Annotated in this window: 45 protein-coding genes, 4 tRNA genes and 4 pseudogenes (1 of these 53 running past the window's edge); 22 read left to right on the plus strand and 31 right to left on the minus strand. The window is 59.3% G+C overall.

Annotation, left to right across the window (positions count from 1 at the left end):
* Both EQV90_RS14665 and EQV90_RS14670 read left to right on the plus strand, forming a co-directional pair.
* Window positions 1-291 (plus strand): annotated as a pseudogene (locus tag EQV90_RS14665) (hypothetical protein); the annotation flags it as partial.
* Between the two features lie 686 nt (window positions 292-977).
* Window positions 978-2,294, plus strand: a complete 1,317-nt coding sequence (locus tag EQV90_RS14670; protein ID WP_127196453.1) for an MFS transporter — start codon at window positions 978-980, stop codon at window positions 2,292-2,294.
* 258 nt (window positions 2,295-2,552) lie between these two features.
* On the opposite strand, the pseudogene EQV90_RS14675 reads toward EQV90_RS14670, so the two are convergent.
* Window positions 2,553-2,804: pseudogene (locus EQV90_RS14675) on the minus strand (hypothetical protein); the annotation flags it as partial.
* 1,049 nt (window positions 2,805-3,853) lie between these two features.
* Window positions 3,854-4,135 (minus strand): annotated as a pseudogene (locus tag EQV90_RS14680) (hypothetical protein); the annotation flags it as partial.
* 31 nt (window positions 4,136-4,166) lie between these two features.
* On the opposite strand from EQV90_RS14680, the pseudogene EQV90_RS14685 reads away from it, so the two are divergent.
* Window positions 4,167-4,307: pseudogene (locus EQV90_RS14685) on the plus strand (integrase); the annotation flags it as partial.
* Between the two features lie 76 nt (window positions 4,308-4,383).
* On the opposite strand, the gene EQV90_RS14690 reads toward EQV90_RS14685, so the two are convergent.
* Window positions 4,384-4,457 (minus strand) — tRNA-Cys (locus tag EQV90_RS14690).
* A gap of 213 nt (window positions 4,458-4,670) precedes the next feature.
* A complete protein-coding gene (locus tag EQV90_RS14695; RefSeq protein ID WP_240878324.1) occupies window positions 4,671-5,240 on the minus strand; it encodes an XRE family transcriptional regulator in 570 nt (189 codons plus the stop codon).
* A gap of 111 nt (window positions 5,241-5,351) precedes the next feature.
* Here EQV90_RS14695 and EQV90_RS14700 point away from each other — a divergent pair, with 111 nt between their 5' ends.
* The 7 genes from EQV90_RS14700 (at window position 5,352) to EQV90_RS14730 (ending at window position 12,527) form a co-directional block, all read left to right on the plus strand.
* Window positions 5,352-6,263, plus strand: a complete 912-nt coding sequence (locus tag EQV90_RS14700) for a DMT family transporter (protein WP_240878337.1) — start codon at window positions 5,352-5,354, stop codon at window positions 6,261-6,263.
* A 179-nt stretch (window positions 6,264-6,442) separates the two neighbouring features.
* Complete coding sequence (locus tag EQV90_RS14705) at window positions 6,443-9,373, plus strand: monovalent cation/H+ antiporter subunit A (RefSeq protein WP_240878325.1); 2,931 nt, start codon at window positions 6,443-6,445, stop codon at window positions 9,371-9,373.
* The gene (locus tag EQV90_RS14710) at window positions 9,373-9,717 is read left to right on the plus strand and encodes a Na+/H+ antiporter subunit C (RefSeq protein ID WP_003446102.1); all 345 of its coding nucleotides are present in this window, start codon (window positions 9,373-9,375) and stop codon (window positions 9,715-9,717) included. The genes EQV90_RS14705 and EQV90_RS14710 overlap by 1 nt, the downstream gene beginning before the upstream one ends.
* Complete coding sequence (locus EQV90_RS14715; protein WP_003446105.1) at window positions 9,714-11,399, plus strand: monovalent cation/H+ antiporter subunit D; 1,686 nt, start codon at window positions 9,714-9,716, stop codon at window positions 11,397-11,399. Before EQV90_RS14710 ends, EQV90_RS14715 begins: the two co-directional genes overlap by 4 nt.
* Window positions 11,396-11,884 (plus strand): Na+/H+ antiporter subunit E, encoded by a 489-nt coding sequence (locus EQV90_RS14720; protein ID WP_003446107.1) that lies wholly within the window; start codon window positions 11,396-11,398, stop codon window positions 11,882-11,884. Before EQV90_RS14715 ends, EQV90_RS14720 begins: the two co-directional genes overlap by 4 nt.
* On the plus strand, window positions 11,881-12,159 hold the full coding sequence (locus tag EQV90_RS14725) for a K+/H+ antiporter subunit F (protein ID WP_003446108.1): 279 nt from the start codon (window positions 11,881-11,883) through the stop codon (window positions 12,157-12,159). Before EQV90_RS14720 ends, EQV90_RS14725 begins: the two co-directional genes overlap by 4 nt.
* Window positions 12,156-12,527, plus strand: coding sequence for a Na+/H+ antiporter subunit G (locus EQV90_RS14730; RefSeq protein ID WP_003446109.1), 372 nt, complete (start codon window positions 12,156-12,158; stop codon window positions 12,525-12,527). Before EQV90_RS14725 ends, EQV90_RS14730 begins: the two co-directional genes overlap by 4 nt.
* 97 nt (window positions 12,528-12,624) lie before the next feature.
* Here EQV90_RS14730 and EQV90_RS14735 read toward each other — a convergent pair whose 3' ends face one another.
* Together EQV90_RS14735 and EQV90_RS14740 are read right to left on the minus strand one after the other, a co-directional pair.
* Window positions 12,625-14,115 (minus strand): DASS family sodium-coupled anion symporter, encoded by a 1,491-nt coding sequence (locus EQV90_RS14735; protein ID WP_240878326.1) that lies wholly within the window; start codon window positions 14,113-14,115, stop codon window positions 12,625-12,627.
* Between the two features lie 163 nt (window positions 14,116-14,278).
* Window positions 14,279-15,310, minus strand: coding sequence for an Ldh family oxidoreductase (locus EQV90_RS14740; RefSeq protein ID WP_003446114.1), 1,032 nt, complete (start codon window positions 15,308-15,310; stop codon window positions 14,279-14,281).
* Window positions 15,311-15,443: 133 nt separating this feature from the next.
* Between EQV90_RS14740 and EQV90_RS14745 the strand changes: the two genes are divergently transcribed.
* From EQV90_RS14745 to EQV90_RS14770, 6 genes are all read left to right on the plus strand, one after another.
* The gene (locus EQV90_RS14745; protein WP_010656909.1) at window positions 15,444-16,319 is read left to right on the plus strand and encodes a MurR/RpiR family transcriptional regulator; all 876 of its coding nucleotides are present in this window, start codon (window positions 15,444-15,446) and stop codon (window positions 16,317-16,319) included.
* 13 nt (window positions 16,320-16,332) lie between these two features.
* Window positions 16,333-17,082, plus strand: coding sequence for a transporter substrate-binding domain-containing protein (locus EQV90_RS14750; RefSeq protein WP_003446117.1), 750 nt, complete (start codon window positions 16,333-16,335; stop codon window positions 17,080-17,082).
* 105 nt (window positions 17,083-17,187) lie between these two features.
* Window positions 17,188-17,907, plus strand: a complete 720-nt coding sequence (locus EQV90_RS14755; protein WP_010656910.1) for an ABC transporter permease subunit — start codon at window positions 17,188-17,190, stop codon at window positions 17,905-17,907.
* Window positions 17,904-18,614, plus strand: a complete 711-nt coding sequence (locus tag EQV90_RS14760; protein ID WP_240878327.1) for an ABC transporter permease — start codon at window positions 17,904-17,906, stop codon at window positions 18,612-18,614. The genes EQV90_RS14755 and EQV90_RS14760 overlap by 4 nt, the downstream gene beginning before the upstream one ends.
* 48 nt (window positions 18,615-18,662) lie before the next feature.
* The gene (locus tag EQV90_RS14765) at window positions 18,663-19,904 is read left to right on the plus strand and encodes an FAD-dependent oxidoreductase (protein ID WP_160627839.1); all 1,242 of its coding nucleotides are present in this window, start codon (window positions 18,663-18,665) and stop codon (window positions 19,902-19,904) included.
* A 79-nt stretch (window positions 19,905-19,983) separates the two neighbouring features.
* Window positions 19,984-20,709 carry an amino acid ABC transporter ATP-binding protein gene (locus tag EQV90_RS14770; protein WP_127196492.1) on the plus strand — a complete coding sequence of 242 codons (726 nt, stop codon included), beginning with the start codon at window positions 19,984-19,986 and terminating at the stop codon, window positions 20,707-20,709.
* A 287-nt stretch (window positions 20,710-20,996) separates the two neighbouring features.
* On the opposite strand, the gene EQV90_RS14775 is transcribed toward EQV90_RS14770, so the two are convergent.
* On the minus strand, window positions 20,997-23,033 hold the full coding sequence (locus tag EQV90_RS14775) for an NADPH-dependent 2,4-dienoyl-CoA reductase (protein WP_010656912.1): 2,037 nt from the start codon (window positions 23,031-23,033) through the stop codon (window positions 20,997-20,999).
* A 210-nt stretch (window positions 23,034-23,243) separates the two neighbouring features.
* Here EQV90_RS14775 and EQV90_RS14780 point away from each other — a divergent pair, with 210 nt between their 5' ends.
* Entirely contained in the window at window positions 23,244-24,374 is a 1,131-nt protein-coding gene (locus EQV90_RS14780; RefSeq protein ID WP_003446126.1) for a carbon-nitrogen hydrolase family protein, read from the plus strand.
* 4 nt (window positions 24,375-24,378) lie between these two features.
* Window positions 24,379-25,419: an AraC family transcriptional regulator gene (locus tag EQV90_RS14785; RefSeq protein ID WP_003446128.1), complete on the plus strand. Its 1,041-nt coding sequence runs from the start codon at window positions 24,379-24,381 to the stop codon at window positions 25,417-25,419.
* A gap of 255 nt (window positions 25,420-25,674) precedes the next feature.
* On the opposite strand, the gene EQV90_RS14790 is transcribed toward EQV90_RS14785, so the two are convergent.
* The 20 genes from EQV90_RS14790 to leuC form a co-directional block, all read right to left on the minus strand.
* Window positions 25,675-26,529, minus strand: a complete 855-nt coding sequence (locus tag EQV90_RS14790; RefSeq protein WP_003446132.1) for a DUF2242 domain-containing protein — start codon at window positions 26,527-26,529, stop codon at window positions 25,675-25,677.
* Window positions 26,530-26,845: 316 nt separating this feature from the next.
* Window positions 26,846-26,922: transfer RNA gene (locus tag EQV90_RS14795), tRNA-Asp, on the minus strand.
* A 102-nt stretch (window positions 26,923-27,024) separates the two neighbouring features.
* Window positions 27,025-27,101, minus strand: a tRNA-Asp gene (locus tag EQV90_RS14800).
* A 56-nt stretch (window positions 27,102-27,157) separates the two neighbouring features.
* A tRNA-Val gene (locus tag EQV90_RS14805) sits at window positions 27,158-27,233 on the minus strand.
* A 112-nt stretch (window positions 27,234-27,345) separates the two neighbouring features.
* Window positions 27,346-28,116, minus strand: coding sequence for an SDR family oxidoreductase (locus EQV90_RS14810; protein ID WP_165439751.1), 771 nt, complete (start codon window positions 28,114-28,116; stop codon window positions 27,346-27,348).
* 5 nt (window positions 28,117-28,121) lie between these two features.
* Window positions 28,122-29,333 (minus strand): O-succinylhomoserine sulfhydrylase, encoded by a 1,212-nt coding sequence (locus EQV90_RS14815; RefSeq protein WP_240878328.1) that lies wholly within the window; start codon window positions 29,331-29,333, stop codon window positions 28,122-28,124.
* A gap of 78 nt (window positions 29,334-29,411) precedes the next feature.
* Window positions 29,412-30,917: an amidophosphoribosyltransferase gene (purF, locus tag EQV90_RS14820; RefSeq protein WP_003446138.1), complete on the minus strand. Its 1,506-nt coding sequence runs from the start codon at window positions 30,915-30,917 to the stop codon at window positions 29,412-29,414.
* 41 nt (window positions 30,918-30,958) lie between these two features.
* Window positions 30,959-31,516, minus strand: coding sequence for a CvpA family protein (locus EQV90_RS14825; protein WP_003446140.1), 558 nt, complete (start codon window positions 31,514-31,516; stop codon window positions 30,959-30,961).
* 106 nt (window positions 31,517-31,622) lie between these two features.
* Window positions 31,623-32,240 (minus strand): SPOR domain-containing protein, encoded by a 618-nt coding sequence (locus EQV90_RS14830; RefSeq protein ID WP_010656916.1) that lies wholly within the window; start codon window positions 32,238-32,240, stop codon window positions 31,623-31,625.
* Complete coding sequence (gene folC / locus EQV90_RS14835; RefSeq protein ID WP_003446144.1) at window positions 32,224-33,531, minus strand: bifunctional tetrahydrofolate synthase/dihydrofolate synthase; 1,308 nt, start codon at window positions 33,529-33,531, stop codon at window positions 32,224-32,226. Before folC ends, EQV90_RS14830 begins: the two co-directional genes overlap by 17 nt.
* Complete coding sequence (gene accD, locus EQV90_RS14840) at window positions 33,528-34,448, minus strand: acetyl-CoA carboxylase, carboxyltransferase subunit beta (RefSeq protein ID WP_003446146.1); 921 nt, start codon at window positions 34,446-34,448, stop codon at window positions 33,528-33,530. The genes folC and accD overlap by 4 nt, the downstream gene beginning before the upstream one ends.
* A gap of 271 nt (window positions 34,449-34,719) precedes the next feature.
* A complete protein-coding gene (locus EQV90_RS14845) occupies window positions 34,720-35,343 on the minus strand; it encodes a phosphoribosylanthranilate isomerase (RefSeq protein WP_003446148.1) in 624 nt (207 codons plus the stop codon).
* 59 nt (window positions 35,344-35,402) lie between these two features.
* Window positions 35,403-36,227 (minus strand): tRNA pseudouridine(38-40) synthase TruA, encoded by an 825-nt coding sequence (gene truA / locus EQV90_RS14850; protein ID WP_003446150.1) that lies wholly within the window; start codon window positions 36,225-36,227, stop codon window positions 35,403-35,405.
* Window positions 36,228-36,403: 176 nt separating this feature from the next.
* On the minus strand, window positions 36,404-38,764 hold the full coding sequence (locus EQV90_RS14855; RefSeq protein ID WP_240878329.1) for a FimV/HubP family polar landmark protein: 2,361 nt from the start codon (window positions 38,762-38,764) through the stop codon (window positions 36,404-36,406).
* Between the two features lie 85 nt (window positions 38,765-38,849).
* The gene (locus tag EQV90_RS14860; protein WP_127196445.1) at window positions 38,850-39,860 is read right to left on the minus strand and encodes an aspartate-semialdehyde dehydrogenase; all 1,011 of its coding nucleotides are present in this window, start codon (window positions 39,858-39,860) and stop codon (window positions 38,850-38,852) included.
* Between the two features lie 155 nt (window positions 39,861-40,015).
* Window positions 40,016-41,128: an aspartate-semialdehyde dehydrogenase gene (gene asd, locus EQV90_RS14865; RefSeq protein WP_003446161.1), complete on the minus strand. Its 1,113-nt coding sequence runs from the start codon at window positions 41,126-41,128 to the stop codon at window positions 40,016-40,018.
* A gap of 68 nt (window positions 41,129-41,196) precedes the next feature.
* Entirely contained in the window at window positions 41,197-42,279 is a 1,083-nt protein-coding gene (leuB, locus tag EQV90_RS14870; RefSeq protein WP_003446163.1) for a 3-isopropylmalate dehydrogenase, read from the minus strand.
* Window positions 42,280-42,346: 67 nt separating this feature from the next.
* Entirely contained in the window at window positions 42,347-43,114 is a 768-nt protein-coding gene (locus tag EQV90_RS14875) for a class I SAM-dependent methyltransferase (protein WP_037001876.1), read from the minus strand.
* 88 nt (window positions 43,115-43,202) lie between these two features.
* Window positions 43,203-43,847 (minus strand): 3-isopropylmalate dehydratase small subunit, encoded by a 645-nt coding sequence (gene leuD / locus EQV90_RS14880; RefSeq protein ID WP_003446167.1) that lies wholly within the window; start codon window positions 43,845-43,847, stop codon window positions 43,203-43,205.
* A 10-nt stretch (window positions 43,848-43,857) separates the two neighbouring features.
* Window positions 43,858-45,276, minus strand: a complete 1,419-nt coding sequence (gene leuC / locus EQV90_RS14885) for a 3-isopropylmalate dehydratase large subunit (protein WP_003446169.1) — start codon at window positions 45,274-45,276, stop codon at window positions 43,858-43,860.
* Window positions 45,277-45,409: 133 nt separating this feature from the next.
* Here leuC and EQV90_RS14890 point away from each other — a divergent pair, with 133 nt between their 5' ends.
* The 3 genes from EQV90_RS14890 (at window position 45,410) to EQV90_RS14900 (ending at window position 50,380) form a co-directional block, all read left to right on the plus strand.
* Complete coding sequence (locus EQV90_RS14890) at window positions 45,410-46,303, plus strand: LysR family transcriptional regulator (protein WP_003446171.1); 894 nt, start codon at window positions 45,410-45,412, stop codon at window positions 46,301-46,303.
* Window positions 46,304-46,366: 63 nt separating this feature from the next.
* Window positions 46,367-48,985, plus strand: a complete 2,619-nt coding sequence (locus EQV90_RS14895; RefSeq protein WP_003446173.1) for a bifunctional diguanylate cyclase/phosphodiesterase — start codon at window positions 46,367-46,369, stop codon at window positions 48,983-48,985.
* Between the two features lie 213 nt (window positions 48,986-49,198).
* Window positions 49,199-50,380, plus strand: a complete 1,182-nt coding sequence (locus EQV90_RS14900; RefSeq protein ID WP_010656920.1) for an acetyl-CoA C-acyltransferase family protein — start codon at window positions 49,199-49,201, stop codon at window positions 50,378-50,380.
* A 102-nt stretch (window positions 50,381-50,482) separates the two neighbouring features.
* Here the strand turns inward: EQV90_RS14900 and EQV90_RS14905 are convergent, their stop codons facing one another.
* The gene (locus EQV90_RS14905) at window positions 50,483-51,349 is read right to left on the minus strand and encodes a pirin family protein (protein WP_240878330.1); all 867 of its coding nucleotides are present in this window, start codon (window positions 51,347-51,349) and stop codon (window positions 50,483-50,485) included.
* Window positions 51,350-52,147: 798 nt separating this feature from the next.
* On the opposite strand from EQV90_RS14905, the gene EQV90_RS14910 reads away from it, so the two are divergent.
* Window positions 52,148-54,577: a TonB-dependent siderophore receptor gene (locus EQV90_RS14910; protein ID WP_160627845.1), complete on the plus strand. Its 2,430-nt coding sequence runs from the start codon at window positions 52,148-52,150 to the stop codon at window positions 54,575-54,577.
* A gap of 134 nt (window positions 54,578-54,711) precedes the next feature.
* Here EQV90_RS14910 and EQV90_RS14915 read toward each other — a convergent pair whose 3' ends face one another.
* The 3 genes from EQV90_RS14915 to hcnC form a co-directional block, all read right to left on the minus strand.
* Window positions 54,712-56,538, minus strand: coding sequence for a glycoside hydrolase family 15 protein (locus tag EQV90_RS14915; protein ID WP_003446187.1), 1,827 nt, complete (start codon window positions 56,536-56,538; stop codon window positions 54,712-54,714).
* Window positions 56,531-57,331: a glucose 1-dehydrogenase gene (locus EQV90_RS14920; RefSeq protein ID WP_003446188.1), complete on the minus strand. Its 801-nt coding sequence runs from the start codon at window positions 57,329-57,331 to the stop codon at window positions 56,531-56,533. Before EQV90_RS14920 ends, EQV90_RS14915 begins: the two co-directional genes overlap by 8 nt.
* A gap of 200 nt (window positions 57,332-57,531) precedes the next feature.
* Window positions 57,532-57,671 carry the 3' portion of a cyanide-forming glycine dehydrogenase subunit HcnC gene (gene hcnC, locus EQV90_RS14925; protein WP_010656924.1) on the minus strand. 1,117 nt of this gene lie beyond the right edge of the window, so only the last 140 of its 1,257 coding nucleotides appear in the window; its start codon lies off the right edge, out of view; its stop codon occupies window positions 57,532-57,534.

A 57,671-nucleotide genomic window follows, 5' to 3' on the forward strand; every position in this document is an offset into this window, starting at 1 on the left:
GCGGCGTCGGCGTTCCTGGCCGAGCAGCTCGCCACCCTTATCGTTGCTGTTAGTCATAAACATACCCGTTTGCCTATCCCTTATCTTAAGGGGGGAACGGTGTCCTGTCTTTCATGGGGCTCGTTCACACGGCACCAACCTGACGTCAGCCTGGAAGTTCTGGGCGGTAGTATCGCAACACCTGGTACCTACACTTACGCCGGGTTAGAAAAGCTTCGAAAGAATGGGGCAATGCTGGCTTGGAGAGAGGCATGTGATGAGGTGTTCGCGCGCCTGAAAAAGGACGCTTAGCATCAGCGTTCGCTGATGCCTGCTCATGGCCGATAGTGTTGAAAAAGTTGCACCGCTCAAACTGCCCGGAAATCGACCGGTGACAACTCCGTTTCTGCACGGGGCTACAAGAAAGCTGAGGCTGAGAGCCTCAGCCAAAAGTAAGGACTTCAATCTCGGATTGCATACGCCTCTGCCGTGGAACCCAAGGCCGACTTTACAACAGGATCGGCCGAAAGCAGCCTGACCGGACTACAAGACAGGTCGACACCACCCTCCCCTTGTAACAGGACTCCTACTTGTCCAAACATTATGGTTATCCAGGATGGCAGCATCGGGGATGACTAAAAGTTATCACTCAATCAGCAAGTGTCATTAGGCAGCAGCCTTTGGAAAAAATACAGTAACGCCCACGCGGTTTCTGAAGAACCGCCTACAAAAACAATCGGGCAAAGTTCGTGTTATTTGGATAGCGCTGCCACCCGAGACGAAATTCACCAGCAGAAAGTAGACGATCAGGCGGTCCTGACCCACAACCCTAAGATTTTTCAGTGGGTGGTTAAAGGTGGTCGCACGAAGGCAGACAAGGCCGGCGATCATTCGGGATGGTTCTACAAGGGCACCTGTCGCTTTGCGCGTAAAGGCAGGTGCAGTGGCACTCTCATGCTCTGTGCAACACCTTAAAAACAATAACCAATAGGTGCACCATGACTGCTGAAACCCTCTCGACCGCGCAATCGCGGGTCGAATTGCTGGACGATGTCCTATACCGCAAAGTGAACTGGCGGATCATACCGCTGTTTATTATTTGTTTCCTGTTTGCTTACCTGGATCGCGTCAATATCAGCTTCGCCAAATTACAGATGCAAAGCGATTTGGGATTCAGCGACACCGTTTATGGTCTTGGCGCGAGCCTGTTTTTTGTCGGCTACTTTCTGTTTGAAGTACCGAGCAATATTCTGCTTCACAAGATCGGTGCCCGGGTCTGGATTGCGAGGATCATGGTGAGTTGGGGCATTGCCTCGGCGTGCATGATGTTTGTGAGCGACGAGTTCTGGTTCTATACCCTGCGTTTTCTTATTGGTGTAATGGAAGCAGGGTTTGTGCCGGGCGTACTGTACTACTTTACCCAGTGGTATCCAGGTAATCGCCGGGGTCGGGTCAATGCCTATTTCAAGAGCTCGATCTGCCTGTGCGGAATCGTCGGAGGACCCTTGGCGGGCTTCATTCTGGGGCATTTCGACGGGATGTATGGCATGGCAGGGTGGAAGTGGCTGTTCCTGCTTGAAGGTTTGCCTTCGATAGTACTGGGCGTTGTGGTGCTGTGGCTGTTGAGTGACAAGATCGAAGATGCGTCGTGGCTAACGGCAGACGAAAAGCGCGTGCTGCTTGAGCGTATGGCGAGCGAGCCCAAACCTGATTCCTCCAGCCGCTTTTCGGATATCTGGAAGCACCCGGTCACCTACGTGATGTCGGCCATTTACCTTTGCCTGGTCATGGCCTTGACCGGCTTATTGTTCTGGATGCCGCAATTGATCAAAAGCGCCGGGGTGGCGGATACCTTCGATATTGGCTTGTTGACTATGATCCCGTATCTGATCGCGGCGGTAGGAAACCTGCTGATTGGCAGCAGCTCGGACAAACGTGGCGAACGTCGCTGGCATATGGCCGGTTGCGCGTCATTGACTGCTGGGGGTTATTTACTCTGCGCTTGGTTTCCTGGTCAGCTGTTGCCCCTGATGGCTGGGATGAGCATGATTCTCACCGGGATCATTGCCTGGATGCCGATTTTCTGGACCATTCCACCGCGGTTTCTCACCGGACTGGCAGCCGCAGCCGGGATCGCCTTGATCAACTCATTGGGCCAATTGGGCGGAATTATCGCCCCCTTCATGGTAGGGCGGATCAAAGACCTGACGGGTAGTGCAACGCCTGCCCTGTACATGCTCAGTGCCGTCTGCGTACTGGCCACTGTACTGGTGATCTGGGGGATCCCTGCCCGCTACTACCAAGTTAAGCAATGAGCCGTTCAATTGGGTTGGACCTGGAACCCCGTCTGCTGATTTGAGTCTCCAGTTTTCGGGCCATGCACACAGAAGCCTTGTGCACTTTTCCTGTGCCCCAGGCCGCAAACACAGGAAGGAACTAACCGGCCTCGGACTGACTCAGCACAGTGCCGGTTGGACCTTTTACGTAATTGCATGGACTTGACTCCCAGCTGCTTCTGAAAGGCCGCTGTGAATACATTGCGGGCCAGCTATTGGCCGCTTGCTGACGTCCATAACGCCGCCGGCGCCGGTGGTGGCTTGCACTCCTCCACTACCATTTGAACCGATGGCGTCGAGCTGGACTGACAGCCGCAGGTCAGCAGTAGCAAGGCGATCACGCAGGCGTGCCTGTTTGGTTTGTTCATCGGTCAGGGCTCGGTAACGGGCTTGGTCGCTGGCTGCCAGCCATTGCTCCAGGGCAAAGCGTTTATCTTGCTCCTCGAGGACCACTGCTGAGTTTGCATTGGCCATATTAGCTAACTCCAATTGATGGGCAGCCCTTAGGTCGGCCAGTTGTTCTCCGTAGCGCCATGCGTCCACTTTCCATAACGACCTTGACCAAAAAAAAGCTGAAGCTTTGGCGTTGACCTGTTGCCAGCCAACGAAGGACTTTGATTGGTACTCGGTGGGGAATGTGGAAAACCAGGGGCCCGAGCTGGTCAGGCCGCTGAAGTCTTAACACGGGAATTTGCAGTGGCAGAGGTACTTCGCAGATTTAATGCATACTTCTTAACAGACTCGCTTTAACGCCCTTTTTTTACTCCATAACAGAATATATGCCCGTACTTATTTCCTGGAGTACCATCAGGCTTTAATGTCTCCTCAGCACATCGGTAGCCAAGTTCGACCATTCTGCTTTTGGCTACATTCCTATACTGAGTGGAACCAGAATAAAAAACAGTCTTTCCGCCTGGTTTCAAAAGTTTGTCAGCTGCATCGATCCACAAACGTATATGCTGATCCGAAAAGGGCTGAGCTGGCCCGCGATTAAGATACTCAAAATCAACTTGATCAAATCTTCCGTAGCCATACTGGCCTAACTCGGTCCCCTGAAACGTTACCAGATCAATGACCAGATCAGCACCCGCATCAGCGCTAACGTCCAAAGTAAAGTCTCTACTGTGGGCCCTACCCAGAGAGCAGGCAATGCCAGGTATCGTCATTGCACCGCTTCCCATGGTTACGTGCTGGGGAGTGGTGCCACAACCGACTATGAGCACTTTCCGAGAGTTGGCCGGCCGGCCCAGATATTCGAGTACTGACCAACGACCACGCACTGCACTATCCAAAGGCATCAATATTCCTTAGTTTAAAAATAACACTCTAAAAAACTATTTACACATCATTCAAACACCAACAAGCGTGAGCACGGTACAGCAAGCAAACCTCAACACAATAAGAACACTCCTAAACACCAAGCCTCTAGTTGGCTTTTGGTTATAACTGATAGCCAACTAACGTCCTGAAACTGCAGGCATTAGTGCGATATCGATACTTGGATTGAACGCTTAAGCTCCCAGTGTCAGTCACTACTTTCATTTCTTGCCTGAAACCTCTTTTGCGAAGGCCTGACAAGCCTGCAGCGCGATCAGTCCTTGATCGTCGTCGCCGGTGATCCCGATAATTCGTTGAGCATGCTCTGGGGCAAGTTGGGCTCTCGCGGTTCCATAAACCACGCCGCCGGCGCCGGTGGTGGCTTGCACTCCTCCACTACCATTTGAGCCTATGGCGTCGAGCAGGACTGACAGCCGCAGGTCAGCAGTAGCAAGGCGATCACGCAGGCGTGCCTGTTTGGTTTGTTCATCGGTCAGGGCTCGGTCAACTTCTTCAGCCCTCACTCGTACTGCGCAGTTTCGTGATATCAGGCCAAAGGCTGCGTCGGGAGTTGCAGATATTTCGGAGGCGAGCGCGCTTCTTGGGCACTCAAAAGAATGGATTACGGAACGGATTTACCGGCGTATCGGAGCAGTCGCCAAGCCCGCAAAGTGAAGTAGTTATGCAACACTTCACTTTCCTGCGGCCAATAAAAAACCCCGCAGACCTTGATCTGCGGGGCTTTCGAATGTGGAGGCCGAAGCCGGAATCGAACCGGCGTGGGCGGATTTGCAATCCGCTGCATAACCATTTTGCTATTCGGCCAATTGTGCGTGACGCTTCATGAGAAACATCAAATACAAAGGTTGCTGCTGCGATTTTATCGCTACAAGCATTTGATTCTTCAGCGATTCAGGTTGTTGCCCCGAGCTGATGGCGCGCATTATGTACTAGAAGATCGAAGCTGGCAACCCCCTGAATTCTAATAATTTTTAGTTAATTGACCAGCCCTCGCCATGGCTCGCCCGACGCCTGCGCTCATATCACTACGTTACGGATAAAGCGCACAACCACGTCGCCTTCGTTTCTGTAGGAGTGCGGTTTGTTGCTGGCGTACATGTAGAACTCTCCGGCGCTGAAACGTAATGCCTGTTCGCTTATGACCAGGGTCAAACACCCTTCGAATACGTACAGCTGTTCACTCCAACCCTCGGCATCGGCATCGGCTTGGGACTGGTATTCCTCGCCCGGTTCCAGCGTCCATTCCCACAGCTCTACTTCTCTTGAAGCTACAGCCTTGGCTAATAACACGGCCTTGCTTCCCGGGCCGGTACCTGTCCAGGCCACTTCATTGATGCGGCTCGGGTCGGCAGAGCCCGGTGCCTGGATCAAGTCGCTGAAAGCAACATTGAGCGCTTCGGCGACCCGGTCCAGGGTGCTGAGGCTGACGTTCTTTTCGCCCGCCTCTATAGCTACCAGCATCCGCCGACTTACTCCCGACAGCTCGGCCAGTGCACTTTGGCTGAGGAGTGCGACCAGCCTCAGGCGCCGGACGTTCTGGCTGACGTGTTGTAACACCGACGCACGTTGTGAATTTTCTTTGGGCACTATATTGCTCACCTTGTGGGACTGCGCAGTATACTGCTCAGCTTTGACGCATTGTGCGTCTCTCTTCCGGCAGCGTGCAAGGCTATGACAACGTTGAAACCTTCAAAATTGATGTCTTTGACCTCCCGTTTCAGCAAGGCCGAATGTGTGCTGGTGCTGATTACCATGGTTTGGGGCGTCACTTTTCTATTAGTGCAGCATGCACTGACGTCCAGCGGACCGATGTTTTTTGTGGGGCTGCGCTTTGCTGCCGCCGCGCTGATTGTTTCTCTGTTTTCAATTCGCAGTCTGCGCGGCATTACCCTGTTTGAACTCAAGGCCGGGGTGTTTATCGGGGTGTCTATCATGCTCGGTTATGGCTTGCAGACCATTGGCCTGCAGACTATTCCCAGTAGTCAGTCGGCTTTTATTACAGCGTTGTATGTACCTTTCGTACCGCTGCTGCAGTGGTTGGTGCTGGGACGCCGACCCGGGCTGATGCCAAGTCTGGGTATTGTCCTGGCGTTCACCGGGCTGATGCTGCTGTCAGGCCCGAGCGGTGCGTCCCTTGACTTCAGCCCTGGCGAGATCGCGACACTAATCAGCGCCATCGCCATAGCGGCAGAAATAATCCTGATCAGCGCCTATGCTGGCAAAGTCGATGTTCGACGGGTCACGGTGGTGCAACTCAGTACTGCGTCGATTCTGGCTTTCCTGATGACTATTCCTACCGGTGAGACCGCTCCCGATTTCTCATGGCTTTTGTTAGCCAGCGCCGTAGGCTTGGGCGCTGCAAGTGCGGTAATTCAGGTAGCAATGAACTGGGCCCAGAAGAGCGTTTCCCCCACCCGCGCCACGCTCATTTATGCAGGTGAACCGGTGTGGGCCGGCATCGCCGGACGTCTGGGCGGGGAGCGTTTGCCGGGTATCGCCTTGTTGGGTGCGGTATTGATTGTTGCAGCGGTGATCGTCAGTGAGTTAAAAACAAAGGGTAAAGCGCCCGACCCGTTGGAAGACAAGCAAGGCAATGAAGCATGCGACTGAAGCGCACGCGCTGATACTGAAAGCAAAGACTCACACTCTGGAGTGTTCATACAGGGAAGATGCCGCGCCGCGCCACTTGCGTTTGCACACATTTTGTAGGATTCATCTACAGCTTCTTTGTTGGTGATATACAAGTCGCCACGTATGATCGCTCACAAACTCCTGCAGATTAGAAGCCTATGTCCCTGATAGTTCTACTGCTTCTGCCATTTATCGGCAGCTGTCTGGCGGCTGTTTTGCCGCACAACGCACGTAACAGTGCATCACTGCTGGCCGGTCTGATTGCTCTGATCGGTACCATTCAAGTAGCCCTGCTCTATCCGCAAATTGCCCATGGCGGGGTGATTCGCGAAGAGTTCATGTGGCTGCCCAGTCTCGGCCTGAATTTTGTGCTGCGGCTGGACGGTTTCGCCTGGCTGTTCTCGATTCTGGTGCTGGGCATCGGCACGCTGGTGTCGCTGTACGCCCGTTATTACATGTCACCCGAAGACCCGGTGCCGCGCTTCTTTGCTTTTTTCCTGGCGTTCATGGGCGCCATGCTCGGCCTGGTGGTGTCCGGCAACCTGATCCAGATGGTGTTTTTCTGGGAGCTCACCAGCCTCTTCTCTTTCTTGCTGATTGGATATTGGCACCACCGCTCAGATGCCCGACGCGGCGCCTATATGGCGCTGATGGTTACCGGTGCGGGCGGATTGTGCTTGCTGGCGGGGGTCATGCTGCTTGGCCATGTCGTCGGCAGCTACGATCTGGATGCAGTGCTGGTCGCCGGCGACAAGATTCGCGCCCACAGCCTGTATCCCGTTCTGCTCCCGCTTATCCTGATCGGCGCCCTGAGTAAAAGTGCGCAATTCCCGTTTCACTTCTGGCTGCCCCACGCGATGGCAGCACCCACTCCGGTTTCGGCTTATCTGCACTCGGCAACCATGGTCAAGGCCGGGGTGTTCCTGCTCGCCCGGCTCTGGCCCTCGCTGTCGGGCAGTGAAGAGTGGTTCTGGATTGTCAGCGGCGCCGGGGCCTGCACCCTGGTGCTGGGCGCCTACTGCGCGATGTTTCAAAACGACCTCAAAGGCTTGCTGGCCTATTCAACCATCAGCCACCTTGGCCTGATTACCCTGCTGCTGGGCCTCAACAGCCCACTGGCGGCGGTCGCTGCGGTGTTCCACATTCTCAACCATGCGACCTTCAAGGCGTCGCTGTTCATGGCGGCAGGCATCATCGACCACGAAAGTGGTACTCGGGATATTCGCAAGCTCAGCGGCCTGTTCAGACTCATGCCCTATACCGCGACCCTGGCCATGGTGGCCAGCGCCTCGATGGCAGGTGTACCGCTGCTTAACGGGTTTCTGTCCAAAGAGATGTTCTTCGCCGAAACCGTGTTCATCAACTCCACGGCCTGGGTTGAAATTGCCCTGCCCGTAATCGCAACCATCGCCGGTACATTCAGCGTGGCCTATGCCCTGCGCTTTACCGTTGATGTGTTTTTCGGTCCGCCTCCCACCGACCTGCCCCTGACTCCCCACGAGCCGCCACGCTGGATGCGGGCCCCGGTGGAGCTGCTGGTGTTCACCTGTCTGATGGTCGGGATCTTCCCGGCACAAACCGTCGGCCCGTTGCTGGCGGCTGCCGCGCAACCGGTGGTGGGCGGCGAACTGCCTGAATACAGCCTGGCGATCTGGCACGGCCTGAATGCACCGATGATCATGAGCCTGATCGCAATGTCCTGCGGCATCCTGCTGTATGTGGTGCTGCGTAAACAGCTCAAACTCGGCCGTTATCCGCTGCCGCCGCTAATCACGTATTTCAATGGCAAGCGTTTCTTCGAGCGCTGCCTGGTGGTGATCATGCGCTGGGCGCGCCGCATTGAGCGACGCATCAGCACTCAGCGCCTGCAAACCCAGCTGTTCGTGTTGATTCTGGCTGCCGTGATCGCGGGCCTGATTCCGATGCTCTACAGCGGCCTGACCTGGGGCGACCGGCCGAAAATACCGGGGTCGACTGTGTTCGTGACCCTATGGCTGCTGGCTATAGCCTGCGCCCTGGGCGCTGCCTGGCAAGCCAAATACCACCGTCTGGCAGCCCTGACCATGGTCAGCGTGTGCGGCCTGATGACCTGTGTGACCTTTGTCTGGTTCTCCGCACCTGACCTGGCGCTGACCCAGCTGGTAGTCGAAGTGGTCACCACGGTCCTTATCCTGCTCGGGTTGCGCTGGTTGCCGCGGCGGATAGAAGAAGTCTCGCCACTACCGGGGACATTGCGCAAAGCGCAGATCCGCCGTTTGCGTGACTTGCTGCTGTCGGCCGCAGTCGGCGGCGGTATGGCCATGCTGTCCTACGCCATGCTCACCCGCCAGACCCCGAACGACACGTCGTCTTTCTACCTGAGCCGGGCTTTGCCGGATGGCGGCGGAAGCAATGTGGTGAATGTGATGCTGGTGGATTTCCGGGGCTTCGACACCCTGGGTGAAATCACCGTGCTGGCAGCCGTGGCACTCACCGTTTTTGCCCTGCTGCGTCGCTTCCGCCCGCCCAAAGAGAGCATGCAGCTGCCTTCCCAGCAGCGTCTGCTGGCCAAGGACGTAATGACCGATCTGGTCAACCCGCGCAGTGCCAGCGACACCGCCCTGGGCTTCATGATGGTGCCCGCGGCGCTGGTGCGCCTGCTGTTGCCGATTGCCTTCGTGGTGTCGATGTATCTGTTCATGCGCGGCCACAACCAGCCGGGCGGCGGCTTTGTTGCCGGCCTGGTGATGTCCGTGGCGTTCATCTTGCAATACATGGTGGCAGGCACCCAGTGGGTCGAGGCGCAAATGAGCCTGCGGCCGCTGCGCTGGATGGGCACCGGCCTGTTGTGCGCCACCCTCACCGGGCTCGGCGCAATTCCTCTGGGCTATCCGTTCCTGACCACCCACACGGCACACTTCAGCTTGCCGCTGCTGGGTGACATCCATATCGCCAGCGCCCTGTTCTTTGATATCGGCGTTTATGCCGTCGTGGTCGGCGCCACGCTGCTGATCCTCACGGCACTGGCTCACCAGTCGGTCCGGGCCCATCGCCCGAGCAATCAGCCTGCCTCTCAACCCGCCACTCAACCCAGGACGGGAGCTGCCTGATGGAAGAAGTCATCGCTATCGCAATCGGCGTACTCGCCGCGTCCGGAACCTGGCTGGTGCTGCGCCCGCGGACCTTCCAGGTGGTCATGGGCCTGTGCCTGCTGTCGTACGGGGTCAACCTGTTCATTTTCAGCATGGGCAGCCTGTTTATCGGCAAGGAGCCGGTGATCAAGGACGGCGTGCCCCAGGACCTGCTCAACTACACAGACCCGTTGCCCCAGGCCCTGGTACTCACCGCAATCGTCATCAGCTTTGCCATGACCGCCCTGTTTCTGGTGGTCTTGCTGGCCTCCCGGGGCCTGACCGGTACCGACCACGTCGATGGCCGGGAGCCTAAAGAATGAATTTGATGCCGCATCTGATCGTCGCGCCCATTCTGTTACCGCTGCTCACCGCAGCCTGCATGCTGTTGCTGGGAGAAAAACGCCGCCCGCTCAAAGCCCGGATCAACCTGATCTCGACTTTTATGGGCCTGGGCATCTCCGTGCTGTTGTTGCTATGGACCCAGCAGCAACCGCTGCCGTCAGCGATTGGCGTGTACCTGCCCAGCAACTGGCAAGTACCGTTCGGGATCGCCCTGGTGGTTGATCGCCTGTCGGCGCTGATGCTGGTGTTGACCGGCATCATCGCCAGCTGCGCGCTGCTGTTCGCCATGGCCCGCTGGGACCGCGCCGGGGCCAGCTTCCACGCACTGTTCCAGATCCAGCTGATGGGCCTGTACGGTGCCTTCCTGACCGCCGACATCTTCAACCTGTTCGTGTTTTTCGAAGTATTGCTGGCCGCCTCCTACGGACTGATGCTCCACGGCTCCGGCAAGGCCCGGGTGTCTGCGGGCCTGCACTACATCTCGATCAACCTGCTGGCGTCATCCCTGTTCCTGATCGGTGCGGCATTGATTTATGGCGTCACCGGTACCCTGAACATGGCCGATCTGGCGCTGAAAATCCCGCTGGTGCCCGAGGCAGACCGCGGCTTGCTGCATGCCGGCGCCGCCATTCTGGCCATCGCCTTTCTGGCCAAGGCCGGCATGTGGCCGCTGAACTTCTGGCTGGTTCCGGCCTACTCGGCAGCCAGTGCCCCGGTCGCCGCCCTGTTCGCGATCATGACCAAAGTCGGCATTTACACAGTTCTGCGCTTGTGGACCCTGCTGTTTTCCGGTCAGGCCGGAGCGTCGGCCTACTTTGCCGGTGACTGGCTGATATACGGCGGCATGGCGACCATCGTCTGTGCTGCCATTGCCATACTGGCCGCCCAACGCCTTGAGCGGATGGCCAGCCTGAGCATTCTGGTGTCGGCGGGCATCCTGCTGTCGGCCGTGGGTTTCGCCCAACCCAACCTGACCGCTGCCGCGCTGTTCTATCTGGTCAGCTCCTCCCTTGCCTTGTGCGCCTTGTTCCTGCTGGCCGAGCTGATCGAACGCTCGCGCTCCTCCAACGAGATGCTGCTTGAGGACGATGCCGGGCAACTGCCCGCCCTGATGGAGTCGTTGAATCCGCCGCGGGGCACCAATCTGGATGACGAGCAAAAAGCCGTGGTCGGCCAAATCATTCCCTGGACCATGGCCTTCCTGGGCCTGAGCTTTATCGCCTGTGCCCTGTTGATTATCGGCATGCCGCCGCTGTCCGGGTTCATCGGCAAGCTCGGCCTGCTCAATGCCCTGCTTAACCCGGCTGGCCTGGGTAACACCGCTGACGCTCCAGTCTCGACCGCTGCCTGGGGCCTGTTTGCGCTGCTGATCTTCTCGGGTCTGGCCTCTTTGATTGCCTTCGCGCGCATGGGTATCCAGCGCTTCTGGACACCCATCGAGCGCCCGTCGCCGCTGCTGCGTCGCTTCGAATACCTGCCCATCGTGTTGTTGATCGGACTCTGTGTGGTCCTGACGTTCAAGGCCGAGCCCGTATTGCGTTATACCCATGATGCCGCTGACACCCTGAACAATCCCGAGCGCTATGTGATGGCCGTTATTGGCACCCGCCCGGTACCCGGCCCCGAAGCCAAAGCGGCGCTACAGGAGGTACAACCATGAAGCGCCTGTTTCCGGCTCCCTGGCTGTCACTTGCGCTGTGGCTGCTGTGGCTGGTGCTCAACCTGTCATTGAGCGCCGGCAATCTGCTGCTTGGTGCTGCGCTGGGCTTTCTGGCCCCGTTGATGTTCGCGCCCCTGCGGCCGCTGCCCATCCATATTCGCCGGCCCGGCGTGGTCATCAAGCTGTTCTTTGTGGTGGGCCGCGATGTGGTGGCATCCAATATCGCAGTCGCCCGGGGCGTGCTCATGGCCGGCAAGAAACCGCCCCGCTCACGCTTCATCAAGATCCCCCTGGATCTGCGCGATGCCAACGGCCTGGCCGCCTTGTCGATGATTACCACCGTGGTGCCCGGCACTATCTGGTCGGAGCTGGCGCTGGACCGCAGCGTACTGCTGCTGCATGTGTTCGACCTGGATGACGAAGCGCAGTTTATCCGGCATTTCAAAGACACCTACGAACGCCCCCTGATGGAGATCTTTGAATGAGTGCCCTGCTCTCCAATGCCATCCTCACCAGCCTGTTCCTGTTCAGCCTGGCGATGGTCCTGACCGTGATCCGGCTGTTCAAGGGGCCGTCGGCCCAGGACCGGGTTCTGGCGCTGGACTACCTGTATATCCTCGCCATGCTGGTGATGCTGGTACTGGGTATCCGTTATGCCAGTGACACCTACTTTGAGGGCGCACTGCTGATTGCCCTGTTCGGCTTTGTCGGCTCTTTTGCACTGGCCAAATTCCTGCTGCGTGGCGAGGTGATCGAATGAATTCAGTCAGCGAGTTATCGCTCTGGATCGAAATACCGGTGGCAGTGCTGCTGGTTCTGAGTAGTCTGTTTGCCTTGTGCGGTGCTATCGGGCTGCTGCGCCTGAAAGACTTTTTCCAGCGCATGCACCCGCCGGCACTGGCCTCGACCCTGGGCGCGTGGTGCGTGGCACTGGCGTCGATCCTGTACTTCTCGGCACTCAAATCGACACCGGTGCTGCACGCCTGGCTGATCCCGATTTTGCTGGCGATTACCGTACCGGTGACCACCTTGCTGCTGGCGCGCACCTCGCTGTTCCGCAAGCGCATAGCGGGCGAAGATGTACCGCCCGAAGTCAGCAGTGGCGGACGCAGCGAAGGCGGAAACTAACCCGGGCCTGGGGGAGCGAGCTTGTCTCGCGATGTTTTGGGCGTCGCGAAGAAGAGCTCGCGAGCAAGCTCGCTCCTACAGGTGAGCTCGCTTCTGCTTACATCCAGCCCAGCCAGCTCCAGTAGGTTGCGCCAAACAGCAGCATCAGCAAATAACCCACCGCCGTGACGATCAGCCCGACCTTGGCGAATTGTTTGGCGGTGAAGGTTTGCGTGCCCAGGCACACCATGTTTTGCGGAGCGTTGATCGGCAGGATAAACCCGTAGCTGACCACAAAGCCCAGAAGCATGGTCATGCCCAACCGGTTGAATTCACCCGGCAAGGTTTGCAGCACCGCAATCAGAATCGGCAGCAAGGCCGAGGTCAACGCAGTCGCACTGGCAAACCCCAGGTGAATCAAAATCAGGAACGCCCCCAGAATCGCAAAGATCCCCAGCGGCCCCACTTGATCCAGCCCGGTGTGGTTCACCACCTGCGCCCCCAGCCATTGCCCGGCCTGGGTGGTGAGCAAGGCGGTACCAAGACTGATCCCGACCCCGAACACAATCACCGTGCCCCAGGGGATTCGCGACTGCACGTCTTTCCAGGTCATCACTCCAAAACGCGGCAACAGCAAAAACACCAACCCGGCGTAGGTGGTCGAGGTGGTGTCGAAACTGTGCAGCTTGCCTTCGGTGGCCCAAGCCAGCAGCAAGGCCACAGAGACCGCCATCAGACGTTTCTGTGGCCCGGTCATCGGCCCCAGTTCGGCCAGGGACTTTTCGACCGCTTCTTTGCCGCCGGGAATGCTGTCGCTTTCGGGAGGCAGCAACTTGAGCACCACAAACAGCAACACCCCCGACATGATGATGGCCCAGGGCGCCCCGGCAATCAGCCAGTCGAGCCAGTTCACCCGCGTGCCCAGCATCTTGTCCATAAAACCCACGGTCAGCAGGTTCTGCGCTGCTGCGGTTTGAATCCCGACGTTCCAGATACTGGTGCCCTGGGCCACCACAATCATGATTCCTGCTGCGATGTTCGAGCGCTTGTCCACGCCAAACGCCAAGATCACCCCCATCATGATCGGCACCACACAAGCGCTGCGGGCCGTGGCGCTGGGTACCACCAGGCTGAGCAGGATGGTGACCGCAATCGCCCCCAGCAGGATGCGTCGGGTGCTGGTACCGATACGTGACAGGGTGACCAGGGCAATACGCCGGTCCAGACCGGTATGGGTCATGGCCGCCGCGATAAACAGCGCACCGGCCACCAGCGCCAGCGCGGCATTGGAGAAACCGGTCAGGGCCATGGTGATGCCGGCAGAAGTGCCGTAAAGCTGCGACGGGTCTTGCAGGGTGGGCGCCATGCCAATCAGAAACGCCATCAGCGACGTGATCATGATGGCGCTGGCTTCATAGGACACCGCCTCGGTGATCCACACCACCACGGCAAACGCCAGAATCGCCAGCATGCGGTGGCCGGCAACCGGTAGATCGGCAGGCAATGGCAGCAGCAAAATACCTATCATCACCAGGACCGCAATCACCAGGCCTATGGGCAGTTTTGCTTTCGCCGTTACAGGCTCCGGGGTGGTTGCAGGGGCATTCATGGCCAGTTCCTTATGCTTGAAGTCCTGTGCAGCATAGGCCCGTGGCGCAAGGGAGGTGTTGATGCTTGTCAGCTGTATCTATATGCAGGAGCGAGCTTTTGGGTCGTAACGACCAAGAGCTCGCGAGCAAGCTCGCTCCTACGGGGTTTGGGTGTGCGGGATATTACTGCGCCAGTGCGCGCAATCTGGCCAGTTCTTCGGCAGCCATCGGGATCCCTTCGCCCACCGATTTGGCGCGCTCGATAAAGCGCCGGTCACCCGGCATACGCTCAAGACCCACGGCATGCATCTGGCGCACCAGTTCTGCGCTGCGCTGGGCGAAGCTGTTACCGCCGGACTTGGTCGGATCGATGACGATCAACAGTTGTCCGGTCCAGGGGGTTTGCGCACCGGGGTGTTGCTTCCAGTCGAACTCGAACGAGAAGTTGCCACCGGTCAACGCTGCCGCCAGCAGTTCGACCATCATCGACAGCGCCGAACCTTTATGCCCGCCGAAGGGCAGCAAGGCACCTCCGTCCAGAATCTCTTTCGGGTTTTGCGTCGGCTCGCCATGCTTGTCCACCCCCATGCCGGCCGGCAGGCTGTGGTCCTTGCGCGCGGCAATTTGTACATCGCCGTGGGCAATGGCACTGGTGGCCAGGTCAAAGACGATCGGGTGGCCGCCGGCACAGGGGGCGGCGAAGGCAATGGGGTTGGTACCGAACAGCGGCTTTTGCGCACCATGGGGCACCACGCAGGTCATGCTGTTGACCACGCTCAATGCCACCAGGCCTTCTTCGGCAAACGGCTCGACATCGGGCCAGAGCGCCGCAAAGTGATGGGAGTTGCGGATCGCCAGCACTGCAATCCCGGCACTGCGGGCCTTTTCCACCAGCAATTCACGCGCCGCTGCCAAGGCCGGCTGGGCAAAGCCGTTGGCCGCATCCACGCGGATAAAGCCCGAGGCCACGTCTTCAACCTGCGGCACGGCCTGGCCGTCGACCCAGTTACTTGCCAGGGAGGCCAGGTAACCCGGGATACGGAACACACCGTGGCTGTAGGAACCGTCGCGCTGAGCCCGGGCGCAGTTGTCTGCCAATACCTGCGCCACGGCCCGGGAGGTGCCGTGACGCTCAAAGATCTGTTGCAGCAAGGCGGTCAGTTCGCTGAGGTTCAGCGACTCCATAGCCTGGGACGAGGTAGCGGGCTGGGACATTCTGGCGCTCCAATCTAGTTATTTTTATGCTCGGCCAACTATCCTGCGATGACAGTTATCTGTCAATTCTTGACTTAATGACAGAAAACATTCACTTTCTGCAACGCGCTGAAACAACAACAGGAAAGCAGCCGTGAGCCAGTCGATTAAACAACGCCTAGAAAGCAGTCTGTCAACCGCCGCCCCTTCGGGCCGGGCGATTGCCAGTTATATGCTGGCCAATCTTTACGAGCTGCCGTTTCAGACCGCTGCCGACATTGCCGCCAGGCTGGGTGTCAGCGAGTCCAGTGTCGGGCGCTTTTGCCGCGCGCTGGGCTACAGCCATTTCAAAGACCTGAAGAACGATCTCAAGGACGACCTGGGCGACGGCCCGTGGCTGGTGGGTGATCGTCTGCAGGAATTCCGCCAGCAATCGAGCCAGGGGCCCCAGGGGTTACCGCGCAGCTTTGAGCTGGAAGTCGGCGCCCTGGTCAAGGTTTACGAATACAGCCTCACCCCGCAATGGCAAGCCGTAAGCCAGCGCCTGGCCACCCGGCGCAAGGTGTTCGTGGCCGGCTTCCAGACCGAACGCGGGATCGCCGCGTCCATGGTGCATTTGCTGCAATACCTGCGCGATGGCGTGCAACTGGTGGACGGCGCCGCCGGGCATTACGCCGACGTGCTGCTGTGCCCACCCGAGGACTGCGCCCTGGTGGTATTCGAGGCCCGGCGCTATTCGCGCCACGCCCAACTGTTATGCCGCAAGGCGCGCGAGGCTGGCATTGCCGTCACCCTGGTGACCGACACTTTTTGCGACTGGGCCGAGCAGAACGCCGACGAAGTGTTTCGTGTACCGACCGAATTCAATCTGTTCTGGGAATCCACCGCAGCGATGCTGTCGCTGGTGCACCTGCTGATCAACGAAGTGTGCAAACAACTGGGGCCGGACGTGGAGAAGCGTCTTGAGGCTACCGCGGCCTTACACAATGAGTTCGTGGGCTACACATCCTCACCCGGATCAAAACAATAAAACGAGGTGCTAGATGAAACACGTCATTCGCTTTGCCAGTGCATGTGCAATGGTTGTCGCCTTCGCGTCCAACGCCCAGGCCGACAAACTGACAATCGCCACGGAAGGCGCCTACCCTCCGTTTAACTACGTTGACTCCGACAACAAGCTGCACGGCTTTGACGTCGATATCACCGAAGAAGTGTGCAAGCGCATGGGCGCCGAGTGCACCATCGTGGCCCAGGACTGGGACGGGATCATCGCCGGCCTGATGGCGAAGAAATACGACGCCATTGTCGCGTCCATGATCGTCAACGAAGAGCGCAAAAAGAAGATCGCGTTCACCAATCACTACTACCGCACTCCGCTGTCCATTGCCGTGCCCAAAGACTCTGACATCACCGATGCCCAGTCCGACTTCGCCGGTAAAACCGTAGGTGCCCAGAGCGCCGCCACCCAAAGCATCTATGCCGAAGAGCACTACAAAAAGGCTGATCTGAAGCTGTATCCAACCCTGGATGAAGCCAACAGCGAGCTGGAAAACGAACGGGTCGATGTGGTGATTGCCGACAAATTCCCGCTGCTGGAGTGGGTCAATAAAACCGGCAAGGACTGCTGCAAAATCATTGGTGACGTCAACGGCACCATGGCCGATGCCTCGATTGCGGTACGCAAGGAAGACAACGCCCTGCGTGAGCGCTTCAACAAGGCGCTGGACGAGATCGTTGCCGACGGCACCTATAAAAAGATCTCCAGCAAGTACTTCGACTTCGACATTTACTGAGTCGCCCGCCCTCGGTTGAGGGCCTCCCTGCCAATGACCCGGCCCTGCGCACCTGGCGTGCGCGGCGGCTGAATTTCGGCCCTTTTTTTGCCCGGGGATTCGAGCATGCTCGATCAACTCTCACTTCTTTCCTTCGCCAGTGGCGGCTGGGGCTCGGCGCTGCTTGCCGGCTCGCTGGTCACCATAGCCCTGGCCCTGAGCTGCCTGCCCATCGGTTTACCGCTGGGCCTGATCGTGGCCGTGGCGGCCCGCTCCAAAAATCGCTGGATGCGGGCCTGGGCAACAACCTTCTCTACGGTATTCCGTGGCCTGCCGGAACTGCTGACGCTGCTGATCATTTATTACGGCTGCCAGATCGCCGCGCAAAAGATCCTCGCCCTGATGGGCTACGACGCACAGTTCACGATCAATACCTTTGTCGCGGCGATGATTGCGTTCAGCCTGGTATTTGCCGCGTTTTCCAGCGAGATCTGGCTAGGGGCATTCAAGACCATTCCCAAGGGCCAATTCGAAGCGGCCTCGGCGCTGGGCCTGTCGAAGTTCACCACCTTTCGCAAAGTGGTGCTGCCACAACTGGCGCGCATCGCCCTGCCCGGCCTGTCGAACAACTGGCTGTCGCTGCTTAAGGACACGTCCCTGGTGTCGACCATCGCCCTGGTGGACCTGATGCGCCAGACCAACCTGGCGGTCAGCGTCACCAAGGACCCGATGCTGTTTTACACCGTGGCCTGCTTCATCTACCTGTTTTTCTCGGCGATTTCCGGGCGTCTGTTTGCCTTTCTTGAGCGCCACTTCAACCGCCATATACGGAGCGTGCAGCCATGAGCCTGGCGGAACTGCAAAACATGTTTCTCAGCCCCGAGCTGCTGGAACGCTACGGCCCGCGCTTTATCGACGGGCTGCTGGTGACCACCAAGCTGGTGGCGATTTCCTTCACCCTGGGCGCGGTGCTCGGCCTGCTGATTGCTCTGGACCGCTTGTCCGGCAACCGCTTCCTGCGCAGTTTTACCGGCGCCTATGTGTACTTCTTTCGCGGTTCACCGCTGCTGGCACAGCTGTTCCTGCTGTATTACGGCCTGGGATCGTTCAAGGGTTTCTGGCAAGACGTCGGCCTGTGGTGGTTTTTCCGCGATGCCTGGTTCTGCACCCTGCTGGCCTTCACCCTGAACACAGCGGCCTATCAGGCCGAGATTCTGCGCGGCAGCATTCTGTCGGTAGCCCAGGGCCAGCGTGAAGCCAGCAAGGCATTGAACCTGTCGCGCTGGACCACCTTTCGCAAAATCATCCTGCCGCAATCGCTGCTGGTGGCCATCGGCCCGCTGGGCAATGAATTGATCCTGATGATCAAGGCCAGCGCCATCGCCTCGCTGGTCACCATTTACGACTTGATGGGGGTCACCAAGATGGTGTTCTCCCGCAGTTTCGACTTCCAGGTCTATCTCTGGGCCGCCGTGCTGTACCTGGTGATCGTGGAAATCGTGCGCCGCAGCCTGAAATTCATCGAAGGCCGTCTCGGACGGCATTTGCAGTAAACCCATTTTTCGGGCTGCAAATACGGCCCTCGTCTCAAGGATTTGTTTATGCATTGCGACACTATCGTTCTGGGGGCCGGCATCGTCGGCGTCAGTACCGCGTTGCAACTCCAGGCACGCGGGCGCAGCGTGGTGCTGCTCGACCGCGCCCAACCGGGTAGCGGCACCAGTCATGGCAACGCCGGGCTGATCGAGCGCGCCAGTGTTATCCCTTACTCGTTCCCGCGGGAAATCACCCGCCTGCTGCGCTATGGCCTCAATCAGCAATCGGACGTGCGCTACAGCCTCAGACACCTGCCCAAAGCCGGGCCGTGGCTGATGAAATACTGGCAGCAGTCGGGCAGCAAGGGGCTGGCCCATGCCACCCGGGCCATGCTGCCGCTGATTGAACAATGTGTCAGCGAACATGATCTGCTGGCCGAGCCGGCGGGCATGGGTCATCTGATCCAGGACAGCGGCTGGATCGAGGTTTACCGCACCGCGGACGACTTCGCCAAGGCCCAGCGTGATGCCGCCGATTTGAGCGAGTTCAAGCTCAACTATCGGGTACTGGACCAGCAACAGGTGCACGCGCTGGAACCCGGCCTGCATACCGATGTGATCGGTGGCATTCACTGGCTCGACCCCAAGACCGTCAGCGATCCGGGCGGCCTGACCCGGGGCTATGCCGAACTCTTTATCAAGCGCGGCGGCACCTTTGTGACCGGCGATGCCACCAGCCTGCGGCAAACGGCCGGGCAATGGCAGGTCGAGAGCCACAAAGGCCTGATCATCGGCAATGAAGTGGTGATTGCACTCGGACCGCAAGCCCGGGAAATTTTCCAGCCGCTGGGCTACCGGATTCCCCTGGCGATCAAGCGCGGCTACCACATGCATTACGCCGCCAAGGACGGCCACACCATGCAGCATCCGATTCTCGACTCGGTGGGCGGTTATGTCCTGGCCCCCATGGTGGGTGGTATTCGCCTGACCACAGGGATCGAATTTGCAGACAGTGATGACCCGATCAACGAAATCCAGCTACGCCGTTGCGAAGAGCGTGCCCAACGCCTGTATCCGCTGGGTCAGCGGGTGGACGCCGAACCCTGGCTCGGCCGCCGCCCCTGCCTGCCGGACATGTGCCCGGTGATTGGTCCCGGCAGCCGGCATAAAGGTTTGTGGTTCAACTTTGGCCATGCCCACCACGGCCTGACACTGGGCCCGGTCAGCGGCCGCCTGCTGGCAGAGATGATGACCGGCCAGACCCCGTTCACCGACCCGACGCCCTACAGCGCCGAGCGCTTTAACTGATCACTGGAGACGCACCATGCACGCTCAACCTGCTTACGTTCATAATCCTGTGTCGCCAGTCACTGACACCCGCAAGGTGGTGGTGGATATCGCCGGTCTGAACAAGTACTACAGCGCCTTTCATGTACTCAAAGGCATCGACCTTAAAGTGCACGAAGGCGAGCGGATCGTACTGTGCGGGCCATCGGGTTCGGGCAAGTCGACCCTGATCCGCTGCATCAACCGCCTGGAGATCGCCGAGCAAGGGCGGATTCTGGTGAACAGCACCGACCTGTCCCAGGCCACGCGCGAAGCCGCCCAGGTGCGCAGCGAAATCGGCATGGTGTTCCAGCACTTCAACCTGTTCCCGCACATGAGTGTGCTGGACAACTGCATTCTGGCGCCGATGTCGGTGCGCGGCCTGTCGCGCAAGAAGGCGGTTGAACTGGCGCAGCACTTTCTGGAGAAGGTGGGCATTGCCATTCAGGCCAACAAATACCCGAGCCAGCTGTCGGGCGGCCAGCAGCAGCGCGTGGCGATTGCCCGGGCACTGTGCATGGAGCCGAAAATCATGTTGTTTGATGAACCGACTTCGGCGCTGGACCCGGAAATGGTCAGCGAAGTGCTGGATGTGATGGTCAAACTGGCGGGCAGCGGCATGACCATGCTCTGTGTCACCCACGAAATGGGCTTTGCCCGCCAGGTGGCCGAGCGGGTGCTGTTTCTGGATGGCGGCATGATCATCGAAGATTCACCGCCCGAAGACTTCTTCAACGCCCCGAAAAGCCCGCGGGCCAAAGCCTTTCTTGCACAGATAGTGCACTGACAGACAATTGCCTGTTCTTCTGCAGGAGCGAGCTTGCCTCGCGATACCGACAACCCGCTCATTCAGATGCACCGCAGCGATGTCATCGCGAGGCAAGCTCGCTCCTACACTACAGCTGTGCGGCCAGACGCGAGCCCTGTGCGTTGCAACGCTCGCGAGCAAGCCAGCTGACAGCACATAAAGTGGGCCCGCTCCCGCTGTAGGAGCGAGCTTGCCTCGCGATACCGATGACCCGCTCATTCAGATGCACCGCAGCGATGTCATCGCGAGGCAGGCTCGCTCCTACCCTACAGCTGTGCGGCCAGACGCGAGCCCTGGTTGATGGCGCGCTTGGCATCCAGCTCGGCCGCAACATCGGCGCCACCAATCAAATGCACGTTCTGCCCGGCGGCAATCAGGCCGTCCTGCAGCTCGCGCAACGGGTCCTGACCGGCGCAGATGACGATGTTGTCCACCGGCAGCACTTGGGGCTCGCCTTCGCCAATCCGGATATGCAAACCGTCGTTGTCGATGCTCAGGTATTCAACGCTGTTGAGCATTTGCACCTGTTTGTTCTTCAGACCGGTGCGGTGAATCCAGCCGGTGGTCTTGCCCAGACCGTCGCCCACTTTGCTCGCCTTGCGTTGCAGCAGAAACACCTGACGCGCCGGGGCATGCACCTCGGGCTTGATCCCCGCAACGCCGCCCCGGGCCTCCAGCCGGGTATCGATGCCCCACTCTTTCCAGAACGCTTCGCGATCCAGACTGGTGGCAACCCCTTGTTGCACCAGGAACTCGGACACGTCAAAACCAATGCCACCGGCGCCGATCACGGCAACCCTGGCGCCAACCGGCTTGCGCTGAAGAATCACATCCAGGTAGCTCAGTACCTTGGGGTTGTCGATGCCCGGTATGGCCGGGGTGCGCGGAGCAATCCCGGTAGCCAGTATGATTTCGTCAAAACCGCCTGCCAGTAATTGCGCTACGTCGACACGGGTGTTCAGGCAAACCTCAACCCCGGTGGTCTGCAGCTTGCGACCGAAGTAGCGCAGGGTTTCGAAGAATTCTTCCTTGCCCGGTACACGCTTGGCCACGTTGAACTGGCCACCAATCTCGCTGGCCGAATCGAACAGTGTCACTTGATGCCCGCGCTCGGCAGCCACGGTCGCTGCCGAAAGCCCCGCAGGCCCGGCACCGACCACGGCGATTTTCTTCACCGCAATGGTTGGCAGGTAGTTGAGCTCGGTTTCGTGGCAAGCTCGGGGGTTGACCAGGCAGCTGGTGAGCTTGCCGCCAAAGGTGTGGTCCAGGCACGCCTGGTTGCAGCCGATGCAGGTGTTGATTTCATCGCTGCGGCCAGCAGCAGCCTTGTTGACGAACTCGGGGTCGGCGAGGAACGGTCGCGCCATGGACACGATGTCGGCGTCGCCGTCAGCCAGAATCTGTTCGGCAATTTCCGGAGTGTTGATGCGGTTGGTGGTAATCAGCGGCACGTTGACCGAACCACGCAACTTGGCGGTCACTTTGCTGAAGGCACCACGGGGCACTTTGGTGGCAATGGTCGGAATGCGCGCTTCGTGCCAGCCAATTCCGGTGTTGATCAAGGTCGCACCGGCCTGTTCGACAGCCTTGGCCAGTTGCACGATCTCGGACCAGACACTGCCTTCAGCAACCAGATCGAGCATCGACAGGCGATAGATAATGATGAAGTTCGGCCCCACCGCTTCGCGCACCCGGCGCACGATTTCCACCGCCAAACGCATGCGGTTTTCATAGCAACCGCCCCAGCGGTCGGTGCGATGGTTGGTGTGCGCGGCGAGGAACTGGTTGATGAAGTAGCCTTCGGAACCCATGATTTCAACGCCGTCATAGTTGGCGCTTTGAGCCAGCCTGGCGCAGGTCACGAAGTCGCTGATCTGCTTCTCGATGCCTTCTTCATCCAGTTCTTTGGGGGTGAACGGGTTGATCGGCGCCTTGATTGCGCTCGGAGCCACCTGACGGGGGCTGTAGGCATAACGCCCGGCATGGAGGATCTGCAGGCAGATCTTGCCGCCCGCATCGTGCACCGCACGGGTCACCACCAAATGCTTTTCTGCCTCTTCGGCGGTACTCAGCTTGGCCGCGCCACTGTACACGCCGCCTTCGTCGTTGGGGGCAATGCCGCCCGTGACCATCAAGCCGACCCCGCCTTTGGCACGCTCGGCAAAATAGGCCGCCATGCGCTCAAAGCCACCGGGTTTTTCTTCAAGGCCGGTGTGCATGGAGCCCATCAGGCTGCGGTTGCGCAAGGTGGTAAAACCCAGATCCAGCGGGGCCATCAAATGCGGGTAGTGAGAGGCAGTCATCGGCGAGCTCCACAACAGGATAAATCACGGAACGCGGGATGCTCTGTGGCTCCCGTCGTTTATGCCAGCCACAGTAAAGATACCTGCGGGGTCACTCAATGACTCAAAGTGACAAATTGCTAACCTAAATGCGCAGCCCCCCTTGGCAAGCCGGGACCAGCACCCTACCCTAGTTGCCGAATCCCGCCCAAGGCTGTTGCTCTATTTCCAATGCGTAAATTATTTGCCTGCACCTTAATCGTCACCCTCATCGCCGCTACCGCCGGCTACTGGTTCTGGGCCCAGCAACGCGAGGTGGGCCACTACCTCTCGGACCTGCGCATCGAGCTGACCCTCAACGACGGCGTCAACCACGACCGTGGCAATCTGCTGGGTATCGAGCCGGACCTGTCACCCCGGGACTACCAAAGCCTGGATCTGGTGCGCCTCAAGCTTGCGGCGTATCTGGACAAAGCCCGGGATGCCGGACTGCTCAACGACAAGACCATCGTCGTGCTGCCGGAACACATCGGCACCTGGCTGGTGTTTCGCGGCGAAAAGAATGAGCTGTATCAGGCGGCCAATCTTGCGCAGGCCATGGACTGGCTGGTACGGAGCAACCCGCTGGCCTTCGCCAGTGCCTGGCTTCGCGCCGAGGGCGACAGCCGGGCCAACGATGCTCATCTGCGAATGAAAGCCAGGAGCATGGCCCGCGATTACCAGACCCTGTTTGGCGGGCTGGCCAAAGAATACGGTGTGACCCTGGTGGCCGGCAGCATCGCCTTGCCGGAGCCACGCATCGAGAACGGCAAACTGCTGCCCGGCTCAGGCCCGCTGTACAACAGCAGCATTGTGTTTGGCCGGGACGGTATGCCCCTGGGTACGCCGCAACGCCAGTTACTCCCCACTTACGAAGAACAAAGCTATATCCAGCCAAGCCCTGAACACCAATTGAACGTGATCGACACACCGGCCGGTCGCCTGGGCATTCTGGTCGGCAGCGACAGCTGGTATCCCGAGAACTACCGCACATTGAACGAGCAAGGGGCGCAACTGATCGCTGTCCCCGCGTTCATGATTGGTAAAAACACCTGGGATCAACCCTGGGGCGGCTTTAAAAGTGTCACGAGCCCCAGTGAAATCAGCCTCAAGCCCGGAGAAGTCAGCGAAGGCGAAGCCTGGCACCGGCTGACGCTGATCAGCAGCGTCCCCAGCAGTACAGCCGAAGCCGGCATCACGGTGTTCTCCCGTGGCAAATTCTGGGACAAGCACAGCGTCGGCTGGGGGTTTGTCAGCCGTAACGGGCAAACCAGCCCAGACCAGCCCGGCAGCGGTGCCCGCTTGCTGAACCTGTGGCTGTAAACCTGTGAAACCGCTGCCGATGCGTCTGGGGGATCTTTCAGTCGGGTTTGTTGAATGCCTGGCCGACGCGGTGCGCAGTTATGGCCACGACCCTCTGCCTTTACTCGCTCAATACGGACTCGATCCGGCCCGCCTCGGGCAACCGCTGGCGCGACTGTCGATCCCGCGCTACATGCGCCTGGGGCACGCCGCGATTGCCTTGACCGGCGACCCGGCCCTGGGTTTGCGCATGGGCCAGATGAGCAGGCTGCCCCAGACCGGCCTGGCCGGTGTAACCGCAGCCCAGGCACCCACGGTACGGGAAGCGGCACGCACGCTGATTCGCTTTGAAGCCCTGTATGCCTCCAACTATCGCGGCCAGTCGAGCCTGCACGAAGACGCTCAGGGCGCCTGGCTGCGCTTTTATTCCATCAGCCCGTATAACGCCTACAACCGTTTTGTGGTGGACTCGATCATTGCTGGCTGGCTGCAGCAGCTGTCATCTGTTGCGGCCCGGCCTTTGCTGGGTGAGCACATCGATATCGAGTTCAGCGAGCCGGAGTATGCCGAGCGCTACGCCATCCTGAGCCATACCTCGGTGAGCTTTCGGGCCGAGACCAACCAGCTGCGGCTGAACCACGCCAGTCTGGATCTGCGTAACCCGCAGCACTGCCCCACAACCTGGGCATTCTTGCTGCAACTGTGCGAGCGCGAACTGGAGCAATTGACCCGAACCCGCAGCCTGCGCGAGCGGATTACGCAAATGCTGGGGCCTTTGCTCAATGGCGGGCGCGAACCCGATCTGGAGGAAGTGGCGGTGCGCCTCAAGCTGCCAACCTGGACCTTACGCCGCAAGCTGGCAGAAGAAGGCACGCAGTTCCGGGCGATTCTCAACGATACGCGGCGTGACCTCGCCATGACCTATATCCGCGATACGGAACTGGCCTTTGGCGAGATTGCCTACTTGTTGGGGTTTGCCTCGGCAGAGGCCTTTCAGAGGGCGTTCAAGCGCTGGAACGCGCAGACTCCGGGAGAGTTCCGTCGTCGCCAGCGCAACACTGCATGAGGCGGTCCAGAGCCTAAAGCTCGGTTGCGTCGTCCGCAGGTTCCAGCGGGTCCAGCTCAAAAGCCTGATACTCAAGCAACTCTTCCTGATAGTCGTCCATTGCCACATCCCTTTTCGTTCTATTGGTTCAAGTCATGCCTGAGGGGCGCTGAAAGTGAGTTTAAAGCGCTCCCATGAAGGAAAAATGACACCTTGCGAGCACTCGACTTCACTGACTTTTTAAACGTAGCAGAGTTCATGGAAATTACTGCACGCTTATTGTGCCGGCAGCGCCTCTGGCACAACGGGTAGAGGGGTGATCGCCGGTTCCGGCGCAGGCACTGCGGGTGCGGCGGCTTTTTCAGGCGCCGAAGGTGTGGCCGGCGGTGTGGCTGGCGGTTCGACCGGCGCCGGAGCAGGCACGACTTCTGCCGGCAGCACCGGGGCGCTCTCCACTGGCGGTTGCAAGCTGGCAGGCTCGGCAGCCGCAGGCACCTCGACTGGCGCAGCCGGCTTGGGGGCCGCCTCGACCTTGGCCGGGACAACTTCAGGTACACCCAGATCGGTCTTGGGCTTTTCCGGAATATGCGCAGCCTTTTTCACTTCCTTGGGCAGGAACACTTCCACCAGCGCGAAAAAGCGATCATAGAACTGGGGCGAAGACACGGTTTCGCTGGCCACTTTCACCATCGAGTCATCGGAGGAGCCAATCGGCATCGACACCGAACCCAGCACCCCCACCCCGAGGCTGGCCGAGTTGTTGACCTTCTTCAGTGCGTAACGGTCCTGCAGGGCGTTGGCAAACATGGTGGCGTGATGCTCCGAGCCGCCGTCGTCTGCGCAGACCACGTTAAAGCTGATCTCCAGATGACTTTCGCCGGTTTGCTGGAAGCTCTTGTGGCCACTGATCATTTTTGCATCGTTACTGGTGATGATGTAGCCCTGGCTGAGCAAGGCGCGTCGTGCAGCTTCGCACGAGGCTTTATCGGTCACCGGATAATTACGCGAAAACGTTCCCGAATCATCGAAGTTCTCATGCTCGTAGATGGCTGTTTTCTTCGACGAGCAACCTGCGAGTCCGGCCAGCAAAAGGACGGCAACCAAAGCGCGCAAGGGGAATGACTTAAGCATTAAAGATCCTGAAGAGAACGGTGACGGGACGTATTGTGCATCAGTTGGCATTTTTTGCGCGCAGTTTGATTCGATCACATTGGCGCAGCAAGGCTGAAACCGCCCAAACCTGTAGTCGCTGCCAAAGGCTGCGCCCAGGGCCGCAGGGCCTTCCCTTGTCATTCAGACATGCAAAGGGGTCGCTTCACCGCCCTTCGCAGCCTTCGGCAGCGACTACGGAGCACGCAGCGTCATGAAGAAATCCGGGCACAAAAAAAGCGACCCTAAGGTCGCTTTCTTTGTAGCTCCAGAGAGTTCAAGGGCTCTGGAGCAAATATGGCGCAGCGGACGGGACTCGAACCCGCGACCCCCGGCGTGACAGGCCGGTATTCTAACCGACTGAACTACCGCTGCGTATCGCTCGGACTTGCGTCCGTTTGAAACTTTTAAAACCTGTGACTGAAAAGCTTCGGTGCTTTTCAAGCCCAAGCCAGGAAAACCTGACCTGTACAAATATGGCGCAGCGGACGGGACTCGAACCCGCGACCCCCGGCGTGACAGGCCGGTATTCTAACCGACTGAACTACCGCTGCGCGTCGGTTGGTTGTTCTTTTCAGAACCACCTTTCTCTTTCGAGAAACTCAAGAAGTGGTGGGTGATGACGGGATCGAACCGCCGACCCTCTGCTTGTAAGGCAGATGCTCTCCCAGCTGAGCTAATCACCCTTTGCTTCGTTGAGGCCGCGAAATTTACGCAGGTATTGAACCTAAGTCAAGGACAAGGTTGAGTTTTTTTCAAAATAAGCAAAAAACCCGAACCTCGCTCCCGCGGACTGCTTTATTCCCCGTAAACCATTTTCTTGCTCATGCCGCCGTCGACCACAAACTCCTGCCCCGTCACAAATCCGGCATTGCGCGACAGCAGCCACGCAACCATGGACGCAACGTCTTCCACGGTGCCTGCACGCCCTGCCGGGTGCTGGGCGTGATCCGTGTCGGTGAGCGGCTGCGCACGCCTCACAGAGGGGTCCCGGGCGTCAATCCAGCCCGGGCTGACCGCGTTGACCCTGATCTCCGGCCCAAGGCTGATGGCCAGCGCATGGGTCAATGCCAGCAAACCGCCCTTGCTCGCCACGTAAGCCTCGGTATCGGGCTCGGATTGACGGGCACGGGTGGAAGCCAGATTAACGATCGAGCCACAATGCGCACGCAAGTAAGGCGCGCAGTGTTTGGCCAGGAGCATGGGACCGGTGAGGTTGACCGCCAGTACCCGGTTCCAGTGCTCCAGATCGAGGCTTTCCAGGGTCATGTTGTGCGGGTCGGCAATTGCCGCGTTGCTCACCAGCGCGTCCAGACGTCCGAACTGCCCCAATACCTGGGCCACGCAACCGATGACATCGGCCTCTACCGACACATCCATGGTCACGAACCAGGCATTTTCACCCAGCACCCTGGCCACTTTAGAGCCCCGTGCACGGTCGATGTCGGTCAGCACTACCTGCCAGCCTTCACTGACCAGCCACGCGGCGATCCCCAGGCCAATGCCCCGCGCAGCGCCGGTTACCAGCGCCACACGCCCATTACCGGCAACGGGTACCTCAAGGATCATATCGTTCACAGTGCGGCCAGGCCTCGCGCCAGATCTGCTTGCAGGTCGGTGACATCTTCCAGGCCCACGGCGATGCGGATCAGACTGTCCTGAATGCCGGCAGCTGCACGTTCCTGCGGCGCCAACCGGCCATGGGATGTGGTGGACGGATGGGTGATGGTGGTCTTGCTGTCCCCCAGGTTGGCGGTGATTGAAATCAGGCGCGTGGCATCGATAAAGCGCCATGCGCCCTCTTTGCCGCCCCGGACTTCAAAACTCACCACCGCGCCAAAACCGCGCTGCTGACGCTGGGCCAAGGCATGCTGCGGGTGGCTTTTGAGACCGGCATAGTGGACCTTCTCAATCCCGTCCTGCTGCTCCAGCCACTCAGCCAGGGCCTGGGCACTGGCACAGTGGGCACGCATGCGCAGATTCAAGGTTTCCAGCCCCTTGAGGAAAATCCAGGCGTTGAACGGGCTCAGGGTCGGCCCTGCAGTACGCAGGAAGCCTACGACTTCTTTCATCTGCTCACTGCGACCGGCAACCACCCCGCCCATGCAACGACCCTGGCCGTCGATGAATTTGGTGGCCGAATGCACAACAATGTCGGCACCCAGCTTGAGCGGCTGCTGCAAGGCAGGCGTGCAGAAGCAGTTGTCGACCACCAGCATCGCGCCCTTGGCGTGGGCAATCTCTGCCAGAGCCGCAATATCCACCAGCTCGGCCAGCGGATTGGAAGGCGACTCAACAAACAGCAATCGGGTATTGGGCTTGATCGCCGCGTCCCAGCCAGCCAGTTCAGCCAGCGGTACATAGTCGACCTGCACGCCGAAGCGTTTGAAGTATTTCTCGAACAGGCTGATGGTTGAGCCGAACACGCTGCGCGAGACCAGAATATGATCACCGGCACTGCACAGACTCATGACCACTGACAAAATTGCCGCCATGCCGGTCGCTGTCGCCACGGCCTGCTCCGCCCCTTCGAGGGCCGCCATGCGCTCTTCGAATGCTCGCACCGTGGGGTTGGTGTAACGCGAATAGACGTTGCCCGCCACCTCGCCCGAGAACCTGGCTGCTGCATCTGCGGCGGTGCGGAACACGTAGCTGGAAGTCAGGAACATCGCATCACCGTGCTCGCCTTCCGGCGTACGGTGCTGGCCAGCACGCACAGCCAAGGTATCGAACGCTACGCCCTCGAGGTCGCTATCCAGCCGTCCCGCACCCCAATCCTGACTCATGCTGCCCACTCCTTGCTGTGTATTTGCTTTGTATTGGAGAAACGCAAACCGGCCCATCAGGGCCGGTTTAGTGAACACTTAGTTGTTGTACAAGCCTATCGTTGCACCGACACCTTGAGCAACCACCTTGGAAGCATCGTTGCGCGCACGCTCGATTCTCTCCAGATAGTTGTCATCGATATCGCCAGTGACGTACTTGCCGTCGAACACTGCGCAATCAAACTTGTCGATCTTGATTTTGCCACCACCCACCGCTTCGATCAGGTCAGGCAGGTCCTGATAGATCAGCCAGTCGGCACCGATCAGCTCGGCCACTTCCTGGGTGCTGCGATTGTGCGCGATCAGTTCGTGAGCGCTTGGCATGTCGATGCCATACACGTTCGGGTAGCGCACAGCCGGAGCTGCCGAGCAGAAGTAAACATTTTTCGCGCCGGCTTCGCGGGCCATCTGAATGATCTGCTTGCAGGTGGTACCGCGCACGATCGAGTCATCCACCAGCATCACGTTCTTGCCGCGGAACTCAAGCTCGATGGCGTTGAGCTTCTGGCGCACGGACTTTTTACGCGCAGCCTGGCCCGGCATGATGAAGGTACGGCCGATGTAACGGTTCTTGACGAAACCTTCGCGGAACTTGACGCCCAGGTGGTTAGCCAGTTCCAGCGCAGCGCAACGGCTGGTGTCCGGAATCGGGATGACCACATCGATATCGTGATCCGGGCGCTCGCGCAGAATCTTCTCGGCGAGCTTCTCGCCCATACGCAGACGGGCCTTGTATACCGAAATGCCATCGATGATCGAATCGGGACGCGCCAGGTACACGTGCTCGAAGATGCACGGGGTCAGTTGCGGGTTAACAGCACACTGACGGGTGTGCAGCTGGCCGTCATTGGTGATGTAAACCGCTTCGCCCGGCGCCAGGTCACGGATCAGGGTGAAGCCCAGCACGTCCAGGGACACGCTTTCGGAAGCGATCATGTACTCGACGCCTTCGTCGGTATGACGCTGACCGAAGACGATAGGACGAATGGCATTCGGATCACGGAAACCGACGATACCGTAGCCGGTAATCATCGCAACCACGGCGTAACCACCGCGGCAGCGGTTGTGTACGTCTGTGACCGCTGCAAACACGTCTTCTTCGGTTGGCTGCAATTTGCCACGCTGAGCCAGCTCATGGGCAAATACGTTAAGCAGCACTTCCGAATCGGAATTGGTGTTGACGTGGCGCAGGTCAGATTCGTAAATCTCCTTGGCCAGTTGTTCAACGTTGGTCAGGTTGCCGTTATGCGCCAGGGTAATGCCGTATGGCGAGTTGACATAAAACGGCTGGGCTTCAGCTGAAGTCGAGCTGCCTGCAGTTGGATAGCGCACATGGCCAATGCCCATGTGCCCGACCAGACGCTGCATGTGTCGCTGATGAAATACATCGCGAACCAGCCCGTTGTCCTTGCGCAGGAATAACCGGCCTTCATGACTGGTCACAATACCGGCAGCATCCTGGCCGCGGTGCTGGAGGACGGTTAGCGCGTCATACAGCGCCTGATTGACGTTCGACTTACCGACGATACCGACGATGCCACACATGCGACGCAACCCCTACTTAATGGATCTGAACTGAACACCGCTTACCTGGCCAGATTGGCCGGCAAGAGATGCTCCTTGAACGGAATATCAGCAGGAACGCTGATACCGCTGGCCAACCACTGGCTACTCCACCCCAAAATGAGATTTTTCGACCAATCGGCAACCAATAGAAATTGTGGCACGAGCCTTGACCCCTGCCACCATGAGTCTTGCTGTACCGGCCCCAGGCTTAACAGCCCGACCGCCACAACCACCAGCAACGCGCCACGCGCAGCGCCGAAGGCCATGCCAAGAAAACGATCGGTCCCGGACAGTCCGGTGACGCGAATCAGTTCGCCGATAAGAAAATTGATCATTGCGCCTACCAGCAAGGTGGCGACAAACATGATGGTGCACCCAACGATAACGCGGGCGGAAGGTGTTTCGATATAACCGGTGAGGTATTGAGACAGTGAACCGCCGAACATCCAGGCGACGACCCCGGCAATGATCCAGGTGCACAGCGACAGGGCCTCTTTAACGAAGCCGCGCTTCAAGCTGATCAAAGCGGAGATGGCGATAATTGCAACGATCGCCCAGTCAACCCAGGTAAATGGCACAGTTCAGCCTACGGACAGATAAGGCGGCGCATTTTAGCAGAGCGCCGCCGCTCAGGTAAGGCGATTTATCAGTGCTTTGGCAATCAGGTGACACCTTTTTACCGACTCAGCCACGCTCAGGCTGAAAGCGCACCACAAAACCCTTGAGATTTTGCTGCTTGCCGAGCAGATCGCGCAGGCGATCGGCCTCTGCACGCTCAAGCAATGGACCGACAAAAACCCGATTCATCCCGCCCGAAGATCTGACATAAGCGTTATAACCTTGATTTCTAAGGGTTTTCTGCAGGTTATCAGCGCTTGCACGATTGGACAGACTGACCAGTTGCACCGACCAGCTAATGGGCAAGCCGTTAGGATCGAGACGTTTTTGCGTGGTATCGAGCTTGGCAGGTGCCTGCGCAACCGTTTGAGCCGGCGTGACAGCCGGTGGTTTTGGCGCCGCAACCACAGGTTTTGCCACCGCAGCTGCCGGTGCCTGCTGCGTGACGACTTCCTGCTCAGGCGGTGCAGGCTCTTCAGCGATTACCTGCGGCTCGGGCACCGCAACCGGCTCTACCTTGACCTCGGGCATGACCGGCATCTGGGGCGCAGTCGGCGCATCGACCTGAATCTGGCGCTGCTCATCCTCGCGCGAGAACAGCATCGGCAAGAAGATCACGGCCAGCGCCACCAGTACCAGGGCGCCCACCATCCGCTGCTTGTATACCTTATCCAGCAAAGCCATTTGCAGCCTCCTCCGTGGCACGCCGCTGCAACCACTCGAGCGCTTCAGCGACGCAATAAAATGATCCGAACAACAGGATTTCGTCTTGCCCGGTGGCCTGCTCGCACTGTGCCTCAAGTGCCGCCTCGACACTGGCGAAAACCGAGACCCGAGCCCCCAGATCCTGCAGCGAGCCCTGAAGCTCAGCCGCCGGCCGGGTCCGCCCGGTATTCAGCGGTGCTACCGCCCAATGTGCGACCACTGGCGCGAGCTGTGACACTACGCCATCCAGGTCCTTGTCGGCCAGCAGGCCGAATACCGCCAGACGCCTGCCCGCTATCGGACGCTGCTGCAGACGCTTGACCAGATACTCCGCTGCATGGGGGTTATGGCCCACATCAAGCAGCATATTCAAGGTTTTTCCGTGCCAGTTGAACTGCCGACGATCCAGCCGACCGGTCACTTGCGTACCCTGTAACGCTTCAATAATTCGTTCAGGCTGCCACGGCAGACCTGTCAATGCATAAGCCTGCAACGCCAGCGCCGCGTTTTCCATCGGCAAATCCAGCAGCGGCAAGTCGCGTAACTCCACCACCTGCCCTGCCGCATCCCGGCCCTGCCAGTGCCAGACGCTGTCAGCAGTGGCCAGGTCAAAGTCACGACCACGTACAAACAGCGGGCAACCCAACTCTGCAGCCTTGTCGAGCAAGGGTTGAGGCGGGTTCAAGTCGCCACAAAGAGCAGGCTTGCCCGGGCGAAAAATGCCGGCTTTTTCGTAAGCCACGGATTCACGGGTATTACCAAGGTATTCCACGTGATCCACACCGATACTGGTGACCAGTGCCAGGTCGGCATCTACCAGATTGACCGCATCCAGTCGCCCGCCCAGACCGACTTCCAGCACCACGGCGTCAAGTTGCGCACGCTCGAACAGCCAGAAAGCCGCCAGCGTGCCCATCTCGAAATAGGTCAGTGAAGTCTGGCCCCGGCCAGCTTCCAAAGCGCTGAAGGCCTCGCAAAGCTGCTCGTCCGAGACCTCGGCGCCGTCGATCTGCACACGCTCGTTGTAGCGCAGCAGATGAGGAGAGTTATAAACCCCCACTTTCAGACCTTGCGCCCGCAGCAAGGACGCTACAAACGCACAGGTCGAACCCTTGCCGTTGGTGCCAGTAACCGTCACCACCCGAGGCGCGGGCTTTTGCAGGCCCATGCGGTTCGTTACCTCGCGCGCGCGATCCAGGCCCATGTCGATGGCAGATGGATGCAGCTGTTCAAGATAGGCGAGCCACTCGCCAAGGGTGCGCTCAGTCATATGTTTGCAGGTACCGGCGGAACAACGATTGCTTCAACAGGCGGCGCCACGAACACAGGCGTAGGCAGGCCCATCATTTGTGCCAGCAGGTTACCCAGACGCGGGCGCAGTTCCTGGCGGGCAATGATCAAGTCGATTGCACCGTGCTCCAGCAGGAACTCGCTGCGCTGGAAGCCTTCTGGCAGTTTTTCACGAACGGTCTGCTCGATTACACGCGGGCCGGCAAAGCCGATAAGGGCTTTAGGCTCAGCCACGATTACATCGCCGAGCATCGCCAGGCTGGCCGAAACGCCGCCATAGACCGGATCGGTCAAGACCGAGATAAACGGAATGCCTTCTTCGCGCAGACGCGCCAGTACCGCAGAGGTCTTGGCCATTTGCATCAGGGAGATCAGGGCTTCCTGCATCCGCGCACCACCGGAGGCTGCGAAGCAGACCATCGGGCAGCGGTTTTCCAGCGCATAGTTGGCGGCACGTACAAAACGCTCGCCAACGATGGCGCCCATCGAGCCGCCCATGAAGGAGAACTCAAACGCAGACACTACCACCGGCATGCCCAGCAAGGTGCCACTCACGGAGATCAGGGCATCTTTTTCGCCGGTCTGCTTTTGCGCACCGACCAGACGGTCCTTGTACTTCTTGCTGTCACGGAATTTCAGACGGTCTACAGGCTCCAGATCGGCGCCCAGTTCGTTACGACCATCGACATCCAGGAAGATATTGATGCGGGCACGTGCGCCGATGCGCATGTGGTGATTACATTTGGGGCAAACGTCCAGGGTCTTTTCCAGCTCCGGACGATAAAGCACAGCGTCGCAAGACGGGCATTTGTGCCACAGGCCTTCAGGTACCGAGCTCTTTTTGACCTCGGAACGCATGATCGAAGGAATCAGCTTGTCTACCAACCAGTTGCTCATGCTTTCTTTCTCCAGTACCGGTGGCCAGAACGCTTGGGTTCAGGCCCCGTGTATGCCCTTGAGCTAAATTCATTAGGTATGCGGCGATGATTACCGGGGAGAAGCGGTCAGCACATGGCAAACCAGCGTAACCCCCGGACCCTCAGCCTTCCCGACAACACGCCCCAGAGCGGCCGCCAGTTTAATTTCTGCCCGTCGAACCACCGGGCCCGCCTGCTTTATACAGCGGTAATGATGGACGGTGGCAGACTGCCAACCGTCACATCGGGCATCAGTTTGTTGCCCGTACTGCCTGCATGAAGGCCCGAATCCTGTCGTGATCCTTGATGCCCTTGCTCTTTTCCACCCCGCCACTCACATCAACGGCATACGGCCGCACCTGAGTAATGGCCCGAGCCACGTTCTCGGCAGACAAGCCGCCTGCGAGAATAATCGGTTTGCTCAAATCCTGCGGTATCAATGACCAGTCAAAGGCCTGGCCGGTTCCCCCGGGCACCCCTTCAACGTAGGCATCCAGCAAAATACCGCTGGCACCGGCATACGCCTTGCAGGCGCCAGCGATGTCATCACCCGCCTTTACCCGCAACGCCTTGATATAGGGACGGTGGTAGCCCTCGCACTGCTCAGGGGTTTCATCGCCGTGAAACTGCAGCAAGTCCAGCGGTACGGCATCAAGTGTTTCGTTCAGCTCACAGGCCGTGGCATTGACGAACAACCCGACCGTGGTCACAAAAGGCGGCAAGGCGGCAATGATCGCGCGCGCCTGCTGCGCCGTTACTGACCGCGGACTTTTTGCGTAGAACACAAAGCCGATGGCGTCAGCCCCGGCACTAACAGCTGCCAGTGCATCATCTATGCAGGTAATACCGCAGATCTTGCTGCGAACGGCTGACATGTCGAATACACCTCAAGAAACGCGAAAGCCCCGGATGGTAACAAATGCTCATCCGGGCGTCAGCCGTCCAGTTCGGTAAAACCGGTCAAGAAATGTGGACCAATGTAACGTTGCGGCAATTGGAACTCATCGTGATATTCAACTTGCACCAGATACAGGCCATAGGGATGCGCTGTCACGCCACCGGAACGACGGACCCGGCTCTCCAGCACTTCCTTCATCCATTCCACTGGCCGCTCGCCAGTGCCGATGGTCATTAGCACCCCGGCGATGTTGCGCACCATGTGATGCAAAAAAGCACTGGCACGAATATCCAGCACAATCATCTGTCCATGACGTGTCACGCGCAGGTGATGCATTTCCTTGACCGGCGATTTGGCCTGGCACTGACCCGCACGAAAAGCGCTGAAGTCGTGCACGCCCAACAGGTAGCGCGCGGCCTCGGCCATCCGCTCGACATCCAGCGGGCGATGGTTCCAGGTAATTTCCTGATTCAGGTGCGCAGGGCGAATCTGATCGTTGTAGATCACGTAGCGGTAACGCCGGGCGATGGCTTTGAAGCGTGCATGAAAATGCGCCGGCATGACCTTGGCCCAACTGACACTGATGTCATGGGGCAAGTTGATGTTGGCGCCCATGACCCAGGCTTTCAGGGAGCGCTCGGCCATGGTGTCAAAGTGCACCACTTGCCCGCAGGCGTGTACACCCGCATCAGTGCGGCCCGCACAAAGCAATGAAACCGGAGATGCGGCGACTTTCGACAAGGCATTTTCCAGGGTTTCCTGGACCGTCAGCACACCACTGGCCTGACGTTGCCAGCCGCTATAGCGCGAGCCTTTGTATTCAACGCCCAGCGCGATTCGGGAAAAGCCTTCGGCGGCCATTTCGGCTGCCGGGTTATCTATATTTGCCAAGGTGCTACAGCCTGCTCGTAAACGCAAAGTCGGCCATTATAAGGCGCACCCGCAAAGACGCCACGAAACAAATCATGGCGGGGATAAATCAGCATCGGGTTAACAGATCAAGGGCCGACAAGCCGGCCCCCACAGGTGACAGCAGATCAAGGCAAGCGCGACAACAGCTCCAGGGCTTCAGCCTGCTGCTCCGGGTTACCCTCCTCGACAACTTCGGTCAGGATATCCCGCGCGCCCTCGTCATCACCCATATCGATATACGCCTGGGCCAGATCAAGCTTGGTCGCCGTTTCATCGGCGCCCGACAAGAAGTCAAACTCGGGTTCCTCGGCAAAGGACGGGACTATCGATGGCTGCTCAAGGCTTTCGGACAAGCGCTGCAACTCCGCATTGACCTTGTCCAGCTCAAGCGCAAAGCTGTCCGGCTCAGCGGCCGGCGCAACCGGTTCGTCAGCCAGGGACAAATCGAAATCAGGCGGCAGGTCCAGATCGAAGTCGGACATGTCGCTACCCGACGTCTCAGCCTGCTGCTTGAGCACATCTTCAAAGCTCTGCTCGTCACCGGATTTCGTCTCGGGCGGCAACTCGGCAGGCGACGCCGCTTCAAGGTCATCCAGACTCAGATCAAAGTCCTGATCGAACTCGTCAACGGCCGGCCTGGCCTGTGGCTCAGGCTCCACTTCGCGATCATCGCGCATCATCTCTGTGACAAACTGCGCCTGTAATTGCGCAGCAACCGCAGCCGTGGCGATACCGGCTGCCAGTGCCATGGCCGGATAGCGATGCTTGAGCTGTTCAACCTCAGAATGATTCTTGCCGTTGGCAATCAGCTGCCGCTCCTGGGCAATAAAGGCATCACGCTCGCCCAGTTCACCATAGACCTGCATCAACTTGAGTCGCAGATCACTGCGTTGCGGCTCTTGCTCGATTGCACCTGCCAGCAGTTGCTCGGCCTCTTTGAGCTGACGCTGCTCAATCAACTGTTCAGCCTGGACCAATGCATCGGCCTGCGGGCTGACCAGCGTCTGGGCAACCACCACTGGCGCAACCGGAGGTACCACCAGTGCTGCCGCAGCTGGTGCCGCAGCTGGCGCCGCCTCGAGTTTGACGCTCGGCGGTGGAACTTCAAGCCCTTCGAAGCTACTTTGCGGCATGTCCAGATCAGATGGGAACTCGGCCTCTTCCTCAAGCTCACGGGCCATCCGCGCATGCCTTTGCGCCGCCTGCAGGGCTTTACGGCGACGCACCAGCAGCAGCGCAAGCAGCAACAACAAGACCGCCGCGCCACCGACCAGACCCAGCAGCCAAGGGCTGTGCAACAAGTCCTGGATGCTGCGCTCTGCACGCGGAGTGGCACTATCGTCCTGCGCCGGAGCTGGCGGCACCGCCGTCGCCGGCGCACCTTCATCTGCCGGCGCGATGTCAGCTTCCGGAGCGTCCACAGCCAGCCCCGGCAGCGGGACCGCTATCGCCGCTGCCGGATCGACTGGCGCCGAACTGTCAGCCTGCAGCTTGGCCAATTGATTGTTTTTCAACTCGATCAAGCGTTGCAGCTTGTCCAGCTGGCTTTGCAAATCCTGCATCCGGCTTTGCAGCTCGGCATTTTCACGCCGGGCCGAATCCAGACCTTCCTGAGTCGTCGCCAGCTTGTCGCTGATATTTTTGGCATCGCCAACTGCACCCTTGCCATCGGCAGCGCTCGCCGCAACCAGGCTCAGGCTGTCACTACCGCCAGCCTTGGCAGGACTGGTAGCCGCAACCGGCTGCCGACCGGTCGCATCCAGCTGCTGGGCCAATGGCGTGGTACGACGCCCATTACGCCAGTCGGCATTCTGGGAAGCGACTTCATTGATGGCCTTGCCTTGGGACAGCTGGACACTTTGCGCGGCATCCGGCATGCGCAATACCTGACCGGTCTTGAGCCGATTGATGTTGCCGTTGATAAAGGCATCAGGGTTGAGCGCCTGAATCGCCAGCATGGTCTGCTGGACCGAGCCGCCATTGCGCGCCTTGGCCGCGATTTCCCACAGGGTGTCACGGGACGTGGTGGTGTATTGACCTGCATTTGCAGGCGCGCCAGAGGCAGCCGCAGCGGTTTGAGGAGAGAACTTGGCCGGGTCCAGCAATACGCTGTAGTCCCGCAGCAAGCGGCCGCTTGGCCACATCACCTGCACCAGAAACTTTACGAAGGGCTCGGACAAAGGCTGGCTGGAAGTGACGCGCAGCACGCTTTTGCCGTTGGCATTGATTACCGGCGTAAAACGCAGATCATCCAGGAATGCCGGACGCGGCACCCCGGCCTTGGTGAATTCGTCAGGCGGTGCCAGGCTCGGCACCACTTCAGCAGCGGTCAGATCCTTGACGTCCAACAACTCGATTTCAGCCAGCAGAGGCTGGTTCTGAGTCGACTTCAGGGTCAGCTCTCCGAGCCCGAGCGCCTGCGCCATACCGGATGACAGCGCCGAAGCGGCGGCGATTGCTAACACTAATTTGCGAACCTGAAGCATAGCCTCTTCCTTATTGGTACAGGCCTCGTCCCCCGAGGCCTGTATAGCTTCTGGAACCCTGCTGGAAATTGACGCCAAGTATCTTTTACAGAATATCTTTAATCAACAACTCAGCCAGTTGCACGGCATTCAAAGCGGCGCCTTTTCTTACGTTATCTGACGTCATCCAGAAATTAAGTTCAGAAGTGTCGTCTACAGCATGGCGCACCCGGCCGACATAAACCACGTCTTGTCCTACCGCATCGCCCACCGCCGTAGGATAGTCGCCCGCCTCTACCAGCTCGATACCTTCAGCGGCTTCAAGCGCCGCATTCACCGCATCCAGATCCACCGGCCCGGCAAGTTGCACGGCAACACTGAAGCTATCGCCAAAAAATACCGGAGCTTGAATGCAGGTCACCGAAACTTTCAGCGCGGGCATAGCCAACACTTCACGCAATTCCGTTACCAGGCGTTTTTCCAGTGGTACATGGCCTTGTGCATCAGGCTTGCCCACTTGCGCCAAGAGGTTAAACGCCATCTGGCGATCAAAAAAACTGGTCTCCAGCGGATGCAGATTCAGTAGTGCGGTGGTCTGACGCGCCAGCTCGGAAACCGCTTCACGGCCTTGGGCAGAAACTGCCAGACATGCCGTCACGTTGACCCGCTGAATATCCAGCAAGCCGCGCAGGGGCGCCAACACTACGGCAAGAGCGGTTGCCGACGGGCTCGGGCTGCTGATTTGCAGCGGCTTTGGCAACCCGGCCAATACTTGGGCATTGGCCTCGGGCACCACTTGCGGGGCCTGGGCCGCGGGCAATGCGCCCGACAAATCAATAATCGCGCACCCGCCAGCGCGGGCCTTGGCGGCAAAGCTCAGGGTCACGGCGGGGCCGGCAGCGAAAAACACCAGCTGCACTTTGCTGAAGTCAAACTCATCGACTTCACGCACTCGGACGTTTTTGCCCCGAAAAGGCACCGAATGCCCGGCTGACTCGCTGCTGGCCAGCAAATGCAAATCAGCGACCGGAAAATTGCGCTCTTCGAGAATTTGCACAATGGTTTCGCCGACAGTGCCGGTGGCGCCGACGACGGCGATATCAAAGGACTGGTTCATGCATCTACCTCAGGCGAAACGTGGGGAGCGGCACTGTACCGGGCGCAACCTTTGCAGGCAACGGACAGTGCCCGCCAGCGCGGCAGTAAAAAGCGCCACTCATTAAAAAGCCCGCCTCTCTTGCGAGAGGCGGGCCTGGCTGCAACCAGGGCGGATTAACGCTCCAGCAGAATCCGCAGCATGCGGCGCAACGGCTCGGCCGCACCCCACAACAACTGGTCGCCCACGGTGAACGCACCGAGGAACTGCGAACCCATGTTCAGCTTGCGCAGACGGCCAACCGGCACATTCAGGGTACCGGTTACCCGGGTAGGGCTCAGTTCCTGGATGCTGTCTTCACGATGATTGGGCACCAGCTTGACCCAAGGGTTGTGCTGGCTGATCAGACCTTCGATGTCGGCAATTGGCACATCCTTGTTCAGCTTGATGGTCAAAGCCTGGCTGTGACAGCGCATTGCACCGATACGCACGCAGATACCATCCACCGGAACCGGGTTCTTGAAGCGACCCAGGATCTTGTTGGTTTCGGCCTGGGCCTTCCACTCTTCGCGGCTTTGACCGTTTGGCAGCTCTTTGTCGATCCACGGGATCAAGCTACCGGCCAATGGCACGCCGAAGTTCTCGGTCGGGTACGCGTCGCTGCGCATCGCTTCAGCGACACGACGGTCGATATCGAGGATGGCGCTGGCCGGATCGGCCAGTTGATCGGCCACAGCAGCGTGGGTCGAACCCATTTGCTTGATCAGCTCGCGCATGTTCTGCGCGCCGGCACCGGATGCCGCCTGATAGGTCATGGCGCTCATCCACTCCACCAGACCGGCCTCGAACAGGCCGCCCAGGCCCATCAGCATCAGGCTGACAGTGCAGTTGCCGCCGATGTAGTTCTTGGTGCCCGCATCCAGCTGCTGGTCAATCACCCGGCGGTTGACCGGGTCCAGAACGATCACTGCGTCATCCTGCATCCGCAGGCTCGACGCTGCATCGATCCAGTAACCTTGCCAGCCTGCCTCACGCAGCTTGGGGAACACCTCAGTGGTGTAGTCGCCGCCCTGGCAGGTCAGGATTACATCGAGGGTTTTCAACTCTTCAATGTTGTAAGCATCCTTGAGCGGGGCGATATCCTTGCCCACAGACGGACCCTGTCCACCGACATTGGAAGTAGTAAAAAACACCGGCTCAATAAGATCGAAATCCTGCTCTTCCAGCATCCGCTGCATGAGCACAGAACCAACCATACCGCGCCAACCGACCAGACCTACACGCTTCATCACAACGACACCTTTAACAAAAAGTGGGGTCGTTACTTCCACCAACAGGAAGTAACGGGCCAGAGAGATTACAGATTCTGTAGCGCCGCGACTACTGCATCGCCCATTTCCTGCGTTCCGACCCTGGTGCAACCCGCCGACCAGATGTCGCCGGTACGCAAGCCCTGGTCCAGAACCAGGCTCACGGCCTGTTCAATGGCATCGGCAGCGGCGGTCTGATTGAAGCTGTAACGCAGCATCATCGAGACCGACAAAATGGTTGCCAGCGGGTTGGCAATGCCCTGCCCCGCGATGTCCGGCGCCGAACCGTGGCATGGCTCGTACATGCCCTTGTTGTTGGCATCCAGGGAGGCCGACGGCAGCATGCCGATGGAACCGGTCAGCATCGACGCTTCGTCCGACAGGATATCGCCGAACAGGTTGTCGGTTACGATCACATCGAACTGCTTGGGCGCACGCACCAGCTGCATCGCGGCGTTGTCGACGTACATGTGGCTCAGCTCGACGTCCGGGTAGTCCTTGGCCACTTCCTCGACCACTTCGCGCCACAACTGGCTGGAAGCCAGCACGTTGGCCTTGTCCACCGAGCACAGCTTTTTACCGCGCACACGAGCCATGTCGAAGCCGACCCGGGCGATACGGCGAATTTCGCTTTCGCTGTAGGGCAGCGTGTCATAAGCCTGACGCTCGCCGTTTTCCAGCTCACGGGTGCCACGGGGGGCGCCGAAGTAAATGCCGCCGGTCAATTCACGAACGATCAGAATATCCAGCCCGGCAACGATTTCCGGCTTGAGGCTCGAGGCATCTGCCAGTTGCGGGTAAAGAATGGCCGGACGCAGGTTGCCGAACAGACCCAGTTGCGCACGGATTTTCAGCAGGCCGCGCTCAGGACGGATATCACGCTCGATCTTGTCCCATTTAGGGCCACCCACGGCACCCAGCAACACCGCGTCGGCGGCACGGGCGCGCTCCAGGGTCTCATCCGCCAGGGGTACGCCGTGCTTGTCGATGGCTGCGCCGCCGAGCACGTCATGGGTCAGTTCGAAGTCGAGCTGGAACTTGTCATTGGCCAACTCCAGTACTTTTACTGCCTGGGCCATGATTTCCGGACCAATACCGTCACCTGGAAGAATCAGAATCTGCTTGCTCATGGGTCTCTCGCTACCTGTCAGTTGATCCCCCCTGAGGGGTATCCATAATTTTTATTGTCTGGTGCTTTTATTTTTCACACCAAAGAACCAATACGTCGGTACTAAACGAACCATCAGGTTCGATTTCAAAATAATCGCGCACTTCAGTGCCCATGGATTGCTGCAACTCGCGAATGGCCACGCTCATGCTCACCGGTGTACGCATGCGCTCAATCCAGGAGCCGAACTCTAAACGCAAACGCTGACGCTGTGTGCTGCGGGTATGCAAACCGGCCTCACTGACCTGGCGTAGCCACTCGCCTGCAGAATAATCACGCACATGACTGGTATCGCGCAGCACCTCGACACTTTGCAGATAAGTATCGAACAGCGGGCTACCGGGCGACATCACGTCGATAAAAGCCGCCACGCCACCGGGTTTGAGCACCCGCCGCACTTCGCGCAAAGCCTGGCCCAGGTCGCTCCAGTGGTGAGCGGAATAACGGCTGAGCACGTAATCAAACTCGCCATCGGCAAACGGCAGACGCTCCGCCGCACCGCGCTGGGTGCTGATATTGTCCAGCCCGCGATCCTGGGCGGCGGCGCTGACGACATCGAGCATTTGCTGCGACAGGTCGTAGGCCACCACCTCGTTAACCAGCGCCGCCACATGAAAGCTGACATGACCGGCACCGCAGCCCAGATCCAGTACCCGGGCATCCTGCTTGCCGGACAGCTCGGCCTGTAGCAGGCCGAACTCGGTGCCTTGCGCATGCACGGCACTGCTCAGATAGGCCGAGGCCTGTTCACCGAACTGCTTTTGTACAACCTGACTGTGACGGGCGCTGCTGCTCATGTTGAAGTCCCTTGTTTGATGGGCTGCCCTGATCGCTGCAGCAGCGATCAGGGCCGGCATTACGCGATTCCTGTAGGAGCGAGCTGATTCAAGCGTCGCGAAACAACCAGGGCTGGCTCGCACGGTGCTTGCTTTCAAAGGCGGCGATGGCCACATCGTCCTGCAAGGTCAGGCCGATATCGTCCAGGCCGTTAAGCAGGCAATGCTTGCGGAAGGCATCGATCTCGAATTTCAGCACCTTGCCATCCGGACGCGTCACGGTTTGCGCCTCAAGGTCGATACTGAGCTGATAACCCGGCTCGGCCTCGACCTGGGCAAACAGTTCATCGACCTCGGCGTCGCTCAAAATGATCGGCAACAGGCCATTTTTGAAGCTGTTATTGAAGAAGATATCGGCATAGCTCGGCGCGATGATGCTGCGAAAGCCGTATTCTTCCAGCGCCCAGGGCGCGTGCTCACGGCTGGAGCCGCAGCCGAAGTTCTCACGGGCCAGCAACACGCTGGCACCCTGATAACGCTCGGCGTTGAGCACAAAGTCCTTGTTCAACGGGCGCCGGGAGTTGTCCTGGTACGGTTGCCCGACATCCAGGTAGCGCCACTCGTCAAACAGGTTCGGACCAAAGCCGGTGCGCTTGATGGATTTCAGAAACTGCTTGGGAATGATCTGGTCGGTATCCACGTTGGCCCGATCCAAGGGAGCGACAAGCCCGGTGTGCTGAGTAAAAGCTTTCATGCGCTGCTCCTTAAACCAATTCGCGGACGTCGATGAAACGACCGTTTACAGCGGCGGCGGCGGCCATCGCCGGGCTCACCAGGTGAGTACGACCACCGGCGCCCTGACGGCCTTCAAAGTTACGGTTGGAGGTCGAAGCGCAGTGCTCGCCCGACTCCAGGCGGTCCGGGTTCATGGCCAGGCACATCGAACAGCCCGGTTCGCGCCATTCAAAACCGGCCTCCAGGAAAATCTTGTCCAGCCCTTCGGACTCGGCCTGGGCTTTAACCAGACCCGAGCCCGGCACCACGATCGCCTGCTTGATGGTGGAGGCCACTTTGCGGCCCTTGGCGACCACTGCCGCAGCGCGCAAGTCTTCGATCCGCGAGTTGGTGCACGAACCAATGAACACGCGATCCAGCTGGATATCGGTGATCGCCTGATTGGCGTTCAGGCCCATGTACTTCAAGGCACGCTCGATCGAACCACGCTTGACCAGGTCAGCTTCCTGCGCCGGATCGGGAACGTTCTGATCCACCGCCAGAACCATTTCAGGGGAGGTACCCCAGCTGACTTGCGGCTTGATCTGCGCCGCATCGAACTTGATCACGCTGTCGAAATGCGCGTCGGCATCGGAAACCAGATCCTTCCAGGCTTCCACGGCCAGATCCCACTCGGCGCCCTTCGGTGCAAACGGGCGACCCTTGACATAGGCCACGGTCTTTTCGTCCGCTGCAACCAGACCCACGCGGGCACCGGCTTCGATGGACATGTTGCAAATGGTCATGCGCCCTTCAACCGACAAATCGCGAATCGCACTGCCGGCAAACTCAATGGCATGACCATTGCCGCCTGCGGTACCGATTTTCCCGATCACTGCCAGCACGATGTCCTTGGCGGTCACGCCGAACGGCAATTGACCTTCAACCGAGACCAGCATGTTTTTCATTTTCTTGGCCACCAGACACTGGGTGGCGAGCACGTGCTCCACCTCGGAAGTGCCGATACCGTGGGCCAATGCACCAAATGCACCATGGGTCGAGGTGTGCGAATCACCGCAAACCACGGTCATGCCCGGCAAGGTCGCGCCCTGCTCGGGGCCGATCACGTGAACGATGCCCTGGCGGATGTCGTTCATTTTGAATTCAGTGATGCCGTACTCGTCGCAATTGTCGTCGAGGGTTTGCACCTGCAAACGGGAAACCTGGTCGGTAATGGCCTCAATCCCGCCCTTGCGTTCCGGCGTAGTCGGTACGTTATGGTCCGGGGTCGCGATGTTGGCATCGATGCGCCAAGGCTTGCGCCCGGCCAGACGCAGACCTTCAAAGGCCTGCGGCGACGTCACTTCATGAATGATGTGACGATCGATGTAGATCAGCGCCGAGCCATCGTCGCGCTGCTTGACCAAATGCGAATCCCAGAGCTTGTCGTAGAGCGTTTTGCCGGCCATCAGACGGTTTCCTCATCAGCTACTTTTCTGTGCCAATAACCACTTGGCTTGTGAGGTCGATCCTATGGCGTTACAGTTAATAACTCAAATTCATAATTTTCATGCTTTGGATAACCAACAGGAATTCGAATAGATGGATCTCGCAAATCTCAATGCTTTTATCGCTATTGCTGAAACCGGGAGCTTCTCCGGGGCTGCCGAACGCCTGTTCCTGACCCAGCCGGCGATCAGCAAACGCATCGCCAGTATCGAGCAGCAACTCAAGCTCAGGCTGTTCGACCGGCTAGGCCGCGAAGTCAGCCTGACCGAGGCCGGGCGGGCCTTGCTGCCGCGGGCCTACCAGATCCTCAACGTCCTGGACGACACCCGCCGGGCGCTGAACAACCTCAACGGGGAGGTCAGTGGCCGCCTGACTCTGGCCACCAGCCATCATATTGGCCTGCACCGCCTGCCGCCCCTGCTGCGCGAGTTCACCCGCACCTACCCGAAGGTCGCGCTGGATATTCAGTTCCTGGATTCAGAAGTGGCCTACGAAGAAATTCTCCACGGCCGCGCCGAACTGGCGGTCATCACCCTGGCCCCGGAGCCCCATTCGCTGATTCGCGCCGTGCCGGTGTGGGATGATCCGCTGGACTTCGTAGTCGCCCCCGAACATACCCTCACCCGCCGTTCGAAGGTCAGTCTGGCCGACATTGCCCACCATCCGGCAGTGTTTCCGGGCGGTAATACCTTCACCCACCATATTGTCCAGCGCCTGTTTGAAGCCCAGGGACTGACGCCCAATATCGCCATGAGCACCAACTACCTGGAAACCATCAAGATGATGGTCTCCATCGGCCTGGCGTGGAGCGTCCTGCCGCGCACCATGCTCGATGAGCAAGTGGCATCGATCGAGTTGCCCGGCATTCAACTGACGCGCCAGCTAGGCTACATCGTGCACACCGAAAGAACCCTGTCCAATGCCGCACATGCCTTCATGAAACTACTGGATGCCCAGGTCGACAGGGGTCACAGTGAGCAACCCTGAGATCGCTCCAGCGGTTCAGAAGCAAAACCGTCTCAATGGATCGAGATCCAAGGATCGCAGTCAATGCCATACCAGAGATATACCAGCCTCCCCCTAGACGGTTTGACTGAGGTTGACCCGATATCGCTGGAACACGGCAGGCAAAACAACGGGTCAGCGCAGCCCTGGTACTGGGACATTGAAACGGGGCTCATCAACAATGCAAGCCATCGGCGCACACGCCAGCAAGCGCTCAACAACTCAGAACAGCGCTTCGCCACACTCTTTCATTTATCGCCCCACATGGTGCTGCTGGTGCGCATCGAAGACGGGTTGATCAGTGAGGCCAACCATTGGTTCGAGAGCCTGCTGGGCTGGCCGTTAAACCAGGCAATCGGGCGTACGACCATCGAACTGGGGATCTGGCCAGATCCCCGGCAGCGCAAACAATTCATCAAGAACATACGCAGCAAAAATGCCTCGGTGAGTATGGAAGTCTGCCTGCAGGGCCGTGATGGACAACTGCACGACGGCATCCTCAGCGCACAAAAAGTCGAACTGGAGGGCGAGGCCTATCTGGTCAGTACCTTCCTGGACACCCGCAAAAGCAAAGAAGTCGAGCAAGCCTTGATCGACAGTCAGGAGCGCCTGGACCTGGCGCTGGACTCGGCACAACTGGGTACCTGGGACTGGCATATCCCCAGCGACAGACTCTACGGCTCGGCCCGTGCCGCCCAACTGCACGGCCTGCCGGCAGAACCGTTCAACGAGTCATTCGAAGCGTTCTTCGACGGTGTGCCCGAAGCCGAGCGTGACAATATGCGCGACACCTATCGCACACTGCGCGAAGGCCCCGCCGGGAGTTATCAACTGACCTATCGGGTGCCCGGCGAGAACGACACTTCACGCTATATAGAAAGTCGTGCCCGGCTCTATCGCGACGCTGAAGGTCTGCCCCTGCGCATGGCCGGGACCTTGCTCGACATCACCGAGCAAGTGGAGCGCGAACAACGCCTGAGCGCCTCCGAAGACAAATTTGCCAAGGCATTCCACTCCAGCCCCGATGCCATCACCATCAGCGAACTTGCCACTGGCAACTATCTGGAAGTGAATGACGGCTTCAGCCGGCTGACCGGATACAGCAGCGCCGAGGTGATTGGCCGCAGCCCTTACGAACTGGGGATCTGGGGGCATAGCTCACAGCGTCAGGCATTACTCGACGAGATCAAGGAAAAGGGCCGTATCCGCAACCGGGAAATACTCGGGCGCTCCAGACGCGGCGCCCTGCTCAACCTTGAGATATCCATCGAACCGATCACCCTTAATGACACCCCCTGCCTGTTGCTTACTGCCCGCGACATCAGCCAGCTCAAAGCGGCCCAGGCCCAGGCCAGCCACCTGGCCTACCACGACCCGCTGACCAACCTGGCGAACCGCTCGTTGCTGCTGGAGCGCCTGAACCATCAGACCGAGCTGCTTGAACACCATGATCTGCGCGGGGCGCTGTTGTTTCTGGATCTGGATCACTTCAAACACATCAACGACTCGCTCGGGCATCCGGTGGGCGACTCGGTGCTGAAAATCATCACCGCCCGGCTCGAAGCCAGTGTCCGCAGCGAAGACACCGTGGCACGCCTGGGCGGTGACGAGTTTGTAGTACTGCTGACCGGTCTCAAGGGTTCGCTGCAAGCAGTCACGCTTAATGTTCTGCGTACTGCCGACACCTTGCGCGAGCTGCTGGCCGAACCCATGTTTCTCGATGGCCAGCGCCTGCAAGTAACCCCCAGCATCGGCATTGCCTTGCTGCCCGACCATGGGATCACCGCGACAGACCTGCTGAAACGGGCCGACATTGCCCTGTATCGGGCCAAGGATTGCGGGCGTAATACCAGCCAGCTATTCGATTTTTCCATGCAGGCTGCGGCCAGCGAACGCATGAACATGGAAAGCGCCCTGCGCACAGCGTTGGCACGCAACGAGTTCAGCCTGCACTTTCAGCCCCAGGTCGACGCCCGGGAAAACCGCATCGTCGGCGCTGAAGCACTGCTGCGCTGGCAGCACCCGCAACTGGGGGCACAATCCCCGGCCGATTTCATCAAGATCCTCGAAGACAGCGGCCTGATTCTGGAAGTGGGCGCCTGGATTCTCGATGAAGCCTGCCGTTCGTTCGGCAAATTGTTGCGCGAAGGCCTGATCGACCCCCAGGCATTCAGCCTGTGCGTCAACATCAGCCCCCGGCAGTTTCGCCAAAGCGACTTCGTAGAACAGGTCAAGCGCAGCCTGTTGCACCATGACCTGCCCTGCTCGATGCTCAAGCTGGAAGTCACCGAAGGCATCGTGATTCAGAATCTGGAAGACACCATCGCCAAAATGCAGGCGCTCATCGCGTTGGGAGTGAGCTTTGCGATGGACGACTTCGGCACGGGCTACTCCTCGCTGACCCATCTCAAACGCCTGCCTGTGGACACCCTGAAAATCGACCAGTCGTTTGTGCGCGACGCCATTAACGCCCCCAACGATGCGGAAATCATCCGCGCCATTGTTGCCATGGCCCGCAGCCTGAAAATCAAGGTGGTGGCCGAAGGCGTCGAACAAGCGGCCCAGCTCCAGTTTCTGCAGAGTATTGGTTGCCATCTGTACCAGGGCTACCTGCACAGCCGGCCGGTGCCTCTGGCCCAGTTCCGCAAACTGCTGCAACACTGACCCCACCTGAAAACCCCGACCCCCTGTAGGAGCGAGCTTGCTCGCGAGCTGTTCCAACCCGGCACGAAGGGCTATCGGGCACGTTCGCTCCTGCATCTCATGGCCCACATCCCATGAAGAGCGGATTTACCCTGCAAACGGACTACTCTGTGCCCCCTGGCCCCATGAAATAATCCAGCCTGTTACGAGTCAGAAAAATAATAAGGACCTACCATGCAAACCTCCGAGATTTTCATCCTGGGCGCCCGGCGCACCGCCATCGGCACCTTTGGCGGTGCACTCAAGGACGTTGCCCTGTGCGACCTGGCCACCACCGCAGTCAAGGCCGCCCTTATCGCTAGCCAGGTCGACCCGCAACGCATCGGCCACGTGGTGATGGGCAACGTGATTCCAACCGCCCCCCAGGACGCCTATCTGGCACGAGTGGCAGCAATCAACGCCGGCATCCCCAAGCAAACCCCCGCGTACAACGTTAATCGCCTCTGCGGCTCGGGCCTGCAGGCGATCATTTCCGCCGCCCATACCCTGATGCTCGGCGATGCTGATTTCGCCATCGGCGCCGGGGCCGAGTCCATGAGCCGCGGCCCGTACTTGCTGCCATCCGCCCGCTGGGGCGCGCGTATGGGCGATGCCCAGGTGCAGGATTACATGCTGGGCATTCTCCACGACCCGTTCCACGGTATTCACATGGGGATCACTGCCGAGAATATTGCGCAGCGCAACCATATCAGTCGCGAGGTACAGGACGCCCTGGCGCTGACAGACCAGCAGCGTGCCGCCCACGCCATCGCCCAGGGTTATTTCGACAGCCAGATCGCTGCCGTCGAGGTTAAAAGCCGCAAAGGCAGCGTCTTGTTCGACGTTGACGAACACCCGCGGGCTACCACCCTGGAACAGCTTGGGCAAATGAAGCCGGCGTTCAAAAAAGACGGCAGCGTGACGGCCGGTAACGCCTCGGGGCTCAACGACGGCGCCGCTGCGCTGGTGTTGGCCAGTGGTGCCGCGGTCAAGGCTGACAACCTCGCGCCTGTTGCACGCCTGGTGGCCTATGCCCACGCCGGGGTAGAACCTGAACTGATGGGGCTGGGCCCCATCCCGGCGACTCGTCTGGCGCTCAAGCGCGCAGGCTTGAAGATCGGCGACATGGACGTGATTGAAGCCAATATCGCCTTTGCGGCCCAGGCCTGTGCGGTGATGCAAGAACTGGAAATGGACCCGGCCCGGGTCAACCCCAATGGCTCAGGTATCGCTTTGGGCCATCCAGTGGGTGCCACCGGCGCGATTATCGCCACCAAGGCCATCCACGAACTGCACCGGATAAAAGGCCGCTATGCGCTGGCCACCATGTGCATCGGTGGCGGTCAGGGCATAGCGGTTATTTTCGAGCGAGTCTGAACCCGTAGATGACCGTAGTCGCTGCCGAAGGCTGCGATGGACTGCGTAACGAAGGTCCTGCGGCCCTTGTCGCAGCCTGCGCCAGCGACTACGGCTGGCTTGTTACACCGGCATCCGGCCAAATTTCCCCGACTGGAAGTCGATGAAGGCCTGATGGATTTCAGCTTCGGTGTTCATCACAAACGGACCGTGCCCCACAATCGGTTCGTCGATGGGCTCACCGCTCAAGATCAACAGCACCGCATCGTTATTGGCCTCAAGACGAACCTGAGACCCGTCGCGGGCAAACAGCGCCATTTGTCCTTCGCGCACCACTTCCTGGCCATTGACCTCAACCGCACCGTGCAGCACCACCAACATGGTGTTGCGGCCCTGATGCAGATCGAGGGTGGTCGACTTGCCCGCGTTCAAGCGGATATCCCACACGTCGATCGGGGTGAAGGTACGGGCCGGGCCGCGCTGGCCGTCGAACTCGCCGGCGATCAAGCGCAGCCGGCCGGCACCGTCCTTGAGCGCCAGTTCAGGAATGTCCCGGTCGACGATACCCTGATAGCCAGCCTCGGCCATCTTGTCTTTGGCCGGCAGGTTGACCCACAGCTGCACCATTTCCAGGGTGCCGCCACTGCGGGCAAACGCCTCGGAATGGAACTCTTCATGCAGGATCCCCGACGCAGCGGTCATCCATTGCACATCACCGGGGCCGATAACCCCGCCATTGCCGGTGGAGTCCCGATGCTCGACTTCACCTTTGTAGACGATGGTCACCGTCTCAAACCCACGATGGGGATGCTGGCCTACACCACGACGCTCGGTAGTGGGCGTGAATTCCGCAGGCCCGGCGTAATCAAGTAACAAGAACGGGCTGACGTGTTCACCCATGCTGTCGTAGGAAAATAATGTACGAACCGGAAAGCCATCACCGACCCAATGCGCACATGGAGCCGTATAGACACCCAGAATGTTTTTCATGTTGCACCTCCTGTAAATCATGGCAACAAGGATAGATTCGTATCACCCATAAGACTAGACGGTATAAATAGCACTCAGCGTTCCATACATAGAACGACCCTGCCACCCATATCCCTGTATGGCTCCGATACAAACCCGGGCCCGCATCGCTGGCAAGCCAGCTCCCACAGAAGCTGTCCCCACATGACCCTGCAGGAGCGAGCTTGCCTCGCGATGGCTCCGACACAAACCCGAGGCCCGCATCGCTGGCAAGCCAGCTACCACAGTAACTGTCCCCACATACCCCTGTAGGAGCGAGCTTGCCTCGCGATGGCTCCGACACAAATCCGGGCCCGCATCGCTGGCAAGCCAGCTCCCACAGAAGCTGCCCCCACGTAACCCTGCAGGAGCGAGCTTGCCTCGCGATGGCTCCGACACAAACCCGGGCCCGCATCGCTGGCAAGCCAGCTCCCACAGAAGCTGTCCCCACATACCCCTGTAGGAGCGAGCTAGCCTCGCGATGGCTCCGACACAAATCCGGGCCCGCATCGCTGGCAAGCCAGCTCCCACAGAAGCTGCCCCCACGTAACCCTGTAGGAGCGAGCTTGCCTCGCGAGCTTTATATCGAGCCCTGATTGATTGCCGAGCGAATGCGGGAATTTTGAAAAGCTCGCGAGGCAAGCTCGCTCCTACAGGGTTTGGGTATTGCTCTGCAAAATCAAATCCAGCCAATTCAGTCGCTTGTTTCCGGTTTAACCCGCGTGCTGCGTCTTATAACTATTCGCATCAATCATTCCCCTCCCGGAGCCTCGGCACGCAATGCAACGATCCAATTTGAACCGTACCCTGTTAAGCAGCGCACTGCTGGCCTCGGCACTGCTGGGCACACCCATGGCTCTGGCCGCGCCGGTCGTGCTGAATATCCCGGCACAACCGCTGGCCAGCGCCCTGAACGAGTTCGGCAAGCAGACCAGTCTGCAAGTGCTCTACAGCCCGGATCAGGTACAGGGGATCAGTTCGCACTCCGTCTCGGGCTCACTGGAGCCGATCAAGGCTCTGGAAGCCCTGCTGCAGGGTAGCGGCATTTCATACCAGCTCAATGGCGACACGCTGATTCTCAATGTCGCCCAAGGCCAGGGCCTGGAGTTGGGTGCCACCACCATTTCCGGCCAGGGCCAGGGGGCGTTGCTGACCACAGAGGACACTGGGTCCTACACCACTGCCGCCAGCAACAGCTCGACCAAACTGCCGTTGTCGATCCGCGAAACCCCGCAGACCGTGACCGTAATTACCCGCCAGCTCATGGACGATCAGGCGGTCCAGAGCATCGGCGATGTGCTGCGTAACGCGCCGGGCATTTCGACCCAGGCCTACGACAGCGACCGCATGGAATATTCGGCCCGCGGCTACGCCATCACCAACTTCCAGTACGACGGCGTGAACGCCCGCTATGACGGGGTGTTCGATGAGGGCGCGACCAAGGTCGACATGGCCCTGTATGACCGGGTTGATATCGTCAAAGGCGCCACCGGCCTGCTGTCCGGCTCCGGCGAACCCTCGGCTACGGTCAACCTGATCCGCAAAAAACCGACCCGCGAATTCAAGGCGTCGGTGACTGCCAGCGCAGGCTCCTGGGACAACTACCGAACCGAAGGCGATATCTCCGGCCCGTTGAATGAAGACGCCAGCGTGCGCGGGCGCCTGGTCGGGGTGTATCAGGATGCCGATTCGTATCTGGATCACTACTCGAAAAAGAATGATGTGTTCTACGGCATCCTCGAAGCCGATATCACTCCCGATACCCTGCTGACCTTCGGCATGGACTATCAGAACATCAAGCCCCGCGGCTCGTCCTGGACCGGCAACCCCTACTACTTCTCCAACTACAGCAAGACCGACTTCAGTCGCTCGTTCAACCCGGCCACCGACTGGAGCCGTCGCGATGTAGTCGCGCAGACCACCTTCGCCTCCCTGGAACACCGCTTTGCCAATGAATGGAAAGTCAAAGGCAGCCTGACCCAGCAAACCAACGACCACGACACCCAACTGGGATCGGCCGGTGGCGGCATGCCGGACCCGGTCACCGGCGACGGCATGTTCTTCTACTGGGGCAAGTGGGAAGGTCACCGGGTGCAAAACACCTTCGACCTCAATGCCAGCGGCCCCTTCAGCCTGTTTGGCCGCGAACATGAACTGGTGGTCGGTGTTACTTCGCAGACCTCCCGCCAAACCGGGGCAACCTTTGATGCCAGTGAATTCGGCAAGGTCCCCGGCAGCATCTTTGACTGGAAGGGTGATTACCCGAAACCCTACTTCCCGAAAAACGGCAAATACCAGACCAACGAAAACCAGAACAGTGCTTACCTCGCTGCGCGCTTCAGGCCGACCGACGACCTGTCGCTGATTCTCGGCAGCCGCGTGAGCGACTTCCAGTACAACGACACGCGCACGTACTACGTGCAAACCCCCACCTTCAGCGATAACAAGACCACCTCCAAACAGCACGGCAAAGTCACGCCCTACGCTGGCGTGGTGTATGACCTGAACGACACCTACTCGGCGTACGCCAGCTACACCTCGATTTACAAACCGGTCACCGAGCGCAGCAAGTCCGGCACAACCCTGGCGCCCACCGAAGGCAACAGCTATGAAATCGGTTTGAAGGGTGAATACTTCGACGGCCGCCTGAATGCCAGTGCCGCGGTGTTCCGCACCGAGCAGAAAAACCTGGCCGTCTATGCAGGCATCGACGCTGCCAACCAGACCTACTATGAGTCCGTCGACGGAGCGACCACCAAAGGCATCGAATTCGAGCTGGCCGGTGAACTGATGCCGGACTGGAACCTGATGGCCGGTTACACCTACGCCCAGACCAAAACCGCAGATGGCGGTCGTCTGTACGGCTACCCGCTGGAAACCACCAAGCCTGAAAACGTGGCGCGGGTATTTACCACCTACCGCCTGCCGGGGGTGTTGAACAAAGTTATCGTGGGCGGTGGTGTCAACTGGCAGAGCCCGTTCTACGGCAAGATCTACAACGATGCCAAGGGTGACTACGACATCATCGAGCAGCACAGTTACGCGCTGGTCAACCTGATGACCCGCTACGAGTACAACGAGCACCTGAGCTTCAACCTCAACGCCAACAACCTGTTCGACAAGAAATACCTGTCGGGCCTGGGCAACTTCAGCACCACCTACTACGGCGAGCCGCGCAGCCTGATGCTGACCAGCAAATACATCTTCTAAAAGCCGGCCCCGCATCGCTGGCAAGCCAGCTCCCACAGGTATTGGGTGCAGCGCAAGCCGTAACCCTGTAGGAGCGAGCTTTTCAAGACGCAGAGCTCGCGAGGCAAGCTCGCTCCTACAGGGTCAGGGGTGGGTCAGGGCTGCCACTGGGGCTTTTGGTGGTCGAGCTTTCGGTCCAGAAAGCTCGCCGCGCTGATCAGCGCCAAATGGGTCAAGGCTTGCGGGGTATTGCCCAAATGCCTGGCATAAAGGTCGAACTCTTCGGCATACAGCCCCAGCGGGTTGGCGTAACGCAATAACTGTTCAAATTCCAGATGCGCCTTTTCCACTTGCCCGGCCCTGGCCAGGCATTCCACGTACCAGAAGGAACAGGCGGCAAACGCACCTTCTGTGCCTTGCAGGCCATCCAGGCCACTGTCGTCATTGCGATAGCGATAAACCATGCCATCACGCACCAGACTCTTTTCAATGGCCGCAAGGGTCGCCAGCCAGGCCGGATCTTTCGCTGCGACAAAACGCACCAGCGGCATCAACAACATCGAACCATCCAGCGCCGTGCCGCCCTTGTACTGGACAAAATGGCCGCGCTCGGCATTCCAGAAGTTCTGCCAGATGTCAGTGTGAATCTCTTGCCGGGTCTCGTTCCAGCGGGAGAACGGCGCAGGCAACGAGCGCTTGGAGGCCAGGCGAATGGCACGATCCAGCGCCACCCAGCACATCAGCCGGGAGTGCAAAAAGTGATGCTTCTCGCCGCGCATCTCCCAAATCCCCACATCCTCCTCCTGCCAGGTCACGCACACGTGATCGACAATCTGGGTCACATGCTGCCAACCCTCATGGCTGATGGCCTCGCCGTATTTGTTGGTCAGGTACACCGCGTCCAGCAGCTCACCAAAAATATCCAGCTGCACCTGATCAAATGCGCCGTTGCCAATCCGCACCGGCCTGGCGCCGCCGTATCCGGACAAGTGGCTCAGCTCTACCTCGGGCAAATCATTGCGGCCGTCAATGCTGTACATGATGTTCAGCTTCAGGGGCTGGTCGCAGCACTCCCCTACCCGGCCACGCAGCCAGCGCATAAAGCCATTGGCCTCATCGACAAAGCCCAGGCGCATAAAGGCATAAACCGTGAAGGACGCATCACGAATCCAGGTATAGCGGTAATCCCAGTTACGCTCGCCCCCCGGGGTTTCCGGCAAGCCAAAGGTGGCGGCCGCAATGATCGCGCCCTCCTTGCGCGAGGTCAGCAGCTTGAGGGTCAGGGCCGAGCGGTTGATCATTTCCCGCCAGCGTCCGCGATAGATCGACTGTGCGATCCACTGCCGCCAGAATTGCAGGGTGCGCTGTAACGCCAGGTCGCTGGCGTCCACTTTCACCCGCTCATCGTCAACTGCGCCCAGTACAAACTCGGCCGTTTCGCCCTCCGCCAGGGTGAACGTGCTACAGGCCGCTTGATCCGCAACCGTCAAGGGAACACTGGAGGCCAGTCGAAGACCGGGCTGCCCCTCGGCGTCGAAGCACACATCCTCACCATCGGCACGGGCTTTGGTGGCCGCGCGGGCGTAGTCATGGCGAACCGCGCAGCGCAGCAAAAAGGTGGCGCTGCCGCTGACCACGCGCACGCGGCGCATCAGTAGCGGCAGTTGATCATCGTGGTCACTGACCGGCAGCAAATCGGTAATTTCCACCACCGCTTGCGGCGCCAGCCAGCGGGTCTGCAAAACGTTGGTGTCGGGGAGGTAAATTTGCTCGCGGCGGGCATCGGCTATCTGCGGGGCCAGTTGAAAAATCCCTGCCTGGGGGGTGTCCAGCAGTGAGCAGAAGATGGCAGGACTGTCGAACTCGGGCCAACAGAAAAAATCCACACTGCCCTGGTCATTGACCAATGCCGCAGTGCGCATGTCGCCAATAATGCCGTGTGCCTCGATCGAGCTTTGCAATTCGTCCTGGATGTTAACCATTGTCACGGAACTCCGGATAAAGGCTCATGCCGCCATCGATAAACAAGGTAGTCCCTACTACATAATCCGAGGCGTCGCTGGCCAGCCACACCACCGCGCTGGCCACATCCCCGGGCTCACCGACGCGACCATAGGGGATCAGTTTCAGCAGTTGCTTCTCGGCCGCGCCTTGGGTCACGTCGCGATTGATTGCCGTGCGAATGGCCCCGGGGGCTATGCCGTTGACCCGGATCTTTTGCTCGCTGACTTCCTGCGCGAGGCTGCGCATCAGCATTTCAACGCCGCCCTTGGAGGCTGCATAGTTCACATGCCCGGCCCAGGGAATCAGTTGGTGCACAGAGCTCATATGAATGATTTTGCCTGCTGCACAGGACACGCCTTCACGAACGCCCTGACGGTTGAAGATCTTCAGGGCTGAGCGCGCGCACAGGAACTGGCCGGTGAGATTGACACCGATGACGGTGTTCCATTGTTCCAGGGTCATGTCAGTGATTGCGGCGTCTCTCTGCAGCCCTGAATTAGCGACCAGAATGTCGAGATAGCCGAAAGCATCCAGGGTTTGTGCAAACAGGCGTTCAACTTCAGCCTCTTTCGATACATCGGCGCCCAGGGCAATGGCTTTGCCGCCTGCGGCGTTGATTTCGTCTGCCAGTGCCTGGGCGGGAGCTGCCTGGGAGTTGTAGTTGAGGACCACCGAGGCACCGGCAGCCGCCAGGGCCCGGGCGCTGGCAGCCCCCAGCCCGGAACTGGCCCCGGTGACCAGGGCGACCTGATGCGCGAGAGAAATCTGCATGGTTGTCTGCGCCTGCTTTATGAATGGGCATAACGGCTGACCCATGCAGGGCTACAGGAGTTCAAAGCGCAATATTGGCGTTACCTGCACAACCCGCAATCACCGCAGTCGCTGCCGAAGGCTGCGATCCACGGCGCAGCCTTCGCAGATCGGGGATCGCAGCCTCGTTTTTCGTCAGCGACTACAAGCCCTGACGCCCTTCAGGCGCCTATCACTTTTTTTAACCCCACCGGTTGCAGGTTAAACCTGTCCGCCAGAAACGGCGTGACATCCAGCGGCAACGGTTGATCACGCACCAGCGCATCCAGCATGACCCCGGTGATCGCCGAGGTCAGGATGC

Origin of the sequence: Pseudomonas sp. TMW22089, assembly GCF_022496645.1 — a bacterium.
In the GTDB taxonomy this organism is placed as follows: domain Bacteria; phylum Pseudomonadota; class Gammaproteobacteria; order Pseudomonadales; family Pseudomonadaceae; genus Aquipseudomonas; species Aquipseudomonas paraversuta.

Coding starts and splice junctions, on each gene's coding strand:
- EQV90_RS14670 (WP_127196453.1), top strand. CDS start 978: ATGACTGCTGAAACCCTCTCGACCGCGCAATCGCGGGTCGAATTGCTG.
- EQV90_RS14700 (WP_240878337.1), top strand. CDS start 5,352: ATGTCTTTGACCTCCCGTTTCAGCAAGGCCGAATGTGTGCTGGTGCTG.
- EQV90_RS14705 (WP_240878325.1), top strand. CDS start 6,443: ATGTCCCTGATAGTTCTACTGCTTCTGCCATTTATCGGCAGCTGTCTG.
- EQV90_RS14710 (WP_003446102.1), top strand. CDS start 9,373: ATGGAAGAAGTCATCGCTATCGCAATCGGCGTACTCGCCGCGTCCGGA.
- EQV90_RS14715 (WP_003446105.1), top strand. CDS start 9,714: ATGAATTTGATGCCGCATCTGATCGTCGCGCCCATTCTGTTACCGCTG.
- EQV90_RS14720 (WP_003446107.1), top strand. CDS start 11,396: ATGAAGCGCCTGTTTCCGGCTCCCTGGCTGTCACTTGCGCTGTGGCTG.
- EQV90_RS14725 (WP_003446108.1), top strand. CDS start 11,881: ATGAGTGCCCTGCTCTCCAATGCCATCCTCACCAGCCTGTTCCTGTTC.
- EQV90_RS14730 (WP_003446109.1), top strand. CDS start 12,156: ATGAATTCAGTCAGCGAGTTATCGCTCTGGATCGAAATACCGGTGGCA.
- EQV90_RS14735 (WP_240878326.1), bottom strand. CDS start 14,115: ATGAATGCCCCTGCAACCACCCCGGAGCCTGTAACGGCGAAAGCAAAA.
- EQV90_RS14740 (WP_003446114.1), bottom strand. CDS start 15,310: ATGTCCCAGCCCGCTACCTCGTCCCAGGCTATGGAGTCGCTGAACCTC.
- EQV90_RS14750 (WP_003446117.1), top strand. CDS start 16,333: ATGAAACACGTCATTCGCTTTGCCAGTGCATGTGCAATGGTTGTCGCC.
- EQV90_RS14755 (WP_010656910.1), top strand. CDS start 17,188: ATGCTCGATCAACTCTCACTTCTTTCCTTCGCCAGTGGCGGCTGGGGC.
- EQV90_RS14760 (WP_240878327.1), top strand. CDS start 17,904: ATGAGCCTGGCGGAACTGCAAAACATGTTTCTCAGCCCCGAGCTGCTG.
- EQV90_RS14765 (WP_160627839.1), top strand. CDS start 18,663: ATGCATTGCGACACTATCGTTCTGGGGGCCGGCATCGTCGGCGTCAGT.
- EQV90_RS14775 (WP_010656912.1), bottom strand. CDS start 23,033: ATGACTGCCTCTCACTACCCGCATTTGATGGCCCCGCTGGATCTGGGT.
- EQV90_RS14780 (WP_003446126.1), top strand. CDS start 23,244: ATGCGTAAATTATTTGCCTGCACCTTAATCGTCACCCTCATCGCCGCT.
- EQV90_RS14790 (WP_003446132.1), bottom strand. CDS start 26,529: ATGCTTAAGTCATTCCCCTTGCGCGCTTTGGTTGCCGTCCTTTTGCTG.
- EQV90_RS14810 (WP_165439751.1), bottom strand. CDS start 28,116: ATGATCCTTGAGGTACCCGTTGCCGGTAATGGGCGTGTGGCGCTGGTA.
- EQV90_RS14815 (WP_240878328.1), bottom strand. CDS start 29,333: ATGAGTCAGGATTGGGGTGCGGGACGGCTGGATAGCGACCTCGAGGGC.
- purF (WP_003446138.1), bottom strand. CDS start 30,917: ATGTGTGGCATCGTCGGTATCGTCGGTAAGTCGAACGTCAATCAGGCG.
- EQV90_RS14830 (WP_010656916.1), bottom strand. CDS start 32,240: ATGGCTTTGCTGGATAAGGTATACAAGCAGCGGATGGTGGGCGCCCTG.
- folC (WP_003446144.1), bottom strand. CDS start 33,531: ATGACTGAGCGCACCCTTGGCGAGTGGCTCGCCTATCTTGAACAGCTG.
- accD (WP_003446146.1), bottom strand. CDS start 34,448: ATGAGCAACTGGTTGGTAGACAAGCTGATTCCTTCGATCATGCGTTCC.
- EQV90_RS14845 (WP_003446148.1), bottom strand. CDS start 35,343: ATGTCAGCCGTTCGCAGCAAGATCTGCGGTATTACCTGCATAGATGAT.
- truA (WP_003446150.1), bottom strand. CDS start 36,227: ATGGCCGCCGAAGGCTTTTCCCGAATCGCGCTGGGCGTTGAATACAAA.
- EQV90_RS14855 (WP_240878329.1), bottom strand. CDS start 38,764: ATGCTTCAGGTTCGCAAATTAGTGTTAGCAATCGCCGCCGCTTCGGCG.
- EQV90_RS14860 (WP_127196445.1), bottom strand. CDS start 39,860: ATGAACCAGTCCTTTGATATCGCCGTCGTCGGCGCCACCGGCACTGTC.
- asd (WP_003446161.1), bottom strand. CDS start 41,128: ATGAAGCGTGTAGGTCTGGTCGGTTGGCGCGGTATGGTTGGTTCTGTG.
- leuB (WP_003446163.1), bottom strand. CDS start 42,279: ATGAGCAAGCAGATTCTGATTCTTCCAGGTGACGGTATTGGTCCGGAA.
- EQV90_RS14875 (WP_037001876.1), bottom strand. CDS start 43,114: ATGAGCAGCAGCGCCCGTCACAGTCAGGTTGTACAAAAGCAGTTCGGT.
- leuD (WP_003446167.1), bottom strand. CDS start 43,847: ATGAAAGCTTTTACTCAGCACACCGGGCTTGTCGCTCCCTTGGATCGG.
- leuC (WP_003446169.1), bottom strand. CDS start 45,276: ATGGCCGGCAAAACGCTCTACGACAAGCTCTGGGATTCGCATTTGGTC.
- EQV90_RS14890 (WP_003446171.1), top strand. CDS start 45,410: ATGGATCTCGCAAATCTCAATGCTTTTATCGCTATTGCTGAAACCGGG.
- EQV90_RS14895 (WP_003446173.1), top strand. CDS start 46,367: ATGCCATACCAGAGATATACCAGCCTCCCCCTAGACGGTTTGACTGAG.
- EQV90_RS14900 (WP_010656920.1), top strand. CDS start 49,199: ATGCAAACCTCCGAGATTTTCATCCTGGGCGCCCGGCGCACCGCCATC.
- EQV90_RS14905 (WP_240878330.1), bottom strand. CDS start 51,349: ATGAAAAACATTCTGGGTGTCTATACGGCTCCATGTGCGCATTGGGTC.
- EQV90_RS14910 (WP_160627845.1), top strand. CDS start 52,148: ATGCAACGATCCAATTTGAACCGTACCCTGTTAAGCAGCGCACTGCTG.
- EQV90_RS14915 (WP_003446187.1), bottom strand. CDS start 56,538: ATGGTTAACATCCAGGACGAATTGCAAAGCTCGATCGAGGCACACGGC.
- EQV90_RS14920 (WP_003446188.1), bottom strand. CDS start 57,331: ATGCAGATTTCTCTCGCGCATCAGGTCGCCCTGGTCACCGGGGCCAGT.